The sequence below is a fragment of the Vibrio sp. 1CM8B genome (assembly GCF_023161685.1).
Taxonomy (GTDB): Bacteria; Pseudomonadota; Gammaproteobacteria; order Enterobacterales; family Vibrionaceae; genus Vibrio; species Vibrio coralliirubri.
This window is the reverse complement of the sequence record NZ_JALNTU010000009.1, coordinates 1-57,671: the sequence shown is the minus strand read 5'-3', so window position 1 is coordinate 57,671 and position 57,671 is coordinate 1. Positions and strand designations below refer to the sequence as shown.

At 44.4% G+C, this 57,671-nt stretch carries 48 protein-coding genes, 1 tRNA gene and 1 other annotated feature (1 of these 50 running past the window's edge); of the genes, 22 read left to right on the top strand and 27 right to left on the bottom strand.

Features of this window, described 5'->3' with window-relative positions; all coding sequences use genetic code 11:
• A protein-coding gene (locus MSG36_RS17015; RefSeq protein WP_248368933.1) for a hypothetical protein crosses the window boundary here: on the top strand, positions 1–3,395 show its 3' portion. It extends 49 nt beyond the left edge of the window; the window shows 3,395 of its 3,444 coding nt (coding positions 50–3,444); its start codon lies beyond the left edge, outside the window; it ends in the stop codon at positions 3,393–3,395.
• Positions 3,396–3,485: 90 nt separating this feature from the next.
• Here the strand turns inward: MSG36_RS17015 and MSG36_RS17010 are convergent, their stop codons facing one another.
• Positions 3,486–4,481 carry a LacI family DNA-binding transcriptional regulator gene (locus tag MSG36_RS17010; RefSeq protein ID WP_019821076.1) on the bottom strand — a complete coding sequence of 332 codons (996 nt, stop codon included), beginning with the start codon at positions 4,479–4,481 and terminating at the stop codon, positions 3,486–3,488.
• Positions 4,482–5,028: 547 nt separating this feature from the next.
• Here MSG36_RS17010 and MSG36_RS17005 point away from each other — a divergent pair.
• Positions 5,029–6,627, top strand: coding sequence for a glycoside hydrolase family 16 protein (locus MSG36_RS17005; protein WP_050651493.1), 1,599 nt, complete (start codon positions 5,029–5,031; stop codon positions 6,625–6,627).
• A 456-nt stretch (positions 6,628–7,083) separates the two neighbouring features.
• The gene (locus tag MSG36_RS17000; RefSeq protein ID WP_048659629.1) at positions 7,084–8,415 is read left to right on the top strand and encodes a carbohydrate porin; all 1,332 of its coding nucleotides are present in this window, start codon (positions 7,084–7,086) and stop codon (positions 8,413–8,415) included.
• A 278-nt stretch (positions 8,416–8,693) separates the two neighbouring features.
• Here MSG36_RS17000 and MSG36_RS16995 read toward each other — a convergent pair whose 3' ends face one another.
• Positions 8,694–9,572, bottom strand: coding sequence for a helix-turn-helix domain-containing protein (locus MSG36_RS16995; RefSeq protein ID WP_050634918.1), 879 nt, complete (start codon positions 9,570–9,572; stop codon positions 8,694–8,696).
• Positions 9,573–9,714: 142 nt separating this feature from the next.
• Here MSG36_RS16995 and MSG36_RS16990 point away from each other — a divergent pair, with 142 nt between their 5' ends.
• Positions 9,715–12,528, top strand: a complete 2,814-nt coding sequence (locus tag MSG36_RS16990; protein WP_248368931.1) for a glycoside hydrolase family 3 protein — start codon at positions 9,715–9,717, stop codon at positions 12,526–12,528.
• Between the two features lie 88 nt (positions 12,529–12,616).
• Here MSG36_RS16990 and MSG36_RS16985 read toward each other — a convergent pair whose 3' ends face one another.
• The 5 genes from MSG36_RS16985 to MSG36_RS16965 all read right to left on the bottom strand — a co-directional run bounded on the left by MSG36_RS16985 (position 12,617) and on the right by MSG36_RS16965 (position 17,647).
• Complete coding sequence (locus MSG36_RS16985) at positions 12,617–13,522, bottom strand: MalM family protein (protein WP_061038885.1); 906 nt, start codon at positions 13,520–13,522, stop codon at positions 12,617–12,619.
• Between the two features lie 176 nt (positions 13,523–13,698).
• Positions 13,699–14,436 (bottom strand): dienelactone hydrolase family protein, encoded by a 738-nt coding sequence (locus MSG36_RS16980; RefSeq protein ID WP_050651490.1) that lies wholly within the window; start codon positions 14,434–14,436, stop codon positions 13,699–13,701.
• A 216-nt stretch (positions 14,437–14,652) separates the two neighbouring features.
• Complete coding sequence (locus MSG36_RS16975; protein WP_086969520.1) at positions 14,653–15,582, bottom strand: pyridoxal-phosphate dependent enzyme; 930 nt, start codon at positions 15,580–15,582, stop codon at positions 14,653–14,655.
• Positions 15,583–15,674: 92 nt separating this feature from the next.
• Positions 15,675–16,973, bottom strand: a complete 1,299-nt coding sequence (locus MSG36_RS16970; RefSeq protein ID WP_248368929.1) for a HAMP domain-containing sensor histidine kinase — start codon at positions 16,971–16,973, stop codon at positions 15,675–15,677.
• A complete protein-coding gene (locus MSG36_RS16965; protein ID WP_048612779.1) occupies positions 16,970–17,647 on the bottom strand; it encodes a response regulator transcription factor in 678 nt (225 codons plus the stop codon). The genes MSG36_RS16970 and MSG36_RS16965 overlap by 4 nt, the downstream gene beginning before the upstream one ends.
• Before the next feature lie 125 nt (positions 17,648–17,772).
• Here MSG36_RS16965 and MSG36_RS16960 point away from each other — a divergent pair, with 125 nt between their 5' ends.
• The 3 genes from MSG36_RS16960 to MSG36_RS16950 are packed head-to-tail and all read left to right on the top strand — an operon-like array spanning position 17,773 to position 20,727.
• Positions 17,773–18,792 carry a glycosyltransferase family 2 protein gene (locus tag MSG36_RS16960; RefSeq protein ID WP_086969524.1) on the top strand — a complete coding sequence of 340 codons (1,020 nt, stop codon included), beginning with the start codon at positions 17,773–17,775 and terminating at the stop codon, positions 18,790–18,792.
• Positions 18,789–20,276, top strand: coding sequence for a glycosyltransferase family 39 protein (locus tag MSG36_RS16955; protein WP_248368927.1), 1,488 nt, complete (start codon positions 18,789–18,791; stop codon positions 20,274–20,276). The genes MSG36_RS16960 and MSG36_RS16955 overlap by 4 nt, the downstream gene beginning before the upstream one ends.
• Entirely contained in the window at positions 20,263–20,727 is a 465-nt protein-coding gene (locus tag MSG36_RS16950; RefSeq protein WP_050651484.1) for a GtrA family protein, read from the top strand. Before MSG36_RS16955 ends, MSG36_RS16950 begins: the two co-directional genes overlap by 14 nt.
• A 102-nt stretch (positions 20,728–20,829) precedes the next feature.
• Here the strand turns inward: MSG36_RS16950 and MSG36_RS16945 are convergent, their stop codons facing one another.
• The gene (locus MSG36_RS16945; protein ID WP_082153921.1) at positions 20,830–23,232 is read right to left on the bottom strand and encodes a YgiQ family radical SAM protein; all 2,403 of its coding nucleotides are present in this window, start codon (positions 23,230–23,232) and stop codon (positions 20,830–20,832) included.
• 237 nt (positions 23,233–23,469) lie between these two features.
• On the opposite strand from MSG36_RS16945, the gene MSG36_RS16940 reads away from it, so the two are divergent.
• Complete coding sequence (locus MSG36_RS16940; RefSeq protein WP_017069996.1) at positions 23,470–24,150, top strand: hypothetical protein; 681 nt, start codon at positions 23,470–23,472, stop codon at positions 24,148–24,150.
• Positions 24,151–24,282: 132 nt separating this feature from the next.
• Entirely contained in the window at positions 24,283–24,483 is a 201-nt protein-coding gene (locus MSG36_RS16935; RefSeq protein ID WP_004736508.1) for a DUF4250 domain-containing protein, read from the top strand.
• A gap of 139 nt (positions 24,484–24,622) precedes the next feature.
• On the opposite strand, the gene MSG36_RS16930 is transcribed toward MSG36_RS16935, so the two are convergent.
• Positions 24,623–25,534 carry a LysR substrate-binding domain-containing protein gene (locus MSG36_RS16930; RefSeq protein ID WP_048607258.1) on the bottom strand — a complete coding sequence of 304 codons (912 nt, stop codon included), beginning with the start codon at positions 25,532–25,534 and terminating at the stop codon, positions 24,623–24,625.
• Positions 25,535–26,079: 545 nt separating this feature from the next.
• Between MSG36_RS16930 and metE the strand changes: the two genes are divergently transcribed.
• A complete protein-coding gene (gene metE / locus MSG36_RS16925; RefSeq protein WP_248368924.1) occupies positions 26,080–28,425 on the top strand; it encodes a 5-methyltetrahydropteroyltriglutamate--homocysteine S-methyltransferase in 2,346 nt (781 codons plus the stop codon).
• Between the two features lie 92 nt (positions 28,426–28,517).
• Here metE and MSG36_RS16920 read toward each other — a convergent pair whose 3' ends face one another.
• The 6 genes from MSG36_RS16920 to MSG36_RS16895 all read right to left on the bottom strand — a co-directional run bounded on the left by MSG36_RS16920 (position 28,518) and on the right by MSG36_RS16895 (position 32,383).
• The gene (locus MSG36_RS16920) at positions 28,518–28,913 is read right to left on the bottom strand and encodes a GspS/AspS pilotin family protein (protein WP_017062026.1); all 396 of its coding nucleotides are present in this window, start codon (positions 28,911–28,913) and stop codon (positions 28,518–28,520) included.
• A 1-nt stretch (position 28,914) separates the two neighbouring features.
• A complete protein-coding gene (locus tag MSG36_RS16915; protein WP_004741234.1) occupies positions 28,915–29,211 on the bottom strand; it encodes a YciI family protein in 297 nt (98 codons plus the stop codon).
• Between the two features lie 461 nt (positions 29,212–29,672).
• Positions 29,673–30,071, bottom strand: a complete 399-nt coding sequence (gene yciA / locus MSG36_RS16910; RefSeq protein WP_017061510.1) for an acyl-CoA thioester hydrolase YciA — start codon at positions 30,069–30,071, stop codon at positions 29,673–29,675.
• A gap of 188 nt (positions 30,072–30,259) precedes the next feature.
• Complete coding sequence (locus MSG36_RS16905; protein ID WP_059020656.1) at positions 30,260–30,826, bottom strand: septation protein A; 567 nt, start codon at positions 30,824–30,826, stop codon at positions 30,260–30,262.
• Positions 30,827–30,959: 133 nt separating this feature from the next.
• On the bottom strand, positions 30,960–31,208 hold the full coding sequence (locus MSG36_RS16900; RefSeq protein WP_017069991.1) for a hypothetical protein: 249 nt from the start codon (positions 31,206–31,208) through the stop codon (positions 30,960–30,962).
• Between the two features lie 287 nt (positions 31,209–31,495).
• Positions 31,496–32,383, bottom strand: a complete 888-nt coding sequence (locus MSG36_RS16895) for a LysR substrate-binding domain-containing protein (RefSeq protein ID WP_059020654.1) — start codon at positions 32,381–32,383, stop codon at positions 31,496–31,498.
• A 181-nt stretch (positions 32,384–32,564) separates the two neighbouring features.
• Here MSG36_RS16895 and hisC point away from each other — a divergent pair, with 181 nt between their 5' ends.
• Positions 32,565–33,707 (top strand): histidinol-phosphate transaminase, encoded by a 1,143-nt coding sequence (gene hisC, locus MSG36_RS16890; protein ID WP_248368922.1) that lies wholly within the window; start codon positions 32,565–32,567, stop codon positions 33,705–33,707.
• A 10-nt stretch (positions 33,708–33,717) separates the two neighbouring features.
• Complete coding sequence (locus tag MSG36_RS16885; RefSeq protein ID WP_029235360.1) at positions 33,718–34,491, top strand: ABC transporter substrate-binding protein; 774 nt, start codon at positions 33,718–33,720, stop codon at positions 34,489–34,491.
• Positions 34,492–34,612: 121 nt separating this feature from the next.
• On the opposite strand, the gene MSG36_RS16880 is transcribed toward MSG36_RS16885, so the two are convergent.
• The gene (locus MSG36_RS16880) at positions 34,613–35,932 is read right to left on the bottom strand and encodes a dicarboxylate/amino acid:cation symporter (RefSeq protein WP_348983458.1); all 1,320 of its coding nucleotides are present in this window, start codon (positions 35,930–35,932) and stop codon (positions 34,613–34,615) included.
• Positions 35,933–36,342: 410 nt separating this feature from the next.
• Between MSG36_RS16880 and MSG36_RS16875 the strand changes: the two genes are divergently transcribed.
• Together MSG36_RS16875 and MSG36_RS16870 are read left to right on the top strand one after the other, a co-directional pair.
• Positions 36,343–37,749 (top strand): nodulation protein NfeD, encoded by a 1,407-nt coding sequence (locus tag MSG36_RS16875; protein WP_248368916.1) that lies wholly within the window; start codon positions 36,343–36,345, stop codon positions 37,747–37,749.
• A gap of 69 nt (positions 37,750–37,818) precedes the next feature.
• Positions 37,819–38,607, top strand: coding sequence for a slipin family protein (locus MSG36_RS16870; protein WP_248368913.1), 789 nt, complete (start codon positions 37,819–37,821; stop codon positions 38,605–38,607).
• Positions 38,608–38,704: 97 nt separating this feature from the next.
• On the opposite strand, the gene trpA is transcribed toward MSG36_RS16870, so the two are convergent.
• The 7 genes from trpA to MSG36_RS16835 all read right to left on the bottom strand — a co-directional run bounded on the left by trpA (position 38,705) and on the right by MSG36_RS16835 (position 45,815).
• Positions 38,705–39,511 (bottom strand): tryptophan synthase subunit alpha, encoded by an 807-nt coding sequence (trpA, locus tag MSG36_RS16865; protein WP_248368911.1) that lies wholly within the window; start codon positions 39,509–39,511, stop codon positions 38,705–38,707.
• Complete coding sequence (gene trpB, locus MSG36_RS16860) at positions 39,511–40,701, bottom strand: tryptophan synthase subunit beta (RefSeq protein ID WP_048613233.1); 1,191 nt, start codon at positions 40,699–40,701, stop codon at positions 39,511–39,513. Before trpB ends, trpA begins: the two co-directional genes overlap by 1 nt.
• A 131-nt stretch (positions 40,702–40,832) precedes the next feature.
• Positions 40,833–42,272, bottom strand: a complete 1,440-nt coding sequence (trpCF, locus tag MSG36_RS16855; RefSeq protein ID WP_248368909.1) for a bifunctional indole-3-glycerol-phosphate synthase TrpC/phosphoribosylanthranilate isomerase TrpF — start codon at positions 42,270–42,272, stop codon at positions 40,833–40,835.
• A gap of 25 nt (positions 42,273–42,297) precedes the next feature.
• Positions 42,298–43,293: an anthranilate phosphoribosyltransferase gene (gene trpD, locus MSG36_RS16850; RefSeq protein WP_050651477.1), complete on the bottom strand. Its 996-nt coding sequence runs from the start codon at positions 43,291–43,293 to the stop codon at positions 42,298–42,300.
• A gap of 9 nt (positions 43,294–43,302) precedes the next feature.
• Positions 43,303–43,911, bottom strand: a complete 609-nt coding sequence (locus tag MSG36_RS16845; protein WP_248368907.1) for an aminodeoxychorismate/anthranilate synthase component II — start codon at positions 43,909–43,911, stop codon at positions 43,303–43,305.
• 2 nt (positions 43,912–43,913) lie between these two features.
• A complete protein-coding gene (locus MSG36_RS16840; protein ID WP_248368905.1) occupies positions 43,914–45,503 on the bottom strand; it encodes an anthranilate synthase component 1 in 1,590 nt (529 codons plus the stop codon).
• A 125-nt stretch (positions 45,504–45,628) separates the two neighbouring features.
• Positions 45,629–45,743: a sequence feature (Trp leader region), on the bottom strand.
• Positions 45,690–45,815 (bottom strand): trp operon leader peptide, encoded by a 126-nt coding sequence (locus tag MSG36_RS16835; protein WP_009848753.1) that lies wholly within the window; start codon positions 45,813–45,815, stop codon positions 45,690–45,692. (Overlaps the previous feature by 54 nt.)
• A gap of 120 nt (positions 45,816–45,935) precedes the next feature.
• Between MSG36_RS16835 and MSG36_RS16830 the strand changes: the two genes are divergently transcribed.
• The 3 genes from MSG36_RS16830 (at position 45,936) to rluB (ending at position 48,667) form a co-directional block, all read left to right on the top strand.
• On the top strand, positions 45,936–46,790 hold the full coding sequence (locus MSG36_RS16830; protein ID WP_248368903.1) for a PHP domain-containing protein: 855 nt from the start codon (positions 45,936–45,938) through the stop codon (positions 46,788–46,790).
• A 62-nt stretch (positions 46,791–46,852) separates the two neighbouring features.
• Positions 46,853–47,473, top strand: a complete 621-nt coding sequence (locus MSG36_RS16825) for an L-threonylcarbamoyladenylate synthase (RefSeq protein WP_009848751.1) — start codon at positions 46,853–46,855, stop codon at positions 47,471–47,473.
• A 159-nt stretch (positions 47,474–47,632) separates the two neighbouring features.
• Positions 47,633–48,667, top strand: coding sequence for a 23S rRNA pseudouridine(2605) synthase RluB (gene rluB / locus MSG36_RS16820; protein WP_017055112.1), 1,035 nt, complete (start codon positions 47,633–47,635; stop codon positions 48,665–48,667).
• 239 nt (positions 48,668–48,906) lie between these two features.
• Here the strand turns inward: rluB and MSG36_RS16815 are convergent, their stop codons facing one another.
• The 3 genes from MSG36_RS16815 to yeiP form a co-directional block, all read right to left on the bottom strand.
• Entirely contained in the window at positions 48,907–49,389 is a 483-nt protein-coding gene (locus MSG36_RS16815; protein ID WP_017061495.1) for an RNA methyltransferase, read from the bottom strand.
• A 147-nt stretch (positions 49,390–49,536) separates the two neighbouring features.
• On the bottom strand, positions 49,537–49,866 hold the full coding sequence (locus MSG36_RS16810) for an HI1450 family dsDNA-mimic protein (protein WP_004741258.1): 330 nt from the start codon (positions 49,864–49,866) through the stop codon (positions 49,537–49,539).
• 10 nt (positions 49,867–49,876) lie between these two features.
• A complete protein-coding gene (yeiP, locus tag MSG36_RS16805) occupies positions 49,877–50,446 on the bottom strand; it encodes an elongation factor P-like protein YeiP (RefSeq protein ID WP_017055115.1) in 570 nt (189 codons plus the stop codon).
• Between the two features lie 137 nt (positions 50,447–50,583).
• Between yeiP and MSG36_RS16800 the strand changes: the two genes are divergently transcribed.
• Positions 50,584–51,351 (top strand): nucleotidyltransferase domain-containing protein, encoded by a 768-nt coding sequence (locus MSG36_RS16800; protein ID WP_248368901.1) that lies wholly within the window; start codon positions 50,584–50,586, stop codon positions 51,349–51,351.
• Positions 51,352–51,443: 92 nt separating this feature from the next.
• On the opposite strand, the gene MSG36_RS16795 is transcribed toward MSG36_RS16800, so the two are convergent.
• Entirely contained in the window at positions 51,444–53,807 is a 2,364-nt protein-coding gene (locus tag MSG36_RS16795; RefSeq protein WP_248368899.1) for a DNA polymerase II, read from the bottom strand.
• Positions 53,808–54,233: 426 nt separating this feature from the next.
• Between MSG36_RS16795 and uvrY the strand changes: the two genes are divergently transcribed.
• The 4 genes from uvrY (at position 54,234) to MSG36_RS16775 (ending at position 57,670) form a co-directional block, all read left to right on the top strand.
• Positions 54,234–54,878 (top strand): UvrY/SirA/GacA family response regulator transcription factor, encoded by a 645-nt coding sequence (uvrY, locus tag MSG36_RS16790; protein WP_004729778.1) that lies wholly within the window; start codon positions 54,234–54,236, stop codon positions 54,876–54,878.
• Positions 54,879–54,893: 15 nt separating this feature from the next.
• On the top strand, positions 54,894–56,726 hold the full coding sequence (gene uvrC, locus MSG36_RS16785) for an excinuclease ABC subunit UvrC (RefSeq protein ID WP_157367454.1): 1,833 nt from the start codon (positions 54,894–54,896) through the stop codon (positions 56,724–56,726).
• Positions 56,727–56,772: 46 nt separating this feature from the next.
• The gene (gene pgsA / locus MSG36_RS16780) at positions 56,773–57,330 is read left to right on the top strand and encodes a CDP-diacylglycerol--glycerol-3-phosphate 3-phosphatidyltransferase (protein WP_017061490.1); all 558 of its coding nucleotides are present in this window, start codon (positions 56,773–56,775) and stop codon (positions 57,328–57,330) included.
• Positions 57,331–57,596: 266 nt separating this feature from the next.
• Positions 57,597–57,670, top strand: a tRNA-Cys gene (locus MSG36_RS16775).
• Position 57,671 lies beyond the last annotated feature (1 nt).

Here is a 57,671-nt window from a genome sequence, read left to right as displayed (position 1 = left end):
ATTTAGATGGTGAGCGTTACTACCAAATCTCTAATGTTGACCAAATGACGCCATTCTTTATTAGCGTTGTATCGTCGAGCGATCACTGGTTATTTATTTCATCAACAGGCAGCCTTTCAGCTGGACGCATTCGTCCGGAAAATGCGCTTTTTCCTTACAAGTCTGTTGACCATATTCATGAAAATGCGGAAAACACCGGCTCAAAATCCATCTTCCGTATTGAACATGGCGACAAGGTTGTACTTTGGGAACCGTTTAATACATTCCATGATGGTATTTTTGATGTTGAACGCAATCTTTATAAAAATACGATTGGAGATAAAATCGTATTTGAAGAGATAAACCATACTTTGCAACTACAGTTCCAATACAGCTGGAATACGAGTGAAAAATACGGATTTATTCGTCGTTCAAAACTGACCAATCTAGCGAGCTTCGAGCGTAAAGTCGAAGCACTAGATGGCTTACAAAATATACTTCCTTCAGGTGCTCCGTTATCAGCTCTTCAAACAAGAAGTGCATTAGTTGATGCGTACAAGTGGAATGAACAAGTTGATGGTAGTTCATTGGCTCTGTTCAGCATGTATGCGAAATTGAGTGATAGAGCCGACCCTGCTGAATCTTTGCTAGCGACGACAGTCTTCAGCTTAGAAACGGAAAGTAGCCAAATTTTATTGACGAGTGCTCAAGTTAATGCGTTCAGAAAAGGTCGAGCGGTTAAAAGTGAACCTTTAACGAAAGGGGTTAGAGGGAGCTATTTAGTTCATAAGTCTCTGACGCTGCGAGCACATCAAACCAAAGTTTGGTCGATTGTCGCTGATATAGACAAGACTCATTCCGATATCTGTCAGCTTCAATCTGAGCTCTCTGTTCCTGCTAACCTAGCACTAGCTTTAGAAAAGAGCGTTGCAGATAATCAAGATGAATTGATCACATTAATGTCTGGCGCGGATGCGTGGCAAATAACAGCTGAAGAAAATACCAGCGTTCACCATTATGCCAATGTGTTGTTCAATAACATGCGTGGTGGCGTGTTTGAAAACGGCTATATGTTAGAAAAGGTTGACGTAGTTAAAACTATGGAAAAGGCCAACTCTCAGGTAGCTGGCCGCCATCAAGACTTTTTTGATCAGTTAGGGGATGTTTTCAGCCATTCTGAATTAGTTTCGCGCGCTAAAGCGACAGGGGATTCTCAATTAGTTCGATTGAGCTACGAGTATCTACCGCTTACTTTTGGACGTCGTCATGGTGACCCTAGTCGCCCTTGGAACCACTATGAGATTAAGCTTAAAGATGAAAATGGCGAACGCTTACTTTCTTATCAAGGCAACTGGCGTGATATTTTCCAAAACTGGGAAGCGATGGCTCTTAGTTATCCAGGGTTCATCAAATCATTCATCTCTAAGTTTGTTAATGCTTCAACGGTGGATGGTTACAATCCGTATCGAATTACTAAAGATGGTGTAGATTGGGAGCTGTTAGAGGCGGATGATCCTTGGAGTAACATTGGTTACTGGGGCGATCATCAAATCATTTATCTATTAAAATTCCTTGAGTTAGCAGACAAATTTGAGCAAAGCGATCTTATCGAATTACTAGAGAGTGACATTTTTAGTTATGCCAACGTGCCTTACGAGCTTTGTGGAGTTCAAGGCCTCTTTGATAACCCTAAAGATACCGTAGAGTTCAACCAAGACTTGCAGGAATTGACAGAGCAACGTGTAAAGAGCTTAGGCAGTGACGGTCGCTTGTTGATGACGGGTGACCAAGAAGTTTATATGGTCAACTTAATGGAGAAGATACTCGTCCCTTTATTGGCGAAATTGAGTAACTTAGTGCTTGATGGTGGTATTTGGCTCAATACACAACGTCCAGAATGGAATGATGCAAACAACGCTATCGTTGGCAACGGCCTCTCAATGGTAACCTTGTACTACATGCGTCGCTATGTTGCCTTTATGCAGCGGCTGTTAGAGAAGTCACCATCGTCATACAGTATTTCCAAAGAAGTGTTTGAGTGGATGTCTTCTGTTACACAGATCGTTTCAGAGGCAAATACAGAGATTCGTCAAGATACGGTCACTCGTCAAACGCGTAAAGCAATGCTGACTAAGCTGGCTAAATCCGCTGCTAATTATCGTGAGCGCGTGTACCGAGTAAATGGATTCTCAGGGAAAACGAAAGTTGAGAAAGAAGCGATTGTTCAATTGATGGGCGCGAGCTTAAAAGTCCTAGATTCTACGATTGCAAACAACTTGCGTGAAGACGGTTTGTACAATGCGTATAACATCTTGAGTTGTTCTGGTGAGAGCTTAATGGTTGAAGAGCTTTACCCTATGCTAGAAGGGCAAGTTGCAGTATTGAGCTCGGGTCTATTATCATCTAAACAAGCGGTTGAGTTGTTGGATAAATTGTTTGCCAGTGACATGTATCGTGCTGATCAAAATAGCTTCATGCTTTACCCTGACCGTGAGCTGGCTTCTTTTATGGACAAAAACTGTTTAGACGCTAAAGACATTGACCAGAGCAAATTGTTAAGCATGATGGTTGTTGCCAAAGATAACCGATTAGTAAACCAAGACAGCAAAGGTTCTTACCACTTCAATTCAAGCTTTGAAAACAAAGGTTTCCTTCAGGCTGCGATTGATGAAATTAAAGCCGATTACCCGTCAATTAGTGATGATGAATTTTGTCATGTATCTAGTTTGTATGAGCGTGTATTCAACCATAAAGCCTTTACTGGGCGTTCGGGAACCATGTTTGGTTATGAAGGTTTAGGTTGTATCTATTGGCATATGGTTTCTAAGTTGCTGCTAGCTGTGCAAGAAAACTATCAGCATGCTTGGGGTATGGACTCTAATAGCCAGGAAACTCTTAAATTAGCGGATTACTATTACAAAGTGAGAGCTGGTATTGGTTTCAACAAAACGCCGGAAAACTACGGTGCGTTTCCGACGGATCCGTATTCTCATACGCCAAAGCACTCTGGAGCACAGCAGCCAGGGATGACAGGGCAAGTTAAGGAAGAAGTGATTACTCGTTTTGGAGAGCTAGGTCTAGAGGTCGTTGATGGCACAATTGTAATTAACCCTTCACTTCTTAGTCCTAAAGAGTTCTTACAAAAAGCGGCGACTTTTGACTGCCAAAATATTGAAGGACAAATGCAGAGCTTTATTGTTCAGGCTGGGCAACTGGCTTTTACTTACTGTCAGGTACCGTTTATTTACCAACTCAATGATGAGCCAACACAGGGTATTGAAGTTCAGTTTAAAGACGGAACAAGTGAGGCATTTGCATCGTTAACGCTAAACCATGAAATGGCTTCACAGCTCTTTTCTCGTAGTGGTCTTATTGAGAAAGTCGTTGTCGTGTTGTCAAAGCACCAGTTACTCTAATTCTAATTTAAAGTGAAATAAAAAGGCTCTAAGTGAATACTTAGAGCCTTTCTTTTAAGTGTAAAAAATGGGGTGCTTGATATACAAAAATCAAAGCTTAGCCACGGACTCTCTTACAATCAATGTCGGGGTTAGTTTGTGCTTCAATGGGTAGTCGCGTTTATTAATTAACGATAAAACACCTTTTGCAGCTTCTTCTCCCATCTCATGAACTGGAAAGTCGACCGTCGATAAGCGAGGACGAATATGCTGGCTATGAGTATCGTTATCGAAGCCTACGACTGAAAGGTCTCGCCCAATAATGAGGTTTCGCTCTGCTGCTACGTCATATACAGCAAGCGCGATATTGTCATTTTGACAGAAAATCGCGGTGATCTCAGGGTCTCGGTCTAACAAGCGTCGCGCAGCTTCGTGGTTGCCTTGATGATCAAAGCGTCCCTCTACAAACAGCCCTGCGTCGTATTCGATACCGAACTCTAACAAGGCATTTCGATACCCTTGAAAGCGATCTCTACTATCAACTTTACTCAACTGGCCTGTGATACAAGCGACTTTTTTATGGCCGTTCTCAAGTAAGTGCTTCGTTGCAAGGTAGCCACCAAGCTCATTATCAATGTAAATACAGCGATCAGAAATCTCAGGAATAAAACGGTTGAGAACAATCATTGTTTCACTGTCTTTCGCTATTTTGATCAGTTCGTCATCACTGAGCTTGTCTGAGTGAACAATGAGGCCATCCACAAGTTTAGATTGCAAAAACTGGATAGAATCGAGCTCTTTGGTTCGTGATTCCTGGCCACTTGTAACGATTAAGTGAATATTATTTTGGCGAACGGTATCTTCGGCTGTATGCATTAATGGTCCATAGAAAGGCCCATCAAGCGAACCAACTAGCATGCCAATGCTATTTGAACGACTGGAGGCTAGAGCTTGTGCAAACGCATTAGGCTTGTAGCCCAGTTGCTCAATAGCTTTGAATACTTTTTCGCGATTGGCTTCCTTTACCGTAGGGTGACCATTTAATGCTCGTGAGACAGTTGATTGAGAAACTTGAGCAAGTTCAGATACTTCTTTAATGGTGATCAATGGTAGTGGCCTTATCTCTACAAGGAGTGAACTAAGCTATATTACCTTCGTGATCAATAAGAGCCTAGCAATCCAATGATTAATATTTAAAAACTCTGAACTGCTTAACGCTAAATTTGAAGGTTAAGCATACAAAGTAAGGTCACGAATATTTCCATATACTCGTTCAAATATCAAGCAAGCGCTTTCTTTGTGTTGTGATAAAAGTGAATCTGTTTTTCTGAGCTTCGTTGTAAGCTAGAAAAAATAGAAGCCTAAGAATAAAAGGGATTCTAGGGTGTTATGCAGATAATCAGGTCAAAAAATTCTTGAGAATCTACACAAACCACAACGAATTTTAGCAAAATGTGAAACTCAACAAGCAAGCGCTTTCTTAAGGTGAGCGTTGTCTCTTTTTTGAACTATGCACTTTTATATACTCATTTTGAAACAGTCGTGCATGGCATATTGGGTCCATGCTCGCGGACTTATTCATTTATCGACTTTCTGTTATGGGCTCCGATATTACGTGTCGCCTGCTTAGAAAGTCGTGATACAAGGAGTTGTAATGCAAGATCTAACCAATCAGGTAAAGATATTAACGTCTTTTATTTCTGCCGCTTTGATGTCTGGCTGCACGGCGATAGAGCTGCCGGTATCCGAAAGTGCTGACTTAGCTCAAACTGAAAAAGCGATTGTGCTATCCCATGCTCCAGTTACTTTAAGTTCAGACTGGCAATTGGTGTGGGAAGACCAGTTTGAAGGCGAGCAAATAAATAAACGTAATTGGTCATTAGAAGTGAACTGTTGGGGAGGAGGGAACAATGAACAACAGTGCTACACGGATGATCCTAATAACGCATTTGTTAAAGATGGCTTTTTACACATTGTCGCGCTGAAGCAAAGTCATACTGGGCCTGACAATGCCGAAGGTACGATTGGCGGAGCAACTAAAACACTCCCTTATACTTCTGCGAGGCTAAGTACAAGAGACAAGCGTGACACCAAATATGGCCGTTATGAAATCAGAGCAAAGTTACCCGGTGGACAAGGTTCATGGCCCGCGATTTGGATGCTGCCAACCGACAATAAATATGGTACATGGGCTGCTTCTGGCGAAATCGATATTATGGAAGCGGTTAACCTAAACACACTTTCAGATGCGGCGGGAGCGAAAAATGATGCTCTAGAGAGCCGGGTCTACGGGACGTTACATTACGGACGAAATTGGCCAGACAATGTTTATAAAGGGCAAGCCGCGACATTGCCAAATGGTGTGAACCCTACTGAGGGCTTCCATACATACGCGATTGAGTGGGAAGAAGGTGAAATTCGTTGGTATGTAGACAATATTCATTACGCGACTCAAACTCAAGAGGGCTGGTACAGCCAATATGAAGCGGAAGAAGGGAAACTCATTAATGCGAGTGGAGCAGCTCCGTTTGATGAAAAGTTTCATTTGTTATTGAATTTGGCCGTCGGTGGGGCGTGGTCAGCAAACGCAAATGATAAAGGCATCGACGAAGGTTTGTTTCCGAAAACAATGCTAGTTGATTCAGTAAAGGTTTACCGTTGTAAGGTTGATCGTTGGAAAGGAAAAGGGTGTGCAAGTCGTTCTGAACATGCAATACAAGTGATAGGGCACAAAGCTCCAGAGATCTTAGCAACCGATGATAGTTATGCTGATGGACCAACGTTGGAGATTTTTACCGAAACTCTTAACGCAAGCTTGGCTTATGCAAGTTATGACCCATTGGATATTGTTGACTATCAAGAAGTGACCGAACCAGATCGTGGAACAGTGCTACAAGTGAATAAGAATCAAGGATCAGGAAATATCTATTTTCGTTCTCCTGTAACAGATGTGACACATTGGCAAGAAACGGGTGAACTGGTCTTTGATTTGAAAGTTGAGAGCATGGCCGACGGGGTTGAACTATTGGTTAAGATGGACAGTGGCTGGCCGAAAACAAGTGACTATACCGTGCCGCTATCAGCAATCAATGAATGGAAGACGGTACGTATTCCAATCGCTGACATTTTAAAGAGAGACAACCGTTTTGCTGGTGGGAATCAAGCTGATCCAACAACGATCACTAACCTTTTAGTGTTTGAGCCTCAAGGAGAAATGAGTTTTAAATTAGACAATATTCGATTTGAAAAGTAAGCTTTTTAACAAAAGGGTTTGAATAAAATTCTGAATATAAAGGGAACATACGATGTATGTTCCCTTTTTTATTTCGACGATTATTTGAGGAAGATAATCGACGATGTATTCCGAAACAGGTTCTGAGTGATTGAACGGAGTAATTCGTCCTTAATATGTGAACAGTGATATTTTACTTGGTTCCATGATTGTTCAAACAAAATACTTAACATCTCTATTTTTGTGACTCATGCATAAGAAAGCGCTTTCTTTGGTGGGGTTGATCACGGTTTATATTCACAAGATCCATTTATACTCTTTCCATACCAACTGAGCGGTTAAAGCCAATAAGGTTAAGAGTGCATAGTGAATGTGGGCTTAGATTTGATCTTCTTTAAATCTGTTCGATTGGTTTTTTTAAGAAAAATAAAGAAAGCGCTTTCTTTTTGAAAGTATAATTTGGAACATGGAGTTATTATGAAACTTTCTAAGCTTACCCTTGCTTGTTTAGTCGCTACTGCTGGCTTGTCTACTGTACCTACTGCATATGCCGAAAAATCGGATGGATTTGAATTTCACGGCTATTTCCGTGCTGGTGTTCTATTCAGTGAAAATGACGATTTTAAACGTGCAAAGTTCCCAGCATCTAAAGAGCGTTTAGGTCGATTGGGTGTTGAGTCGGATAGCCACTTTGAAGTAGCACTGCAGAAAAATTTTGAGAATGACGGTGGTCAGAAAATTCGAATCAAAACACGAGCTGCAGCCAATAATGCGGAATATGCAACTAACCAACTTGGTGCCAATGCCGATGCAACCAACAGCGAAATTGGTATGGCAGAAACTTTTGTCGAGTTTGAAGGTGTATCTGAAACCGGTGTTGTATGGGGTGGTAAGCGCTTTTATGGTAAAGATAATTACATCTTTATGACCGACTTTTTCTACACGGATATGTCAGGTACTGGTGTTGGTATTGAAGGTGTTGAGCTAGGTGGCAATAAGTGGGACTTTGCTTATATTGCGAGCGATGACTCTGGCGATACAAGTTTCTGGGGTGACAGCAACAACATCATGCATGCACTTCATGCTGGCGTGAACTTTGGCAGTGTTGAGCTTCACGCTATGGCTAAGTATATGCCAGACAATATGGTCGATTTAGGTTTTGGTAATGGCCCAGAAGCATTCGCTGAGAATGGCTATGAAATGACGGCAATTGTTCACACTGAGTCTGTCTTTGGGTTGTCAGATAAAGGTTTTACAAAATACATCGCGCAGGCTGGTAAAGGCTTAGGTTCGGGTAACCTTTTAGGCGGTACTCTTACGACTTACAACACGTACAAGCCTGGTAGTGACTATCAAAGTTGGTTAACGACAGGCACGGGTTGTGGTACGTCTTGTTTGAAGGCTGTTGATGAAAATGATGTATCACTACGTGCTTTAGCATGGGGTGGGTACTTTTTTGAAAATGGTGTGAATATTTTCCACTCTCTTCAAACCCAGTACAACGATTTTGACAATGGTGACACAGACGGCTGGGTATCAGCAATGGTGCGACCAACGTTCCCAATTTCAGAAAACTTCTTTATCGCTACCGAAGCTGGTTATATGTACAACTACGAAGACCGTAATGGTGAGTCAAAGAATTCTTATGATTACAAGCTAACAGTAGCACCGACTCTAGTTGTGCACTCTGGCTTCGGTCCATCTCCAGAAATTCGCTTCATGGCATCTTACCTTGATGGTGAAATGCAAGACGGCACGGGTAAAGAGGGTGACTTTGTTGTAGGTATTCAAGCTGACATGTGGTGGTAGAATTTTTACCTTCGGGTCTTAAGTGATATAGAGCATACCGGGGGAGTGGTATGACGGCCTTGCCTTTAGGGCGGGCAAGGCTCTCGATATCCCTATTTATTGCAATAGTTGAGCTCTTTCCTAGCAGCACAAAGAGTTTCATTTTTATTGCTATGAGTCTTCCATATTTGAATGTCGTTTCAAGTGTGTTCTTGCCAAAGGTACTCATCGACCGCTTCGAAAGAAGCGGTTTTTTATGTGTGACATATCTAACCTTTTAAGGCTTAAAGGGGAAAGGGTTATGAATTATGGGAAGCATGTTGCTTTCTAAATTCGCGAGGACTGCATCCATTTTGGGCCTTAAAACACTTGGAGAAATAGTTGCTGTCAGAAAAGCCGCAAGACTCAGCAATGTGTTGGATGCTTTTGTTGTCGTTTAATAATAAGGTTGCCGAGTGTCGAATTTGAAGGTCTTTGACGTATTGGTTTGGGGATGTATTTAAAAACTGCCTGAATAACCTTTCTAGTTGCCGCTTGCTGATATACGCCGCTTGCGCAATGGTTTCTGTATCTAATCCTACTTCTTTGTAATGACGGTCAATATGTGCGAGAGCACGGCTCAATGCCAAGGTTGTTTTTGGTAAGCTATGGGTCTGTTCTTGATATCGCCGAGAAAGTTCTATCGCAAGTTGCTGCATTGTGCTCGTCAATATGATTTCAAACCCCTGTTCTGCGTTGTCGTATTCCGATTTGATTTGTTGTAGAAGTCCATTAATTCGTTTCAACTGAGAAAGTGATAACGTAAGCTTTGCTTGATATTCAGATGCTTGTCGAGCAATGGGTTCTACCTTGAAAAGCGCTTGATAGCCTGGCATTTGACGCATTGAAGGGACCTCAAAAAAAGGCAATGCCGTATCAAACATCAAGTTTACAATCTTCAGTTTATTTACTTCGCAAAATCCATGTTCAATATCCCCATTAATAACAAATACATCTCCTGTACTTAAAGGGTAGGTGTGGCTAGCTACCGTATGCTTTCCACTACCGCTCACAACTAAGAAAAGTTCAGAAAAGTCATGGCTATGTACGTCAAAGTCGAAATCGTGATGACCATCGACATAGGCAAATTTTATCTGAGGATATCTCTGATGACTTTGGAGTCTAAACTTGGTTTTCATGTCGCTATTTTACCTACTTCTGTCGCTTATTTGGTAGTTACACGCCGTAGTTAAGATTACTATTTTTTGAACCAAGACAATATTAACTTTTAGAGCGAGAGGTAAAACTTTTGCTCTAAGTAAAAAAATAGTAGGACTCAAAATGAATACTGTGGAAATTCTCGAAGCACAGAAGCAGCTTGCAACCATAAGTCGACAAGCGGCTGCTGAGGGCATTGTGCTACTAAAAAATAGTGATTCAATATTGCCATTGCAGGCTAATGATACGGTGTCTCTTTTTGGTCGTTGTCAGATTGATACCTACCGAAGTGGCACTGGATCTGGTGGAGCGGTGAATGTCCCTTATTCCGTAAATGCATTACAGGGCTTGTATGAAAATCCAAACATCAATCTTAATCTCAGTTTGGTGGAGGTATACCAACGTTGGATCAAGGACAACCCGTTCAATGACGGCGGTGGTGGTTGGGCAGCTGAACCTTGGTTTCAAGATGAAATGCCTCTTTCAACTTCTGTTGCGATGGATGCCGCCGCCAAATCTAACAAAGCCATTATCTTTATCGGTCGAACGGCGGGTGAGGATCAAGATAATGCACAGCAGCAAGGCAGTTACAATTTAACCGTGCTCGAAATGCAAATGTTGGAGAAAGTGACCGAACATTTTGATGATGTCATTGTGATACTGAACGTGACCAACATTATTGATATGTCATGGGTAAGCTCACTAAAAGATACAAGTTCGCTCAAGGCGATTTTATATAACTGGGCTGCAGGTATGGAAGGTGGGCATGCTCTTGCGGATGTCTTATCTGGTGATGTTAGCCCAAGTGGACGTTTGACCGATACGATTGCGCACTCTTTATCTGATTACCCTTCGAGCTCGAATTTTGGAAGCAAAGACCGGAATTTATATCAAGAAGATATCTATGTCGGGTATCGGTATTTTGAAACTTTCAATCCTAAAGCTGTTCAATTTGAATTTGGTTTTGGGCTGTCCTACACCCGCTTTTCCAATAAATTAAATGCATTCACGATTCTTGGTTCCGGCTCTGAACAAGAGTTGGTCTTCGATATTGAAGTTAAAAACATAGGCGAGAAATACAGTGGTAAGGATGTTGTTCAACTGTATGTTGAATCACCTCAAGGTCAACTGGGTAAGCCATCTAGAGCACTTACAGGCTTTGCAAAAACACCCACTTTGGATCCAAACGAAACAGCACGTGTGAAGGTTTCATTTCTTCTATCTTCGTTAGCTTCATTTGATGATAGTGGTAAGACAGGTTACCCAAATAGCTATGTGCTTGAAGCTGGGGAATATCAGTTTTATTTAGGAGGCAGCGTTCGACAAGCAAGGCTAGTTGACGAAAGCATAAAAGTGGATGAGCTAATAGTTGTTGAGCGACTAACGGAAGCTCTGGCACCCGTCACCGCTTTTAAAAGGCTCGTTCCAAAAGAGATAGGGCAAAATGGGGTTTACAGTTGTGACTATGAATCTGTACCACTACGAACTATAGATTTGAGTAAACGTATTCTGAGTGAGCTTCCAAGCTCTATTCCTCTTGGTGAAGATACGGGCATTCGTTTACTGGATGTTAAGCAGGGGCGAGCGAACATTGACGAATTTGTCTCGCAAATGAACGTAAAGCAGTTAGCGACAATTGTTCGTGGGGAAGGTATGTGCAGCCCTAAGGTGACGCCAGGTACTGCTGCTGCTTTTGGTGGTGTTTCGCCGAGCTTATTTGATTTAGGCATCCCTGTCGTTGCAGCTGCTGATGGTCCGTCTGGTATCCGAATGGACAGCGGACATAAAGCATCTCAAGTCCCAATTGGTACATTATTAGGCTGTACATGGAACCCAGAACTGAATGAGAAACTATTTCATTTAGTGGGGAAAGAGATGCAAGCCAATCATATTGATACGTTGCTTGGTCCTGGGATTAACATCCACCGCCACCCTTTGAATGGTCGAAATTTTGAGTATTTCTCAGAAGATCCATTTCTCTCAGGGGTAATAGCTGCATCTCAAACTCTTGGTCTTAAAGCTGTAGGAGTATCTGGCACAATCAAGCATTTGGTGGCGAATGATCAAGAAACGTCACGGTTTGATGTTGATAGTGTTATATCTCAAAGAGCACTTCGTGAGATTCATCTGAAGCCTTTTGAAATAGCGGTAAAACAAGGAGGAGCTTCGAGTGTTATGACCTCCTACAATCCTATTAATGGTCACTGGGCTGCATCCAATTACGACCTCAATACTACGATTCTTCGTGGGGAGTGGGGTTATAAAGGGATAGTGATGACGGATTGGTGGGCAAAAATGAATGACCCAATCAAAGGTGGCTCTGAAAGTCGAAGTTACACATCCTTTATGCTTCGCTCTCAAAATGATCTTTATATGGTTGTTGAGCATGATGGTGCGGAAAATAACGTGTCGAATGACGATACGTTACAGGCGCTTGAAAACGGAACGTTGAGCTTAGGGGAGTTGCAACGAAGCGCGATGAATATTTGTCGTTTTATTATGGACTCTCCAGCAATGGGTCGCCCATTAGTCGCTTTTGATCCAGTTAAGAGCTTTGAGGCGACCCAAAATCTTAATAAACAACAGAGTAAAACTGATGGAGACTTTTGCTCTCTGACGGCAGAGCAACATGCAATAGTATTACCACTTAATATCAGAGAAAACCGTAGCATTGTTTTGGAAGTTAAACAGGCTGGTGTGTATCGATGTGCAGGTATTGTTAACTACGATAGTGGCACTTTGGCTCAATCTGCGTGTAGTTTAAGTCTCAATAACGTGTACGCGATGTCTCTATCAGTGAATGGTACTAATGGCGAGACAGTTTCAGTTGAGGGGCTCTCCGTTAAGCTTGATAAAGGCTTTTATTCTTTGGATATTGAATTCATCAAATTAGGCTTAGAATTGGAGCAATTAGTATTTTCGTTTATGCCTGAATAGGGCTAAGGGATAACAGTCGTTTATTTAACTCTCGTTGCTCAAAAAAGAGGTAAAGTGAGAGAAAATAAACGACTACTTTGAGGTTGAGTTATTGTGCTTTTTGATATTGCTTCATCGCGTCAACAAAGGAGTTTCGCATCCCTTCGATTCCTAATCGCTCAGATTCTTCAACGTAAGTCAGTGCTGCACTAAAATCTCCAGATGAAACCGAGTTTTCTATAAGAGTTTGATAAACCTCTTTCTTATTCAGTGTATTTTCCGTTAATAAATCTGATTGGGCTACGGTTGATTCTGGAATAATTTGTTGAACTCGCTTTTGACGGTTTTGTTCTTCAACAACGGTGGTTACCGCTGTGAATTTAAAATCAAAGGAGACTTTCCCGATTGCAGAATGAGGGATGGCGTAGTCCGTGTTATGAGCGATGTTTGCCTGGATATCACCAGAACGTATCGCCATATCACTTGGTTTTTCGACAGGAGTTGTTTCCGCGAGTGCTTCGCTGGTTGTGAATACGACCAAGTAAGCAGGAGCCTCGCCGTTTAAGTAACGTTCTTGCAGTTCGATTTGCGCACCATATTGTGCACCATCAAGCAGGCTAAGTGGTTGGTACTTAATACTTTCATTGCCAATGACATCTAGCGGCTGGTAATTTTTGTCTAAGACTAAAAGTGACGGAACGAATGCTGAATAACTAGCATTTGAAGTCACTGAAAAACGAATAGCATCTAGTGTTGCAGGAAGCTTTAGCCCTCCAGCAAAGGATCGGCCCGATTTGAACTCGATCTTAGGGCTTGCTGTGGTGATCGAAACAGATGTTTCTTCTGGGTTCGTAACGCTTTGATATTGAATTGTACTCAGGTTTTCACAGCAGTTTTCGTTGTTCTGTAGTGACTCTAGCCCCGGAGAAGTTTTGTGGTAGCTAACCGGTGACTCTGTCACTGTTGAACAGGCGCTTAGTGCGAATACCGCTGGTAGAATTGCTAAATATTTCATAATTTCTCACAGTTAAAAAAGCATATCTGATTCAGAGTGCCTGATTGATAATAGAGATACACTACAAGAAAGCGCTTTCTTTTTGAGTGACGAACACCAAATTTAAAGAAATACTCGCTAATAATTAGTACGAATTAGGTAACAGGCTGCCGTTGGGCTGTTACCTAGATTGAAAGTTAACGAGATACCGAACTTAACAACTGAGTAAAGCGTTGCCATGATTTTTGGTCAGCTTCATGTTGATAGTTATTCGATCCGAATACTGTGAAGGCGTGTGGCGCACCACTATAAGTGATCATCTCATGCGGAACTTTGGTTGATTCAAGTTGAGCGGCGAGGCTTCCAAAGTCGTGCATTGAAATCATGGCATCAGCCGTACCGTGGAACACGACTACGGGAGCTTTAGTCTGCGAGTAGTCTTGGCCTTTTGGTGTTGATAAACCGCCATGGAAGGTTACGTAAGCCTTCGAAGGAATTCCCGCACGAGCAGCTTCTAAAACGGCAGCGCCGCCAAAGCAGTATCCCATCATTACGTTGTTATCTAAGTTACCGCCAAGTCTTTTCGCTTCCATGGCTCCTGCGTTGAGTAGCGCACGCATTTTCTCTCTGTCTTTGTACAGTTCGCCTGTGTGTTGTTTTTTGTCTTTCACTTCGGTTGGGCGAATGCCTTTACCAAACAGGTCGATAGCGAACACGTTGTAACCGAGTTCGTTGAGCATCTCAGAACGCTTCTTTTCGTAATCGGTTAAGCCATCCCAATCGTGAATTAGCAGTACCAAAGGCGCTTGGTCACTGGCTTCACTCCAATAACCTTCGTAGTCCATCCCGTCGACTTGGTAAGTGACGTTTTCTCCAGAAATAGCTGAAAAGGGCAGTAAGATTGAAAACAGGCCGAGTGTAGTGAGTTTTCGCATGCGTTATTCCTTCAGAAGACAATGACGTTCCAATCGACAGTATAGATAACGCGATGATTCTCGCCAGATTTTTGTCTTTAATTTGAAGTGTAAGAGTAGAGGTAAAATATGAAAGTGAAACGCTAAAACAGCCATCACGATCAAGTGTGATGGCTGTATGACGGTGTTCTCAGATTACGGAAATTCGAATATCCAGAGCTCGGTGTGACGGGGCAATTACCAGGAAGCGTTAGTCGTGCTACGGCACATATCTGGATATTTTCGCTGATAGCGTGGCAGCATCGATTCGTTACCTAAGATACCGCCTTGGTGAATGTAGATAATGGTTTTAGTTGGGTTATCTTCTTGCCATTGTTCTAAGCATTGCCACATCAATGGGTCGTAAAGCAGGTCAAACTCGATGTCGGTTTGCTCTTGTAGATCCAACCAAGTTTGATAATCCTGTTGATACAATTTTCCAAAGTGGTGTTTGGTTTCGAGCGATAAGATCTGTGGATGTTCGGTTTCACCTAGCTCATTAAATTGCTGCGTTAAATAGTCGCTGCCACCAACACAAGCACACGTTAATACCGGGATGTTGTGCAGCTTTAAATGCTTATGAAGATAGAGAGCTGTGCTACCTGTCCCTGCGGGGAGTGCGACCACAAAATCGTGTTGGTTTTCGAAGCGAGTCCAGCTCAGTATTTCCATTGCCAATTGCTTAACACCATACTCAGCAAGCTGAGAGCGGCCACCCTCGGGTAACACAATGCAGTGTGAGTCAGGTTGTCTTACTTGCTCAATATACTCTTTAGGATGAAGCTCAGAGCCTGTCTCTTTGACTGAAATCACCTTAGCGCCAAGGTCTACTGCACCACGATAATTACCTATTGGGCGTTCTAGTAGCCACTCGGGAAGATGATCGACGTAGAACTCAAGCGTCCAACCTTTGATCTTTGCCAGTGCCGCGAGTGAGAACAGAGAGTTAGCCTGCGCAGAACCATAGCTGATCAAGGTTGTGGTCTCTGGGTGCTCGTCTTCCAGCAGCTTCATGAACTTGCGGGCTTTGTTACCGCAAAAGTGTGAGTGAAGTTGATCGTCACGCTTTAAGAAAAAGGTGTGGTCGTTAAATTGATGCTGAGTTACAGGGCTATTATTTAGTTTCATCGCACTTAAACAAAATGCTGACTAAAGAGCCAGCATTTTTAAATCAAATAGGACGGACGAGTATCTAGTAGCCAGAGGCGGCTGTAAACCAACTAAATCAAGTTTTCGTTCGATATTGACGCGGATGAATCGGCTTGAAAGGTGATCTTGGCTGTGCATCCACCACAGCTGCGATTAAACAATTCAAAGTCCCAATGAAAACGCTGACACAAGTCATCGACAATCAACAAACCTAGCCCGTGTCCATTCGGGTTGTATTGCTCCTGCAGGCCTTCGCCTTGGTCTTCAATAATAAGACTGTCTTGAGAAAGGGTAATAGTTACTGTACCGCTATTAGTTGCTGCAATCGCGTTTCTTAACAAGTTACCGACCAACATATTCATGATCGCGCTGGTGGATTGAATGGTTGGTTCTGATTGAACTTGTAAGGTTATCGCGACTTCCTTCTCGTCAGCCTGCAACGAATTTTTAGAAACGATAGTCTCTAGCTCTTGCTGGCTGAATAAACGTAGCGGTGCATCGTCACTGTTTCTTTCATAGCGAACGAGACCAAGCAGTGCATCGACCATTTCAGACATTTGAACAATGGCTTCATCAATACGTTCAACCTGACGAGATTGAAATTCGGTTGTTTCGCTTCTCAGTAACAGTTTGTTGGCACCACGAGCGACCGTTAACGGTGTTCTTAACTCGTGACTTGAGTAACGAGCAAACGCTTGTTCACGTTTGAGCAAAGAATTGATTTCTCTTCGGTATTGATTGAGTTGATCTGTGAGCTGACGAAACTCAACCGCGGCGTCGTCATTGACACTAAACTCTTCATTGAGGTTAAGCTTATTTGATTCCAGTTGCTCGGAAATAGAGTTAAAGGGTTCAATTAACCGTTTAGATAACCGATAGAGCAGAGCACCAAAGCTAAAAATTAGAATAGAGAGTAACGTTAGTACAAAGGTGGTCGCATAAACCAGTTCGTAAATATCAAACTCGACGCGGTCGATCTCGGAAAGCAGAACGATTGGGTGGGTTTGACCCTTATCAGAATACTCACCTACATACACCATGCGAGAGTTAGGCTCTTCACCTACTTCGCCAACAAAGCTTCCTTTGCCTTTAATGTACTTGAGGTATTCTGCAGGTATCAATGAAAGATCGTTGTAAGCAATCGTCAGGTCATCAATTCTTAACTCACCGCTTTCGCCTGCTTGGAATAAACCAACCGCATAGTTACGGTCAATCAGGATGCGTCTTTCACCGACGCGATCTTCTGACATGTAGAGTGCAGCAATAAATACTAAATAGACAAAGGCCGATACAATCACGGCCATTAACCCAAAGAAAACCGCTAAGCGGCCGGTTAGGGTTTTGGTGCTCGTGAGAACATTTAAAATCAATTCGATGACTCCAGACGGAATCCAACTTTAGGGACGGTAATCAACATCTGAGTGTCAAAAGGCTTGTCGAGTTGGTTACGTAATTGATAGATGTGGCTACGTAACACATCATTGTTGGGTTCGTCTTCTTCCCAGAGTTTGTAGGAGATATCTTCGCGAGTTACCACTTCAGGTGCTTTTTGGCACAACATCTCAAGGATGGTGTAAGTGGTTGGGTTGAGTGCGAGCAGCTTATCTTGACGGTAGGCTTTACGCGTTTTTTGGTCAATGGTGAGTTCATCAAACTGCAATTTAGAAGACGCCACTTTTCCGCGGTAACGACGAACCAGTGCGTTCATTCTCGCTTCTAAAATATCCAAGTCGAAAGGCTTGGTTAGGTAATCATCGGCACCGTGTTCAAACCCTTTCAACATGTCTTCACGGCTATCAAGCGCGGTAAGCATCAGGATCGGAGTTGTATTGCCTTGGTCTCTTAGCTTGTTACAAACCGTTAGGCCGTCCATTCTCGGCAGCATCAGATCTAATATGATGATATCAAAAGAGTTATCCATCGCGAGTTGCAAGCCAAGCTCACCGTTGTCCGCGTAATCGAGCTCCATCCCAATGCACTCAAAATAATCAAATAATACGCCTGCAATTTCGCGGTTATCTTCGACTAATAGAACTCGTTTCATTTTGATTCTCATACAGAAATAGACGGTAACATTATCCTGAGTGAGCGTGAAAAATATGTCAATAACATAACTTTCACTTATGAGGGGGTAGATTGGATTCAGATTAAAAAATAGAAGAACGTATTATGTCTGAACTTCATATTAGCCGACCTAAAGTCTCCACATCACGGATCAATCCCGCCGTTTCACTATCGATCATTGTGCCGTTTTACGATGAACAAGAGGTGTTAGAAGAGTTTCATTCTCGCTTAACCAAGGTGCTGGATAGCTTACCCATCACCAGTGAAATCGTTTATGTCGATGATGGCAGCAAAGACAACAGCTTGGATTTGGTGAGTTCATTTACTTCAATCAATAGCTCAATTTCTGTGATCGGTTTAAGCCGCAACTTTGGTAAAGAGTCCGCGATGAGTGCAGGCCTCGAACACTGCCGAGGACAAGCCGTAATCTTACTTGACGCCGATCTACAAGATCCACCCGAGCTGATTCCGCAAATGATTGCCAAATGGCGCGAAGGTTATGACGTCGTCAATATGCAGCGTAGCCAACGTGATGGTGAAACGTGGTTTAAGAAGTTTTCAGCAGCAAGCTTTTACAAAGTCATGAACGTGGCGGCGAAGATTGATGTTCCAGAAAATGTGGGTGATTTTCGACTGTTAAGCCGAGAGGTTGTCGACCATATCAACCAACTGCCTGAACGTAACCGTTACATGAAAGGCATCTTTTCATGGCCAGGTTTCCGACAAGCGACGCTCCAATTTAAGCGCGATGCTCGCTTCTGTGGCGAGACCAAGTGGAACTACCTCAAGTTAATTGGATTGGCGATGGATGGCATCACATCGTTCTCTATCCGCCCACTGCGTATTGCGACGGCCGTCGGAGGCTTAGTGGCACTTACCGCTTTCGTGTATGGCGTCTTCATCGTGTTCAAAACAATGATGTTTGGTGAGCCTATTACTGGCTACCCATCCATGATGGTGGTCCAACTTGCCCTTGGCGGTATTCAACTTCTGAGTATTGGTTTAATGGGGGAATACATAGGTCGTATTTTCATCGAAACCAAGAACCGCCCTTTGTATCTGATCCAATCGGTGGTCGATACCCCAGCATTAAAAACACATTTTAAATTAGAGGAGTCAGCATGAGCCTGAACCGAACGCACCTATGGTATTTGTTGGCTTTTGCATTGGTTCTAAGGCTCTTATCTCTGGCGACATACCCTTTAATGGATACCACGGAAGCGCGCTACGGTGAAATGGCTCGCTTGATGGTAGAAACAGGTAATTGGTTAACCCCTCAATTTGATTACGGCATCCCTTTCTGGGGTAAACCACCGTTGTTCACATGGATGAGTGCAGCGGGGATTGAGCTGTTTGGTTTGAGTGAGTTTGCTGTGCGTGCGCCACACTGGCTAGCAGGTTCTGCGACGATTCTGTTGGTTGCATACATGGCCAAGCGTACCGGACAAAGTGCCTTGGTGGCGGCTGTGGTATTGGCGACATGTGGGATTTTCTCTATTGCGGCGGGTGCTGTGATGACCGACATGGCGTTAACGTTAGCGATGACCATTGCCATGTTAGGTTTTTATCTATGTTGGTTAGGAGGAGAGGGTTCAAAGGGAGAAGGTAGTGCGAAGACTCATCGGTCTTGGGGCTATGTCGGTTTCATTGGTTTAGCACTAGGCTTACTTGCAAAAGGACCGGTAGCGATTGTGATCATGGGTATCGCTGTTTTCCCTTGGTTAGTATTGCAACATGGCTTGTTTGGCGCTTTCAAAGTGCTATGGCAACGCTTTCCATTGTTGTCTGGCTTAGGTGTGATGCTGGCGATTGCTTTGCCTTGGTACATCATGGCTGAAATGGCAACACCGGGCTTTATCGATTACTTTATTGTTGGCGAGCACTTTAAGCGTTTTGTTGTGAGTGGTTGGGAAGGGGATCTTTATGGTTCGGCCCATGATGAAACAAGAGGAATGATCTGGGTTTTCTGGATTCAAGCAGCTGCGCCGTGGTCGATTGTGTTGCCTATTTTGACTTTCGCCCGTCGTAAGAAAATCGCAGAAGTTAACGCTGAACATAGTGGGTTGTTTTCATTCCTTGTGTGTTGGTTGGTCTCTCCTTTAATTCTTTTTACCATGGCAGGTAATATTCTTCCTGCGTATGTGTTGCCGGGTATTCCGGCCCTTGGCTTGTTGGTTGCTATACTCATAATTGAAAAAGATAAGAAGTGGTTTTCGAGTGTGGCTTTGGTGCTCCCTGTGCTGTTAATGATTGCGATGGTCTACTTGAATTTAGGTAAAGCGAACGAGAAAAGTGACCGTATTATCTTTGAACAGATTACGGATGAAGCGCCGAGCTTTTATGTAGGTAAACGACCATTCTCTGGGCAATTTTACAGTCATGGTCAAGCGAAAAAACTTCTCGATATCGAGCAGCTAGATGGCAGTGATAAGTTCTATCTGATTGGTAAAAGAGCGGAAGTGGAAACCAAGATTAAAGACAACGCGTTAACCTGTATTTTAGAGCCGACGGTGAAAATAAAGCGTGCTTTATTCAGTTGTCATAGCCAAAACATCAAACCAAATTTGTCGTTGAGCCACATTCGAAGTGAAAGTGATGTTCAGCATTAACTTAGGGCTGCAAATGTTCAATAATAAGCTTCAGGCACACAGTCAGAGGTTACAGTCCCACCACAAGGTGGTTCGATTTGCTGTGGTTGGGGTTGGTGGGTTTGTTGTTGATTGCTTAGTTTTTGCGTTACTGCATTATGCCGTTGGGCTGCCTTTGATGAGTGCACGGATAGGATCTTTCATTGCAGCCGCAACAACAACGTGGTTTGGTAATCGCGTGCTGACTTTTGGATTCAAAGGTCAGGGGAGTTGGTCCGAAAAGTTGATCCAGTGGCAGAAATTCATGTTTTCCGCATCGATATCGGCGATTCCTAATTTGTTGTGCTTTAAGTTGATGACGGAACTGTTGCCTGCATTTACTGGGGCCGTGTTTATCGCAATGGCGGTTGGTATCTTAGTGGGTATGGTCACCAACTATTTGTTTAGTCAGTATTGGGTATTTACTCGTTAGACAACTCAGTGAGATTTTTGATGAGTTGGCAAAAACAAAAAAGCGCAGCTAAATAGCTGCGCTTTGTGTTTTTACGATAGCAGAATAAATTGGCTTGCGATATTAGCGTTGTGCTGCGCGCTGGCGGTTCTTGCCGTTACTTGCAGGTTTGCCACCTTGACCATTACCGGCTTTGTTGCGGTTTCCGCCACCATTGCCTTGTGATTGACCACCAGGGCCTTTTTTAATGAAGCCAGTTGCTGGTTTACGAGCGTTGCCATTACCGCCACCGTTTTGCTTTCCGCTACCTTGGTTAGCATTGCCTTGGCTACCGTTGCCGTTACCATTCGGTTTTTTACCACCAGGCTTATTGCTACCGGATTTGGAATGGTTACGTGGTTTCTCGCCGCCTAAACCCGGTTGAGATTTGCTGTGCTTCGTTGCAAAACGTTGTGAACCGTGACGACCAGACTTACGACGTTGTGCCGGCGTTTGCGCATCAAAATCTTCTGCTGGTACTAGGCAGTTTGCTTTGTCACCAATTAGGTGCTGTTTACCCATGCTGATTAGTGCTTCACGGATGATTTTCCAGTTTTCAGGATCGTGGTAACGAAGCAGGGCTTTATGCAGACGACGTTGACGATCACCTTTCGGTACAGGAACATCTTCACGCTTCTTATATTTCACGCGTTTCAGAGGGTTTGTCTCTGAGTAGTACATCGACGTTGCGTTACACATTGGTGATGGGTAGAAGTTCTGTACTTGGTCACACTCGTAGTTGTGCTTTTTCAGCCACATTGCAAGGTTAAGCATGTCTTCATCTTCTGTGCCCGGGTGAGCAGAGATGAAGTAAGGAATTAGATACTGTTTCTTACCGGCTTCAGCGCTGTACTTTTCGAACATCTCTTTGAAACGATCGTAAGTGCCCATGCCCGGCTTCATCATCAGATCCAGTGGGCCTTTTTCCGTATGCTCTGGAGCAATCTTCAAGTAACCACCAACGTGGTGAGTTACAAGCTCACGAACGTATTCTGGAGATTCAATCGCTAAGTCGTAACGGACACCAGAAGCGATCATGATCTTCTTAACGCCCGGTACTTTTCTCGCAGAGCGGTACAGGTCGATGGTGTGTTGATGGTCTGTGTTTAGCTTTTCACAGATTTTCGGGAACACACATGATGGACGACGACAGTTAATTTCAGCTTTTGGATCGGAACAACCTAAACGGTACATGTTCGCCGTTGGGCCGCCCAAATCTGAAATAGTACCTGTGAAGCCCGGTACTTTATCTTTAATGTCTTCGATTTCATCCAAGATAGATTCTTTCGAACGGTTCTGAATGATACGACCTTCGTGCTCTGTGATTGAACAGAAAGAACAACCACCAAAACAACCACGCATGATGTTAACTGAGGTTTTGATCATGTCGTATGCAGGGATTTTCGCTTTGCCGTACATAGGGTGCGGAACACGCTTATAAGCAAGGCCAAACACGTAGTCCATCTCTTCTGTGGTCAATGGAATTGGCGCTTGGTTAACCCAAAGCTCGCGATCACCGTGACGTTGAATCAGAGCACGACCTGAGTACGGGTTTGTCTCAAGGTGCAGAATACGGCTAGCGTGAGCGTAAAGAATACGGTCATTGTTTAGCTTTTCGTAACCTGGGATACGAACCGCTGTCGTTTTTGCATCGTGACGAGAAGGGCGAATAGTAATAGGTTGCGCTTTTACTTCTTCTTTTTCGTCTTTCTTGGTATCACACTGGGTTTCAACTTCGTACGGGTTCACCGGAACGTACGCTTTGTTCGGCTTTTCGATACGAGAAGAGTCAATGATCTTGAAGCCTTCAGGGGCTGCAGGAAGATTGATAGCAGTACCGCGGATATTGGTCAGCGTAGACATGTCTTCGCCGTCGGCGATGCGGTGTGCCACTTCAACCAGTGCGCGCTCAGCGTTACCAAAAAGAAGAATGTCTGCTTTTGCGTCAAACAGTACTGAGCGACGAACTTTATCTGACCAGTAGTCGTAATGAGCCACACGACGCAAGCTTGCTTCAATACCACCAAGTACGATTGGCGTGCCTTTGTAAGCTTCACGACAACGTTGAGAATAAACCAGAGTTGCACGGTCAGGACGCTTGCCACCTTCATTGTTTGGTGTGTAAGCATCATCGTGACGTAATTTGCGATCAGAGGTGTAGCGGTTGATCATGGAGTCCATGTTACCCGCTGTGATGCCGAAGAATAGGTTAGGTTTACCTAGCTTCATGAAGGCATCTTTATTGTCCCACTTTGGTTGAGCAATAATGCCCACGCGGAAACCTTGAGCTTCAAGCAGACGGCCGATGATAGCCATACCAAAGCTCGGGTGATCGACATACGCGTCACCAGTTACAATAATAATGTCACAGCTATCCCATCCAAGAGCATCCATCTCCTTTCTACTGGTAGGCAAAAAGGGTGCAGTTCCGTAGCACTCGGCCCAGTATTTTTTGTGTTCGTGAATAGGAGTGATATCGCTGTACATATTTCAACCTCTGATTTTTGAGGCGGGAATTATAGCGGCATGAGCCTAGACTAGCCAGTAGAACATGCCCCTGTTAGTTCTGATGTCTTTCGTCTTTTCACGGTAAATGGCGACAACAGAGCCATACAACAGCATAGTTGAAGCCTTGAATAACGTCGCTAATTTGTGATTTTGATTAGTGTTCGCAGCAGTTTTTGATATTATTCGCGAAAATAAGTCTGAAGAAGTAGATCCACAATGGTCGAAACGTTATTAGTACAATTTGCTCCGATGCTTTTAGGAGCCCAACTGATCTTAACCCTTATCTTGGTGAAAGGGGATATTTGTCCAGGGCAACGTGGTCGTATCCACAAGATGTTACCTGCGATTGGCGTGCTGTGGCTTGCCGTTGCCTCAGTAAAAATTGAAGCCTTTCTGGTCGTGTTTGCGATATTTTATTTCTATTCTCAAGTTCAAACCAAGAAGACACGTGATTCCGGCCCTATTTGGGTGATGTACTTAGCTTGTGGTTTGGCATTGTCTTACGTTGCTATTCAAGCGACGGAACAAGCAACCACTGTCGGTATCATTACTACTGTATTGCTAGTGGCACTGTTAGGCTCAGCGTTTGGCCATTTATTGCTGACGATTGCAAGAACACGCTTACAGGCATTTCACCGAGTTCTGCCCGTTGTTGGTGTGCTGACGGGGATGTTAGTGGTTTTGGCGACAGTCGTGAGTGTTTATTCTCTTTCTGAAGCTCAATTAGAGCCTGTGATTTCAACGCTACTGTTCAGCTTTGCTTTGTTAATCTCCGCTATCGTGGTGTGGTGTTGGCATTTACTGTTCGTTAAAACCCCGGAAAAACTTCAATTGACGATTTCGTTGCTGATGTTATTGGCAGCGGCTGTGGGTTTAACGCCAGTGTGGGCACTTTAATCGCGCACTTTCATTAAATACGTTCGCTCATTAATCACGCATTCTCTTTAAGAAGTGTGATCAGTTTTTTAGCATGGCGTTGGTAAGCGTTCTAAACTTAATTCTAGTCGGTGTGTTCGTAAGGAGTACGAGATGGATTTAAGCAACGTCAAAGGTTTCGATAGCATTATCTTGCTGGGAATCGTGAATGAAAAACTTCGCCTAGAGTGCGATAGCTTTGAAGAGCTGATCAGTATGTATGAAATGGATATAGAAAGTGTCGTGGGTAAGCTCGATATGCTTGGCTATCAATACGACCCATTGACTAACCAGTTTAAGTCTTATCCAAGATAGTCTATTTTCGCGAATCAACAGATATCGAAAATCATCGGTACTGAAACTAAAAAGTCACAGATTATCTGTGACTTTTTTTGTTTCTGGCGTTTGCCTTTCCGATGTAACACAGGCTTAAGCTAACCCAATAATGAACCTCTTAAACGACCTCAATACCATCTAAGTGACTCTTACTTTGCTGTCTTGCTGTGCTAAAGAAAGCCTGTAGGTAACGTTTGTCTTTTTCTGAGTTTCTTACTGCGGCAAACAGTCTTCTTGAAAGCCCTTTACCTAACGGTTTGCTGGCTATCAAACCTTGTCTTGAGAACTCACTGATCGCCCAGTTTGGCAATGCCGCCACACCTAAACCCGCCGATACCATTTGCACCAACATCAAGGTGTTGTCTGCTTGTTTCCACTTCTTAGGTTCTACGCCTGCAGGTTGCAAAAAGTGTTTCACGACGTCTAAACGCTGTTTTTGAACAGGATAGGAGAGCATAGTGAGATCGCTAAGATCTTGCGGTTCAATGCTCGCTTTATCGGCCAAAGGCGAGTTGATCGCGGTGATAAGGCGCATCTCAAAATCGAAAAGCGGCTCGTAATGAACTTCAGAACGAGGCTGTATATCTGATGTGATCACCAAGTCGAGTTCACCAGCCATTAATGCCGGCAGCGGCTCAAAACCAAAACCTGACGAGAAATCTAGGGTCACGCTTGGCCATGCAACTTGATATTCCTTCAAAGCGGGCATTAGCCATTGGAAGCATGAGTGACACTCAATCGCCATGTGCAATCGACCATTCACATCCTCTTTCAGGCTCGCTAACTCATTCTCTGCTTTAGCGATTCTTGGCTGTATCTCATCTGCGAGCTTAAGCAAGATCTCACCCTCAGAGGTGAACTTCACTGGCCTAGTTTTACGCAGGAAAAGCTGACCACCAATACGTGCCTCTAGGTCTTTCAACTGGTGAGACAGTGCCGACTGAGTCAGGTGAAGAGAGGTTGCAGTCGCTGTCAGTGAGCCGCTGTCTCTTAAGGTAGTCAATGTTCGAAGGTGTTTAAGCTCTATCATGAGTATTCCTCATATTCCCTAAGCCAATTCAATATTTCTTAATAATCACCCTACGGGGTTTTTTATCATTTGTAAACGTCTAGATGTCCAGATGGATTTGGTTTTTTCATCTTAGGTCCGTTCAAGATGAATATTTTTAATAAACAAGATGAATATTTGGACGTTGTTCATCGTTCAGATTAGGTGGATAGTTTAGCCATCCAGACGCCTTTTTGTGGAAGTAAAAACCATGACAGGCAGTCTGAACAGAAACGAGGGCGTGTTGATCTTTCGAGCTGATTTTTGCAGCGAGTTGCTGGGTGTTCCTACAAGGCAGAGGCTTTGATGTGTAGTTAGCCTACATGAGAAGCCGATAACGCAGTAGAAATAACCAGCAAACGCTGCCCGAAGGGTTCGGCTAAAAGCGTTTTACTCTTTGTTGAGGGAGATTTGCTTAGAATGACTAGGCTACTTCCCCTCGCCGCGATTAAAACGCTTTTATCTCGAACAAAATTTAACCGCGAAAGGTCAACACGCCCTATAACTATTGAATAAGGAACTGGTTCATGACGACAACAACGCATATTCTTGGCTACCCACGTATCGGCGAAAAACGCGAACTTAAATTCACACTAGAGAAGTACTGGCGCGGTGAGATTGGTCAATCTGAGCTCAAGCAGCTCGGCAGCGAATTAAGAAATCGTAACTGGAATGTACAAGCTGAGGCGAATCTAAGCTTTGCAACTGCGGGTGACTTCGCATGGTACGACCATGTTCTAACAACGACGTTACTTCTAGGTCATGTACCTAAGCGACACGCTGGTGGTAGTGAAGACGAAAAAGCCTTCCCAGACTTAGATACCTTGTTCCGCGTTGGTCGCGGTCAATCTCAAACACAATCCACTTGTTGTGGCGGTAAACACGGCTCTGAAAGCGCTAAAGATGGTGCAGCAGCATCAGATATGACTAAGTGGTTCAACACTAACTATCACTACATTGTTCCTGAGTTCAGCAAAGACGATTCGTTTGAGGTGAGCTGGCCACAACTGTTCGATGAAGTGAGTGAAGCGATTAAAGCGGGGCATAAAGTGAAGCCAGTTCTTCTCGGCCCACTGTCTTACTTATATCTCGGCAAAGAAGTGGAAGAGGGCTTTGACCGCCTAAGCTTGCTTCCACGTTTGCTTACAGCGTACCAAGCGATTCTGGCAAAACTGGCCAAGTTGGGTGTTGAGTGGGTTCAAATCGATGAACCTATCCTTTCTCTGGAGCTTGAAACTAAGTGGGCTGATTCATTCAAATTGGCTTATCAAGTGATTCAAGGCGATGTGAAGCTACTCCTTACTACGTACTTTGATTCTGTGACTGATACGTTAGACAAAATTGTAGAACTGCCCGTCAACGGCTTGCACATCGACTTGGTTGCCGCACCGAAGCAACTCGATGAAGTGGTGAATAAGCTACCTGAAGATTGGGTGCTTTCTGCGGGTGCAATCAATGGACGCAATGTTTGGCGAGCTGACTTAGCCGCGCAGCTTGAGTTGCTGCAACCTGTGAAAGACAAGCTAGGCGATAAACTTTGGGTCGCAAGTTCATGTTCACTGCTACATAGCCCGGTTGACCTTGAGTTAGAAGAGACGCTTAGTGAAGAAGTGAAGAGTTGGTTTGCCTTTGCAAAACAGAAAGTGACAGAGGTGAGCTTATTGGGTGCGGCGTTAGACGGCGACCAAAATGCCATTTTAGCGTGTGAGACTTACAGCCAACCGATTGTTGCTCGCAAGAGCGCGACTCATGTGAACAAGCCGCAAGTTCAAGCTCGTCTTAGCACGATTACCAAAGCGCTAGCAGAGCGCACTGCTCCATACGCAGAACGTGCCGCGCATCAGTCGGAGGTGTTGGGTTTACCGTTACTGCCAACTACAACCATTGGTTCGTTCCCACAGACAGGCGAGATCCGTGTTCAACGTAGCGCTTACCGCACTGGTAAAATGAGTGAAGCGGAATACACAACCGCATTGAAGGGCCATATTGCGGATGCTGTTAGGCGCCAAGAAGCTTTAGATTTGGATGTACTCGTTCATGGTGAAGCCGAGCGTAACGATATGGTGGAGTACTTTGCAGAAAACCTAGCAGGCTTTCAAACCACTAAGTTTGGTTGGGTACAAAGCTATGGCTCACGCTGCGTGAAACCGGCGATTGTGGTCGCGGATATTGAACGAGAAAAACCAATGACGGTGGAATGGTCGACCTATGCCCAATCTCTGACCTCGAAACAGATGAAAGGAATGCTGACAGGCCCTGTCACTATCTTATGTTGGACATTCCCACGTGAAGACATCTCACGTAAAGAGATCACTAATCAGCTGGCGTTTGCTCTACGTGATGAAGTGTCTGATTTGCAAGACGCTGGCATCAACATTATTCAAATCGATGAACCTGCCATTCGTGAAGGTTTGCCACTGAAAAAGCGTGACCACGCAGAATACCTAGAGTGGGCGGTCGATGCCTTTAAGATTTCAGCGGCGAGTGCGAAACCTGAAACTCAGATCCATACCCATATGTGTTACAGCGAGTTCAATGAGATCATTGATTCAGTAGCCGCGCTAGATGCCGATGTGATTACCATTGAGACTTCTCGCTCGAACATGGAACTGCTGAAAGCATTTGAAGAGTTTAACTACCCGAATGCGATTGGACCTGGTGTTTACGATATTCACTCACCAAATATTCCTTCAGAAGAGTGGATTGTTGATTTACTTAAGAAAGCGGCAGAGAAAATTCCAGCAGAACGTTTGTGGGCAAACCCTGATTGTGGGCTGAAGACGCGTAATTGGGCAGAGACGGAAGCGGCGCTGACTAACTTAGTTTCGGCAACTAAGGCACTGCGTAAAGAGTGGGGATCAGCCGAGGCATAATTCAGTCTAGGATTTTGATTGCTTCATAAAACAAAGGCCTCGCAAATGCGAGGCCTTCTGGTTTTATACTTGTTCGAATCTCGAGCTAGAAACTAGCTGCTGCTCTGACACGTCTCTTTGCTGATCAACTTCTCAACCATCAGTTGTCCGCGAGTGTTGCGAATCTTGATGTTGTAAGCCAAGCCCATATCGAGGTTTGCTCTCACTTCAGAGTTGGTGCAGTAGCTATTCACACTCATGTCTACAACTTGGTTTAAAGGCTTAGCACCTTTTGCATCTTGGTTGTAGATCATCATGATTTCGATAACCGTGTTTTTTGCTAGCACGCGCATGACCGACAGTGGACCATATTCAATCGGCAGGCCTGCAGATAAAACGCCAGCTCGGTGCTGCGCCATCATCTCTAGCTGTCTTTGTTCGTCTTGCTCACTTGAAGCACAGCCTGCAAGCAGAGCTAAAGCCAGTGAGCCAATAATCCATTTTTTCACGTTAAAATACTTTCTTGAATGGTTTTACAATCACATTTTGGTAAACGCCAGCATCAATGTACGGGTCAGCGTCTGCCCATGCTTGAGCGTCTTCCAAAGAGTTAAATTCGGCAATTACAGTTGAACCTGTGAATCCCGCTTCGCCAGGGTTGTCTGAATCAATAGCTGGCATTGGGCCTGCTGTTAACAGTCGGCCTTCATCGTGAAGTGTTTGTAGGCGTTCTAGATGTTGTGGGCGAACACTTAGGCGTTTTTCTAATGAATTTTCGACGTCTTGAGAAAAAATCACGTACCACATATTGAGATATCCTTATTTTACTTCACTAAATTTGGGGCGTTTAAATTCGCTATCTTGCTAATTTACGCGAACTAATTGGTTTTGGAAGGGCTAATGATAAGAAATTGTGAATTGGTGCGAGAGAGTTGTATGGTCGTTAGGGCGTGTTGACCTTTCGTGGTTAAATTTTGTTCGAGATAAAAGCGTTTTAATCGCGGCGAGGGGGAAGTCGCCTAGTCATTCTAAGCAAATCTCCCTCAACAAAGAGTAAAACGCTTTTAGCCGAACCCTTCGGGCAGCGTTTGCTGGTCATTTCTACTACGTTATCGGCTTCTCATGTAGGCTAGCTACACATCGACGCCTCTGCCTTGTATAAATACCCAGCAACTCGCTGCAAAAATCAGCTCGAAAGATCAACACGCCCTAGTAATTTCATTTATAAAAACTAAAGACCATCGATGTCACACGCTTAATAAAAGGTGTTATTTATTGATTGGACGAGGTTTACCACTTTCATCAACCGCAACGTAGTTGAATGTCGCGCCACATACCTTATAGCGGTCACCAATACCGTGGTCAAGTACAGGCTTAACCCATACTTCTAGGTCGATATTCATCGAGCTGCGACCAATCTTAGTGCAGTCACCATAAACGCACACAACATCACCCACAGAAACCGGTTGTTTGAACTCGATACTCGATACTGAAACCGTGACTATCTTGCCGTTAGAGATCTCTTTTGCCAGTATGCCGCCAGCAAGGTCAAGCTGAGACATTATCCAACCACCGAAAATCTGGCCCGCTGCATTTGTATCAGAAGGCATCGCTAATGTGCGAAGAAGTAAAGAACCAATCGGGTTCAAAGTTGATTGAATAGTCATTGTCGTACTCTTAATGGTATTGATTGTTTTATATAAAAATAGATGTGTTTACGAGACTCGCGGTGGTCGAATTTTTAACGTCTTCACCGAACACAAATAATCAGTGGCCAATGATCACGAGTATCATTGGCCAATCGCATATTGATAATAATTGTATCAAATAGGGTATGAGGACTCATCCCTAAGGGCTATTTCTCGTCGGTATTATTATCCGTTAACTCTTTTTGCTGGTCTTTTGGTAGATGCTTATAGATGTATACACCCGTAAGTAAAGTGAAGAGCAAGGTAGCGATGAGCAAACCAAACACTTTGAAGTTAACCCAAACATCCAACGGTAGGCTGAAAGCAACGTAAACGTTGAGAACGGCACATAGAGTAAAGAATAGAGTCCATGCCCAGTTGATCTTGCCCCATACCGAATCAGGCAGTGTGATCTCTTTGCCTAACATACCCTTAATCGCTGATTTGCCCATGATGTGACTGACCGTCAGACCAATCGCAAACAGTGCGTAAACGATGGTGACTTTCCATTTAATGAAGTTGTCGTCGTGCAAGAAGATGGTCATGCCACCAAATACGGCAACCATTAGAAAGGTGATGATCTGCATTTTTTCGACTTTCTTGTAGATGAAGTACGTCAAAATAATTTGAACTGCAGAGGCAACGATCAAAGCACCGGTCGCGGTATAGATGTCGTACATCTTATAAAGCGCAAAGAAAATAATGAGAGGAATGAAATCAAGAATTTGTTTCATGAGACACTGACTATCCAGTTAGTTGAGTTGCTGACAGTCTAACGAAAACTGTCTCGATGCTAAATAGCCCGAGACAATTGGGTGCCAATTAATTCAATCTAACCACTCATCGTGTTTAAAGAGTTTAAGCAGGTTATCGCATTGACGAGGTTTGATAGCGAGGTATTAGCTTCTTGATGTCTTCAAGGTAACCTTCGCTTTTCAAGCTGTCTAATGTGTTTTCGAGTTCTTGTTCGCTCATGGCAAAACACGTCGATTTACCGGTCGTTAAGTCGAGATACTCGTGATATTCACGTTCTGTGAAGTGGCCAATTCTGTCCATTAATAGGGTTTTAATTCCATGGTGAATCAAGCCGTAATACGTATGTCTTTGTAAGGTCATAGCCTATCCTCCGTGACAAGCTGCAGTTCAAATGATGCAACCTGCTGTATATTGGTTGGGTTATCTATGACAAAGCAATTCGAATGCCATTTTTTCCAATTGAACAGAACAAATTCCCGACCAAATAGAATTGAATTTCTTTTCAATTAGTTAAAGGAACGTACGTTCTATTCTCTAAACACCAATACGGAGCTGACGAAAAATAGTTTTATTTTGAGAATGGTAAAATTCTCATTATGACGATCTACTGAAGCTTTAAGGCTCCTGAATTGGCAATTTGATAACCGTTAATCGACTAGCCAATCGACTAAGGTTGATAGCGAGGCATTCTGACGGTTCTTGGGTTGTAATAGGAAGTATCCATTTCCCGAAAACACACTGCCTTCACTCACTTTCACCAATCTGCCCAAATCAATATCTTGCTTAGCAAGCGTGATGTCACCGATTGCAATACCAAACCCTTGAATGGCGGCGTTCATCGCTTGATCGAGTGTTGCGAATTGTTGGTTGTTCTTGCTTGAAAGGTCGTGGCTGCCTATGTGTTCTAACCAAAGTCGCCAATCACTCTGCTCATTGTTGGCGTGTAGCCAAGTGTATTGGGCAAGCTTGTGTGGCTTGATGATGGTCGACGCGTCACTTACAAGATGGCTTTGCGTAATACTTTGCGCTTGGCAAACGGGCGCTAGCTGCTCGTTAAACAATAATTGGCTGATAATCGATTGTTGGTTTGGCTTCTTACCATAGGTAATTACGGCGTCAAACGGATCAAAGCTTGGTTCGAAGACGTGCTTGATGGTTGACGTGAGTTCGACATCAATTTCAGGATAGGCTTGCTGAAAAGACATCAGCTTAGGTAGTAGCCAAGAGGTAATACAGCTTGGTGCGTTGAGTTTGATCTTGGAGGGAGAACTCGCTACTTGATTGAGAGCCGATTGCAGCTGATGAATAGTTCCTTGTATCAGGGGAACCAGTTCTTCTCCTTTCGGAGTTAAAGACAGCCCGCGAGCATGGCGGTAGAAGAGATCACAGCCAAGGCTTTCTTCAAACGACAATACCTGACGACTCACTGCACCTTGCGTAACATTGAGCTCATGTGCCGCGCGCGTAAAGTTGAGATGCCTTGCCGTAGACAAAAACGCGAGCAAGGTTTTGGTTGAAGGAAGTGTACGATTCATATCTTTACCTATGACTTTTTATCATGGCTATTATGTGATTATTTCGATTCATTTATCAATAGTGTTCTGTTTGAATGTAAATACTTAATCATCATTTGTGATTCAATATGTGTATAAAGCACATTTTTTGAATATGAAGGCAATGATGAAGACATTGTGATTTTGTGAAAGGGATAGCTTCTTGACATCTTTTATTGATAGCTTAGTGCCTCAGGCTGTAAAAAAATTAATACCTTATCAATCGGCAAGAAGAATTGGTGGTGATGGACGTGTCTGGCTAAACGCCAATGAATTGGAAAGCTCGCTGTTTCAAGGAGAAGCAAGTCACAACCGATACCCAGACTTCTTACCACAAGATATTGCTAAGGCTTACCAAGATTACTGTGGTACCGATGCTGCGACTGTTGCCGTTCGTGGTGCAGATGAAGCGATTGATTTGCTGATCAGAACATTCTGTAAACCAGCGAGCGATAACATACTTATCTGTTCCCCAACGTATGCGATGTATGAGTTTTGCGCCGATGCATTGGCGATTAATACCTTGGACTCTCCATTGCAGGAAGACTTCAGCCTGAACGTCGCTGATATTGTGAATAAGGCAGAGCTGACGAATATCGTGTTTCTTTGCTCACCAAACAACCCAACGGGTAATGTGATTCCTAAATCGGATTTGATTCAGGTACTGGAAGGCACGATTGGGAAGTCGCTAGTGGTAGTCGATGAAGCGTATATCGAGTTTGAACCACAAACGTCAGCCGTTAGCCTTATTGAGCGTTATCCGCACTTGGTTGTGATTCGCACTTTGTCTAAGGCATTTGGATTGGCTGCGGTTCGCTGTGGCTTTATCTTAGCGAGTCAAAATGTGATGCAGTATGTCGCGAAGCTGATTCCACCGTATCCGATGCCAGATTGCTCATCTCAAATCGTGTTAGACGCTTTGTCTAATGAACGAGTCTCAGTGATGCAAGACGCGACGCAGAAGCTGGTTGAGCTACGTAATTGGTTTGCTTGTGAGTTAACGCAGTTTGATTTCATCGAGTCTGTTTACCCTTCATCGACAAACTTCATTTTGCTGCGTCAAAAAGCTGGGCACCAAGTATTCAGTGTTTTGGCGAAGGATGGCATTGTGACAAGGAATCAAAACCATGAACCGGCTTTGCGTAACTGTGTTCGAATCAGTATTGGTAGCCAAGAGAGCATGCTAGAAGTGATAACGTCACTAACACGTTACCAAACCGAATTAGAACAGAGTCAACAAGGCAAACAAATTCAACAAGCTCAACATAAAGAAATTCAATCTCAACTCGATAAAGATCATATCTAGGATGGCAATGATGAAAAAGATAATACTAGGACTCGCTTGTGCGGCCGCTTTACTTGGTACAACGGTACAGGCGAAAGAAATCCGTTTGGCGTCGGACTTTACGTATCCGCCATTCAACTATAAAAACAGTGACGGTGTGCCTGTCGGGTTTGATATTGAGATAGCTGATGCTTTGTGTGAGCAAGCTAAACTCGATTGTACTTGGGTTTCACAAAGCTGGGACTCGCTAATTCCAAGTTTGTTGGCAAGAAAGTCAGATGTGATCATGGCGTCGATGCGTATCACCGAAGAGCGTAAGCGTAAGATCTTGTTTACTGATAAGTACTACCAAACACCAGCCGTATTTGTTGCTGCTAAAAGCGCAGAATTCAGCGTTGATGAGGCAGGCTTAGCGGGCAAAACCATCGGTGTCCAGCAAGGTACGATTCACGACCGCTACGTAACCGACAAGTTTGGCAGTGTTGCCAACATTAAGCGTTACACAGGGCAAGATGAAGTTTATCTGGATCTGCAAAACGGCCGTCTAGATCTAACCTTCGGCAACTCAGATCAACTGTCATTGGCTTTCTTAGATAAGAAAGAAGGCGAGGGCTTTGAGTTCAAAGGTAAAGCAGTTACCGACAAAGCCTACATCGGTGAGGGTACGGCGTTAGCACTAAGAAAGCAGGATTCAAAATTGGCGAAACAATTCAATGCTGCGATTGAAGAGATCAGAGCCAACGGTACTTACGACAAGATCGCTGCTAAGTACTTTACGTTTGATATCTATGGCGCTGATTTGTAATTCGTCTAACGCCTAAAAATTAGAACACCAAAAACAAAAATCCGAGGGCTGTAAGGCGCTCGGATTTTCTAGTTTATGCTGGTGGTGTCAATTCAAGTCACCACCAACTTAGCGCTTAATATTACGCTTGCTGTTTTTGTAGCTCAGCTTCTTTCGCTTCGTCTTCGATTAGAGAATCAACGATAACTGCACATGCTGCATCACCAGTGATGTTCAGAGCAGTACGGATCATGTCGAAGATACGGTCTAGAGCGAACAACAGAGGTAGACCTTCGATAGGGATACCAGCTGCTAGAAGAACCGCAACCACTAGGAAAGAAGGACCAGGAACACCTGCTTGACCAACTGCGCCTAGCGTAGACGTTACGATGATAGCAACGTAAGCACCCATAGACAGGTCGATGTTGAACAGCTGTGCGAAGAAGATAGCAACTAGGCCGTAGTAAATTGCGTTACCAGACATGTTGATCGTCGCACCAAGAGGCAGAACGAATGAAGCCGTAGAGTTACGAACGCCAAGTTCTTTCTCTACCGTTTCCATTGTTACTGGCAGTGTCGCCATTGAAGATGCTGTTGATAGTGCAACCGCTTGAGGCTTCTTCATCGCAACTAGGAACTTCTTAGCTGAAGTTTTAGTGAAGATTTGAATCATTAGCGGGTAAGCAACAAAACCGAAGATAAGAATCGCAGCGATGTAAACAATGAACAGCTTGAACACGACCATAAGCGCGCCAAAGCCAAACGTACCTACTGCTTCAGCCATTAGGCCGAATACGCCAAGTGGTGCAATGATCATAACTTTGTTGATCATCCATACCATAGCGTCAACGATAGCATTTACACCGTTGATGATAGGGTCACGTTTCTCTTTTGCTTGTTTAGAAATCGCAATACCAAAGAATAAGCAGAAAACGAGAATTTGCAGAATGTTTGCTTCATTCAGTGATTGGAAAACGTTGGTAGGGATCATGCCAGTGATGGTTGCCCAGAACGTTGGAAGTTCGCCTTTCGCAGCGTATTCTGAAGAGAACATACCTTCAACGCCAGAAACATCGATACCACGACCGGGTTCGAACACTTCACCCATGACAAGCGCTAGTGCTACAGCAAGTGCAGACGTTAGTGCAAAGTAACCCAGTGTTGTTACACCGACTTTACCAGCCGATGAGCTATTACCTAGACCTGCAGCACCTGAAATTAGGGCAACCGCGACTAGAGGAATAACCAGCATCTTGATCAAATTGATGAAGATAGCACCCAGTGGAGCGAACATAGTTGCGCTGTCACCCATCATCGCACCGACTAGGGTACCGATGATCATTGCAATAACGACTTGAACGCCGATGTTGCTTAGTAAACTCTTTTCTTTTAACACTTCCATAACCTCTGTGCTACTAAATATAAAAATCCCAGAACTACTCACCAATGTACGATGTACCATTGGATTAATATTTCGCGAGGAGTTTTACACGTATCCTTTACATTTATCAATATGAGCAGAGGTGAAAGTCTCTGAAAAACAGGTGGTCTAATGTCATTTGTTGATTTTGCACAAAAATGCAATCGTTTGCTTTGGTTTTTTATAGCGATGTTATTTGTTGAATTTATAAAAGCTTTTTCACTGGAGAATTTGTGAATGATTTGCAAGCGTTGGTGTTGAAAACGTTCCATTAACATTTTGATTTCATTTGCGGGTGTTTTTTGAACGTTTATGTTGGGGTGAATCCACAGGTACGTGTTGTGTGAAATTTAGCCTGAACTATGCTTAAGGTATCTATTTATTACCAAGATGTTACCTCTGCGCTTTAAATAAAACGTCTATCTAGCATCTCAGTTGTAAGGAGAGGGGCTATGACTTTTATATTAAAGTACTTGTTTGCGTTTCTTCTGTTGTTCAGCTCTGTGTTCGCTCAGGCCGATGATGTCTGGGTGATTGAGGTGAACGGAGGGATAGGTCCGGCGACCAGTGATTACCTCACGAGAGAAATAGAACAAGCTCACGATGAGCAAGCAAAGCTCATTATTTTGAAAATGAACACGCCTGGCGGGTTAGATTCGTCGATGCGTGACATTATTCGATCCATCACCACGTCACCGATTCCAGTCGCTACTTGGGTTGGGCCTGCGGGTTCACGAGCAGCGAGCGCCGGTACCTATATTTTACTTGCCAGCCACGTTGCTTCCATGGCGCCCGGAACTAATCTAGGTGCTGCAACCCCAGTGTCTCTTGGCGGTGGCAAAGCGCCGACTAATCCGTTATCTCCTCAAGACGATACCAATAAAGACGAGAACACTTCTGCGAGTGAGCAAGACGCAACCAAACAAGAGAACTCACACCAAGTAAAAGCCACCACTGCGATGGAAAAGAAAGTCATCAATGATGCAGCGGCTTACATCGTCAGTTTGGCTAAGCTGCACAAACGTAACGAAGAGTGGGCAGAAAAAGCGGTGCGAGAGGCCGCAAGTTTGGATTCTGAGAATGCACTGACTCTTAACGTGATTGATTTTATTGCCAGCGACCTTCAACAATTGGTTGAACTGAGCAACGGCCGCATCATCACCATCAACGGTGTCAGTCAGGAAGTCCAACTTAGTGATGTTGCTTTTGTCGAGCGAGAACAAGACTGGCGCTTTAGTTTGCTTTCGGTGATCACGAACCCGAACGTTGCATATATTTTGATGCTGATTGGTATCTACGGTTTGTTACTAGAATTCTATAACCCTGGAGTCGGGCTACCGGGTGTTTTGGGCGGTATCTGTCTGTTATTGGCGATGTACTCCTTACAAATGCTGCCGGTGAGTTACGCGGGCCTTGCTTTAATCCTATTGGGAATTGCCTTAATGGTCGCAGAGGCCTTTAGCCCGAGCTTTGGTATCTTCGGTTTGGGTGGCGTTGCCGCATTTACATTGGGCTCGATCATGCTGATGGATACCGAAGTGCCGGGTTATCAAATCGCATTGCCGTTAATTATCGGTATTAGTTTGTTCTCTGTTGCCTTTATCGTCGTAACACTATCAATGCTAGTCCGAGTGAGAAACAAACCAGTGACTACGGGGATGGAAGCGGTAGTAGGCGACACTGGCAAAGTTGTAAGCGGTTTCCCCGGTGCGGGGCGTGTGCTAGTCGAAGGTGAGATCTGGCAGGCCAAATGTGCGAGTGAATTGCAAGTGGGGCAGATCATCAGAGTGACCAAGCTGACGGGGCTATCTTTGGATGTTGAAGCGCTGCCCGATGATACATCATCGAAATCTAGCTAGCGCGACATGCTAGAACAAACTTGATTGAATTATTTATTGCTTAACCATCGTTACCATTAGGGGGCGGTTATGTTTATACACACTATAGGTATTGTCATCGTGCTCGTTATCTTGTTGATAGCCAGCATGTTCAGAGTTCTGCGCGAGTACGAGCGGGCAGTGGTGTTCTTCCTTGGGCGCTTCTATGGCGTTAAAGGGCCGGGCTTGATTATCATCATTCCTTTCATCCAACAAATTGTGCGAGTGGATCTACGTACTATTGTTTTGGATGTACCAACACAAGATTTGATCACCAGAGATAATGTGTCTGTGAAGGTCAATGCTGTGGTCTATTTTCGAGTGCTCGATCCGAAGATGGCGATCAACAACGTTGAGAACTATCTTGAGGCCACCAGTCAACTTTCACAAACAACGTTACGTTCTGTGCTAGGGCAGCATGAGTTGGATGAGCTGTTGTCTGAGCGAGAAGAGCTTAATAGAGATTTGCAATCGATACTGGATCAACACACCGATAACTGGGGGATTAAGATTGCCAATGTTGAGATTAAGCATGTCGACCTTGATGACAGTATGGTGCGAGCGCTTGCTAAACAAGCCGAGGCGGAACGTTCTCGTCGAGCCAAGGTGATACATGCGACCGGTGAGTTAGAAGCATCAACCAAATTACGCGAAGCGGCCGAAGTGCTGAACCAAGCGCCTAACGCCATTCAATTGCGATATATGCAAACGCTAACCGAGGTGGCTAACGAAAGAACCTCCACCATCATCTTCCCGATGCCCATCGATTTAGTGGAGAAGATAACCGATCCGATCAAAGCGACGCTCAACGAGGCAGCGATTAAGAAAGCCGATGAGTGATTGGCTCAAATGAAAAGCAATAAAAAAGGCTCCACAGTTGTGGAGCCTTCTAATATGTGAATCATAGGTTCGAATTAACGAGCAATGATTCTAACTGTTACTTCTGCGTTGCCGCTTTCATTGGCGTAACAAACTCAGCAAGTGCTTTAAGCATTGCTTCTGGTTGTTCAACGTTGTTTTCAATGATTTTCACAACTGCTGAGCCAGAGATAGCACCTGCAGCGCCAGCTACAATTGTTTCTTTCACCTGCTCAGGAGCAGAGATACCGAAACCAAGCAGTGCTGGTGGCGCATCAAACTTGTTCAAACGATCAAGTAGGGCAGTCACAGGCATGTTTGCTTTGGTTTCTGCACCCGTTACGCCAGCACGAGAAAGTAGGTAGGTGTAACCACCACCTAGCTCAGAAACCGATTGAAGCGTCTCATCACTTGCTGTTGGTGGAGCAATAAAGATTGGGTGAATACCAAACTTTTTAGCTGCAGCAACAAACTCGCCACTCTCGTTGGTTGGGACGTCAGCAATCAATACAGAGTCGATACCTGCATTCGCACAACGCTCGTAGAAGTTCTCGATACCACGTGCGTACACCAAGTTTGCGTACATCAGCAGGCCGATTGGCAACTCTGGGTATTTAGCACGAATTTGACCAATAAGATCAAAACACACATCTGGCGTGACTTTAGAATCTAAAGCGCGAATGTTCGCACCTTGGATTGTTGGACCATCAGCAAGAGGATCAGAGAATGGGATACCAAGCTCAAGTGCATCTGCACCCGCTTCAACCAAAGTTTCCATGATCTTAAGCGATTGCTCAGGGTTAGGATCGCCAACCGTTACGAATGGTACGAATGCGCCCTGATTCTTTTCAGCTAAGCGAGTGAAGAGTGATTGATAGCGATCCATTATAATGCTCCTTTCTCTTTAAGAATGTCGTGTACAGAGAAAATGTCTTTGTCACCACGGCCAGATAAGTTAACGACTAGTAGCTGTTCTTTCTCTGGATCGTCATGAGCCATTTTGATTGCATGAGCCAAAGCATGAGATGACTCTAGTGCAGCGATGATACCTTCGTTACGTGCGATAGCTTGGAAAGCTTCTAGAGCTTCGTCATCGGTCACGTTGTCGTATTCAGCACGGCCAATAGCATTTAGGTGTGCGTGTTGAGGACCAACTGATGGGAAATCTAGACCCGCAGATACAGAGTAAGACTCTTCTACTTGGCCGTTCTCATCTTGCATCAGTGGTGCTTTCATACCGAAGAAGATACCGGTTTTACCGTGTTTAAGCGGCGCGCCGTGTTGGTCGGTATCAATACCTTTACCCGCTGGCTCTACACCGATTAGGCGTACAGATTCTTCTTCAATGAAATCCGCGAACATACCGATAGCGTTTGAACCACCGCCGACACAAGCGATAACCGCATCAGGAAGGCGACCTTCACGAGCTAGAATTTGGTTCTTCGTTTCTTCACCAATCATGCGTTGGAAATCACGAACAATCGTTGGGAATGGGTGAGGGCCCGCTGCAGTACCCAATAGGTAGTGCGCGTCTTCATAAGTTGCAGACCAGTCACGTAGCGCTTCGTTACATGCATCTTTTAGCGTTGAAGAGCCAGAATGAACAGGGATAACCTCTGCGCCCATTAGCTTCATACGGAACACGTTCGGGCTTTGACGTTCAACGTCTTTTGCACCCATGTAAACACGACACTTAAGACCTAATAGAGCACATGCTAGAGCCGTTGCCACACCGTGTTGGCCTGCGCCAGTTTCAGCGATGATTTCTTGCTTACCCATACGTTTTGCTAGCAATGCTTGACCAAGAACTTGGTTTGTCTTGTGAGCACCGCCGTGAAGTAGATCTTCACGCTTTAGGTACAGTTTGGTTTTTGTACCTTTTGTTAGGTTGCGTGCTAACGTTAGCGCCGTTGGACGACCAGCGTACTCTTGAAGAAGCGTCATGAATTCGCTACGGAACTCAGGATCGGCTTGTGCATCGATAAATGCTTGTTCAAGTTGGTCTAGTGCTGGCACTAGGATCTGCGGTACGTATTGACCACCGTATTCACCAAAGTAGGCATCGAGTTTAGCCATTGTGTTATTCCTTCAATTCTACTGATGTGTATTCACACCAAGTCATTTAATCTTGTTTGAGCTTCGCAAAAGGCAAAGCTCACAAATATGTTTTTAGTTTCTGCTTTCTAATTTCTAGCGCCGAGTTTGGACTAGTAATTGCGAATCGCTGCAAAAGCGCGTTGCAGCTTGTCTGCGTCTTTTTTTCCTGGAGCGGATTCAACGCCAGAGTTTAGGTCTAATCCTAAGCAGCCCAACTTAGCCGCTTGGTTAGCATTTTCTGGGTTTAGACCGCCCGCCAACATGATTGCGCTTTGGTTGTTGATTAGGCTCCAATCGAACACTTGGCCTGTACCACCTGTTTGAGAACCCACTTTAGTATCTAGCAGGTGACGAGTCACGTTGCTTTCCAGTAATTCTGGTAGCGAGCTTTCTGTATCGGAAGCAACACCATAAGCTTTCCAAATCTCAACGCTTTCAGGTAGTGACTGTTTTAGCTCATCGACATATGCTTGAGACTCATCACCGTGCAGTTGCACAGCGAACAGGCCTAGCTCAGAAACCGTTTTCGCAACGTCAGTAACGCTATGGTTTTGGAACACACCCACGTAGTTCAAAGGTGCGCCGCTCATAGTCAAACGAGCCGCTTCGATATCCACATGACGCTTCGATGCTTCAACGAAAATCAGACCGCCGAATACCGCACCAGCTTGATACGCTTTTGCTGCATCATCAGAGTGAGTTAAACCACACACCTTGTTTTCACCCAGCGTGACTTTACGCACCGCAAGCTCAAGGTTTTTCTCAGCCATTAGAGAGCTACCGATTAGGAAGCCATCTGCAAACGTTGAAAGGTCACGTACTTGTTGATGTGTGTAGATGCCAGACTCTGAAATCACGACTGCGTTTGGAGCCAGTTCGCGAATCAGCGGCGCCAACTCTTTAGTACGGTTCAAATCAGTCGAAAGGTCACGTAGATTACGGTTGTTAATGCCGATCACCTTAGCGTTTAGAGTGACTGCGCGGTGAAGTTCTTCTTCGTTGCTGACTTCGGTTAGCACACCCATGTTGAGTGAGTGAGCGACTTCCGCCAGTGCTTTGTACTCTTCGTCATCCAATACCGATAGCATCAACAAGATAGCATCAGCTGAGTAATGACGGGCTAAGTACACTTGGTAGGTATCAACCATGAAGTCTTTACACAGGATAGGCTGCTTAGCAATGCTGCGAACCTTAGGTAAAAACTCAAAGTCACCTTGGAAGTACTTCTCGTCTGTCAGCACAGAAATCGCGTTTGCGTGGTTGTTGTAAACCGACGCAATGTAGTCGAGGTCAAACTCGTCACGGATTAGACCTTTTGACGGAGAGGCCTTTTTACATTCAGTGATGAAAACCGTTTGCTCGCCGCTTAGGGCATCATAAAAGCTGCGGTCTGTTGCAGTTAGTGACGCTTTAAACTCGTCTAATGGTTGAGTCTGCTTACGTGCTTCAACCCATTGGTATTTATCACGAACGATTTTTGCTAATACTTCCGCCATTTCAGCTTCTTTGACTGAAACGTGGGTCGACAGTTTATCGGTAGTCTGTGTCATGTTCTTTGTCTCAATTCGTCGTTCGTTAAGCGTGTGCAGCAAGCTTTTGTACAAGCTCGTACGCTTTGCCAGAGTTCATTGCGTCAATCGCTTGCTGTGTGTTGGCTTTTAGGTCTTCGTGACCAAATAGACGCATCAGCAGAGCTACGTTGACTGCCACTGCGCCAACTTGAGCATCAGTGCCTTTACCCGTCAGGATATCAGTTGTGATGGCTTTGTTCTCTTCTGGCTCGCCACCCTTAATCGCTTCAAGAGGGTGAGTGTTCAAACCAAAGTCAGCCGGTGTCACTGTGTATTCGTGAATCTCGCCATCTTTAATTTCAGCAACCATGGTCTCGCCATGAATAGCCACTTCATCTAGGCCGCTACCGTGAACAACAGCTGCACGCTTCATGCCCATTTGCAGCATGGTTTCTGCGATAGGGCGAACCAACTCTTTGCTGTAAACACCCATTAGCTCGATGTTAGGACGAGCAGGGTTAATCAGTGGACCAAGGATGTTGAAGATAGTGCGTGTTTTCATTGTTTGACGAACCGGCATCGCGTGACGTACACCAACGTGATACTGCGGAGCAAATAGGAATGCTACGCCAAGCTCATCAACAGCCGTACGTGTATCTTCAGCTGTCATTGCTAGATTGATACCGAACGAATCCAATAGGTCAGAAGAACCTGATTTGCTCGATACGCTGCGGTTACCGTGCTTCGCGACTTTTAAGCCACACGCTGCGGCAACAAATGCAGAAGTCGTCGAGATATTGATGGTGTTGTGACCGTCGCCACCTGTACCTACGATGTCAGCGAAATCGTAATCAGGGCGCGGGAACGGGTTTGCATTCGCAAGTAGAGCTTTTGCCGCACCTGCGATCTCATCGGGCGTTTCGCCTTTGATTTTTAGCGCTGTCAGCGCAGAAGCCATCAAGATTGGGTCTAGTTCACCCTTGATGATCACATCAAACAGTTGTTGGCTTTCTTCTTGAGTAAGAGACTGCTGTTCGTAAAGTTTATTAATCTGTTCCATGATCGTTTCCTATTTTTCAGTCTTCTCAAGGCGAAGAGGTTTCTCAAGAGCCCATTCGATAGCGTTTGCTAGAAGCGTTGCACCGTAGGTCGTCATAATTGATTCAGGGTGGAATTGGAATCCACAAACCTTGTCTTGTTCTTGAACCACAGACATCACCAAATCATCGACTTCAGCGGTCACCGTTAGGCTATCAGATACATGCGTTGCCACTAAAGAGTGGTAGCGAGCGATAGCCAATGGCGAAGGTAAGCCTTGGTAAGTCGCATGGTTTTGGTGTTCCATCATTGACACCTTACCATGAATGATTTCGCCAGCGCCTGCAACGGTGCCGCCGTAGGCTTCAACAATCGCTTGGTGGCCTAAGCAAATACCAATCATTGGTACTTTACCTTTTAGAAGCTGAATCAGTTCAGGCATGCAGCCCGCATCAGCCGGAGCGCCTGGGCCTGGCGAAAGCAGTGCAACAGGGTTGTCTAGTTCGTTGATCGCCGCTTCAACAACCTTTGCCGGAATGTTGTTACGGTAAATTTTCACGCTGTGGCCTAATGAACGGAACTGGTCTACAAGGTTGTAAGTGAACGAGTCGAAGTTATCGATGAATACAATATCAGCCATGATTACGACTCCTTCTTATTTGTTAGGTTCTTAGTATGAGCTGCTTGAATCGCTGAGATGACCGCTTGTGCTTTGCCGCGAGTTTCATCGGCTTCTGCTTGTGGGTCTGAATCGAATACCACACCAGCGCCTGCTTGTACTTGTGCCACGCCATCTTCAACGTAAGCAGAACGAATTACGATACAAGTATCCAGAGTACCTTCACCGGTTAGGTAACCGACTGCACCACCGTAGCTACCACGACGCGTTTTTTCTACGTCACGAATAAGCTGCATTGCGCGGATTTTTGGTGCGCCCGTTAGCGTACCCATGTTCATACAAGCTTGGTAAGCGTGTAGAGCATCTAAGTCTTCACGGAGCTGACCAACAACACGAGAAACTAAGTGCATTACATGGCTGTAGCGGTCAACTTTTAGCAAGTCTGCTACGTGGCGAGTGCCAGCTTCGGCAATACGCGCAACATCGTTACGTGCTAGGTCGACTAGCATCATGTGCTCGGCGTTTTCTTTCTTGTCGCTACGCAGTTCTAGCTCGATACGGCTGTCTAGGTCGAAATCGATTTGACCGTCAGGGCGCTTACCACGACGACGAGTACCAGCAATTGGGTAGATCTCGATTTGGTTGGTTTCTGTCTCGTATTTCAGCGCGCTTTCTGGAGAAGCACCGAACAGAGTAAACAGCTCGTCTTGCATGTAGAACATGTAAGGGCTTGGGTTACTTTGTTTGAGTTCTTTATAAGCCGCCAATGGAGCAGGGCAAGGTAGAGTGAAGCGGCGTGAAGGTACTACTTGGAATACATCGCCTTTAACTACGTACTCTTTTAAATCACGAACCGTTTGGCAGAAGTCTTCATCTGAAACGCTAGGTACTGCTTCAACGTTGTCTAACGGCGTTACTTCTGTGATGGCTTTCAGTGACTGACATTGAGTTTGAATGTCGGCTAGACGGTCAGTCAATTGCGCTTTGAGGCTGTCATCTTGAGCGAACAAGCTCGCGTGAAGTAGGCCTTCGTTCTCTTGGTGATCGAAACGTAATAGTGTTTCAGCTACGTAGAATACAAAGTCAGGACAATTGTTGGTTGCTTCAGCATCACCGAGTGGCTCAAAGTTTGCCACGATGTCGTAAGCGAATAGACCCGCCATGAATAGCGCGTGTTTGTTATCAGCGTCTTGCTCAAAGCTGTGCTGAACTAAACGTAGAGCATCGAATGAAGACGCTTCTCTTAAGCGTGAGTCTTCGTCTAATTCGTTGCTTGGCTCGATAAAAGTCAGCGTCAAAACGTTATCAGTAAGGTCAGATTTAATTTCTGCTTTCACGTTTTGAGTGAGATGTTCGATAAGCGCTTGACCGTTTTCAGTCAATGCTTGAAAGGTTACTTCATGTCCGCGACATACGATGCGAACAGCAGAGTCGATAAGGAGTAGGCTTGTCAGGTTCTGTTTAGATTCAATCTCGGCAGATTCCAACAAAAGACTATCAGTTTTGTTTTCACACAAAGTATGAAAAACGCTGGTTGGATCTTGCGAGTAAGGAACTGAAGAATTGATGACCTCAATGGTTCCCAGCTTTTTGATTTCAATGGCCTTGTTCACAAGACCTCCTTTATGATTCTTTAAATTTCCTGCCGTACATAGTCGCATAAAGATACCTTTCACCCAATCTAGAATATGGTCAATTCGATGATTTGTTAGTCAGTTGAATGTGAGATGTTCGACAAATTAAAAAGCCCGCTATTAAAGCGGGCTTAGTGATAACTTTTTTATAAACAAACTGTTTAACTAGAAGTACACGTTAGCCCACCAAGAACTTGTCCAAGTGCGCCACCAATTAAGCTCTGAACTTGCTTCTACTGAAGAAAGTTCTAAAACTTTATCTTTATGGTTTTGGTTAAATTCTTGTAACATGGTGAACCTATCAAATGTGATACTTCGTATTTGTGTACTAGTTAACTAGTTTTCTGCTTGCGGGTCAAGTGTGTTGACACAAATATAACGATAAAAATTGAAAACAATGAAAAAGAATATATGAGAATTGATCTACATAGTCATACAACAGCCTCAGATGGCCGACTTACTCCACCTGAGCTAATTGACCGAGCGCTTGGCTTTAACATCGAAGCGCTAGCGATTACAGATCATGACACGACTGATGGGCTTGCTGAAGCACGCAACTATATTGCTGATAACAACCTCCCTATTCAGCTGATCAACGGCATTGAGATTTCGACTGTTTGGCAAAACAAAGATATCCATATTGTTGGGTTAAACGTTGATCCTGAGTCACCAGAGCTTAAAGCGCTCATTGAGCAACAGAAGCAACACCGTATTGGACGTGCAGAGATGATTGCTCAACGTCTTGAGAAAGCGACTCGTGAAGGGTTGCTAGAAGAAGTTAAATTGATTGCGGGTGACGCACCTATTACTCGTGCTCACTTTGCTAAGTGGTTAGTCGATAACGGCTACGCAAAAACCATGCAGCAGGTGTTTAAAAAGTTTCTTACTCGCAATAATCCAGGTTATGTGCCGCCTACGTGGTGTTCAATGAGTGATGCTGTCACGGCTATCCATGCTGCTGGTGGACAAGCCGTACTCGCTCACCCTGGGCGATATGGTCTTACAGCCAAGTGGGTTAAGCGCCTGCTAGCGGCATTTGTTGAAGCGAAAGGGGATGCGATGGAAGTTGCTCAACCTCAGCAAGCGCAACAAGAAAGACGCACACTCGCGGATTATGCTATACAATACAAACTATTAGCCTCCCAAGGCAGTGATTTCCATTACCCATCTCCGTGGATGGAACTTGGACGCAATCTCTGGCTACCTTCTGGGGTCGAAGAAGTATGGAAAGATTGGGAGTTTCAAACGGTTTCACCATCTGAATAGTCTTTAGGTGAGCCAGCTCCTTCTGATGATAGAGTCGAGAGATTCGATAACGAGGATCAACAATGAGCCAGTTTTTTTATGTACACCCAGATAACCCACAAGCACGCTTAATTACTCAAGCGGTTGCGATTATTCGCAATGGCGGCGTTGTGGTTTATCCAACAGATTCCGGTTATGCGCTGGGCTGTCAGCTTGAAAACAAACAAGCACTTGAACGTATCTGTAAAATTCGTCGCATCGATGACAAGCATAACTTCACCTTGTTATGTCGTGATCTTTCTGAATTATCACTGTATGCACGCGTCGATAACGTGGCTTTCCGTCTACTGAAAGCACATACACCAGGTGCTTACACGTTTATCTTTAAAGCAACCAAAGAAGTACCAAAGCGTTTGATGAACGCCAAGCGTAAAACGATTGGTATTCGTGTCCCAGACAACAAGATTGCACTCGACCTGTTGGAAGCGATGGGCGAACCACTGATGTCGACGTCTCTGATTCTTCCGGGTAACGAGACTACTGAGTCGGATCCAGAAGAAATTCGTGACAGCCTAGAGCATGCGGTTGATGTCATTTTGAATGGCGGTTACTTAGGTGAGCAACCGACGACGGTTATTGACTTCAGTGACGATGATGCCGTGGTTCTACGTCGTGGTGCGGGCGATCCTGCGCCGTTTGAATAATCGCTTTACTGATTAACAGTCTGTAACGATACAGCAAACCTGCCACAGTAAATAACAAGTGCTTTTTGGCAGGTTATTTGCGATAATACGCGACCGCGATTTGGTCGCGAAAAATTCATTCGACGTCTGTGAAGACGACAATTAGGTAGAAAAGAGTAAATGAGCGAAAAATTACAGAAGGTTTTAGCGCGAGCTGGTCACGGTTCTCGTCGTGAACTAGAAGGTTTAATCAAATCTGGTCGTGTAAGTGTTAACGGTCAAGTTGCGAAACTGGGCGAGCGTCTTGAAGACGAGAACTCAGTGATCCGTATCGATGGCCATACTGTTTCAGGCAAGGCTTCTGAAGAAGTGGTTTGTCGTGTACTTGCTTACTACAAACCTGAAGGTGAGCTTTGTACTCGTCACGATCCTGAAGGCCGCCGTACTGTTTTTGATCGTCTACCTAAGATCCGTGGTTCTCGTTGGATTTCAGTTGGTCGTCTTGATGCAAACACATCAGGCCTTTTGCTTTTCACTACTGATGGTGAGCTTGCAAACCGTCTAATGCACCCAAGCCGTCAGGTTGAGCGTGAGTACCTAGTACGTGTATTCGGTGAAGTGACTGAGCAGAAAGTTAAAAACGTTACTCGTGGCGTACAACTAGAAGACGGCATGGCTCGTTTTGAAGATGTGGTTTACGCTGGTGGTGAAGGTATGAACCATACTTTCTACGTAGCGATTAACGAAGGTCGTAACCGTGAGGTTCGTCGTCTTTGGGAATCACAAGAAACAACAGTAAGCCGCCTGAAACGTGTACGTTACGGTGATATCTACCTTGATAAGAAACTGCCTCGTGGCGGTTGGAAAGAGCTAGATCTTCAAGAAGTTAACTACTTGCGTGAGCTTGTTGAACTTAAGCCAGAGAAAGAGACACTGTTGGATCTTGATCCTTCAAACACTTCTCGTAAGCGTGAGCGTTCTCGTAGCCAAAAAATTCGTCGTGCTGTTAAGCGTCACGAAGAGCGTGCAAACGCACCAAAAGGCCGTAGCAACCAAACTAAGCGTAAGAAGCCTGCAACTCGCGGTACTACAACACCTGATTCAGGTCGTAGCGCTCCAGCTGCAAACAAAGGCAAACCTCAGGCTAACAAAAGTAAGCCTAAACTGAACAACGGTCGTCCGGCTAAACCAGCTAAGCCAAGAACACGTCAGTAATTACTTAAGTAGTTGCTATAGTTCTTACGCGTAAAGCTTCATTAGCTAAAAGCACTGAATACTAAAAAACCTGCTCATTGAGCAGGTTTTTTTACGTCTAGAAGAAATAAAAGATGCGAGATACGAGTAACCGAGTATCGAAAACATACTGCCACAATCGGCAGTAAGCATGCTCTTCGTATCTCTTATCTCGTTTACGCGCATCTATAAATCTTTTTGCATCTCGTATTTCGTTCTATTTACTTATGATTCGAGAAGTTATCGCCTTTCGCCAATCGGTCGTAAAGCACAACATTCACTGATGCCGCTAGGTTCATGCAGCCGTTGGTCGGAACGTAAATCGTCTCACGACAGAAATCTGTGATCTCTTTCTTTAGCGTGCCATCTTCTGGGCCAAAAATGTAAAACGCGCGTGGTGGGTGCTTGTAATCAGGTAGAGGCTTAGCACCTTCAATCAGATCAACAGCAACCGGCACGCAGCCTACTGGAATAATATCTTTCAGCTCTTCAACACCAATCAAAGGCAAGGCTAAGTGCTTTTCTTTGGTGTCGGTATGGAATTTTCGCGCATGGTCGTAGCGTGTGCCAGTGTAAAACACAGAGTTGGCGCCGTAGCAGCCAGCAGCTCGCATTACAGAGCCTACGTTTTCAGGCGTCTTTGGGTTAACTAGGCCAATGCAGGCATAGCCTTTTGATTGTGTGTCTGTTTTTGCTTTGGTCATAATCAGTGAATCTAAAGTTGATGATGAAAGTGAGTAATCATGATGAGAAATGGCGTGATAAAAATAGCCGAGCAATCGGCTCGGCTAACTTTTAACTCGCTTACATGAATACTTGTTTACTCATGCTGATGAGCGTCAACAGCGGTATTAGTCACGTTTCCACAGCATGTGACAGAACTTATGTTCTGGGTCACGGCTGATTAGCATGCGAGCAAATACGTCGTCTAGAACGTCATCAGCTTCATTCACAAGACCAATGCGCACTTCAGCGTAGATTTCTTTGTCGACTTCAAAGCCAACATGTTCAACCCAATCATCGCCAGTTTCAACAAGCTCTGCTGCGCCACGATCTTCAAACTGAGCCGTGAAAAGAATCACGTCTGCAGGTTCTAGGTTGTCAGGTGCCATCTCTAGGAAGATGTCGTATGCAGTATCAATTGCGTCGTCATAAGACATTAGGTCGTTAGCTTCGGTCATAATAAGTATCTTAGCTTGCGCGGTTCATGTATTTACGTTCAGCAGTGTTTACTACTACTTTGTCGCCAGTCGCGATGTATTCAGGTACTTGAATAGTAAGACCTGTAGAAAGACGAGCAGGCTTAGTACGAGCAGACGCTGATGCACCTTTGATTGAAGGATCAGTCTCTTCGATAACTAGCTCAACAGATGTTGGTAGCTCAAGCGTTGCAGCGTTGCCATCGATAAGGATCGCGTACATACCTTGAGTTTCTTCGTTGATGAACAGTAGTTCGTCTTCGATGGTTTCACCGTTGAAGATGAATTGAGTGTAATCTTCGTTGTCCATGAAGATGTACTCGTTGCCATCAACGTAAGAGAACATTACTGCACGCTTAGTTACGTCGATAGTTTCAACGATTTCGTCAGCCTTGTGGCGAACTTCAGTTTTAACGCCAGTTGCTACATCGTTACCACGGAAGCGGTAAATTTTTTGGCCGCCACGGCCGCCTGGTGTTGTTACTTCGATATCTTTAACGATCACTGTTTTGCTTTCTACTGTGATAGCAAAACCTTTTTTAATTTCACTTGCTCTAGGCATTTTGTGTTTGTCCTTATTGGGTCTATTCGCTGATTATATCTCGGAGATGCTATAAATAGGAATAGCTTGAATCATAAAGTCACCTAAGCGATCATAGAGTCACAGTTAAATCATGATTTTATTTGCCGAAACGACCTATGCAGCTACCTGTTATTGACCCAACACAGCCTTTTCAACCTGAATTCCAACCTGTAGTTAACGATCTGATTACCTTCTTAAAAGGTGGGTTAGGTTCTAATTTACACAGTGTCTATATTTATGGCAGTGTCGCTCGCAAGCAAGCCGTCGTCGGTCGCTCCAATCTAGATGTGGTTGTGGTGACACACCGCCCGTTTCCTAAACAACGAACCACGCTGTTAAACACCATTAAATGGCGCTTCCAAAAAAGCTTCCCGCAGGTCACTCAAGTGGCAATTAAAACCACCTTAGTGAGCGAGATAGTCGACTTCGACAACATCTTCACATGGGGCTTTATGCTCAAGCATTTGGCCGTGTGTGTGCATGGTGAAGATTTATCGGATTGCTATGGTGATTTTGAAACGAGTTGGGAAATTGCTAAGCACTGGAATATGGATGCTGAAAACTGGTTAGCGGTGTATCGCAACAAGATCGCACGAGCAACGACGCCAGAACAACAAGTGGCCGCGCAAGTAATCATTGCCAAGAAGCTGCTAAGAGCGAGCTACTCTTTGGTGATGTACCGCGATAAGTATTGGTTTGATGATCCTGTCGAATGTGGTCAACAGTTCTTGAAGTATCACCCTGATAGGGAAGTTGAAATTCAACGACTGGGCATCTTACTTTCTGGAAGAGCGATTCCGAAACGTTCGGTTATCGGTATTCTTGATGGCTTTGGTGAGTGGTTGATTAAGCAGTATCAGAAAACCGAATTCAGAATTGGATAGAGGTTTATAACTGGTTAATTGATACTAAAAAGCAGATCGTGCTGAAGAGCATGTCTCTGCTTTTTTCGTTTAAAGGGCATATTAAAATAGTGCTAGAACAACCCCAACTGCTGCCCACTGACTCTTTCAAAATCTAAACCGATGAAGGGCAGGATTGCCTCTGCGACCGGTTTAATCTGCTTGTCGATATAGTGCTGATAATCGATACCACTCTTTAAATACTCTTTGGGCTCAGGGCCACTCAGAGTAATCAAATACTCGATACGTCCTTTGTTTTGGTATTGAAGAGGGCGTCCTAACTGAGCATTGATCTCGTCGGCCATTCGAGCTGCGCGAACCTGCGGTGGAATGTTCTTTTGGTATTCGTGTAATTTGCGGCGTAAGCGCTTTTGATACACCAATAAATCATCATGCTTGCCAGCAGAGGTTTCATCAACAAACTGTCTGACATAGTCGGTCGGATCTTGGTCGTGAAACACCATCTCATACAAGGTTTGTTGAAATTGCTGGGCGAGTGGTGTCCAATCGGTGCGTGCACTCTCAAGCCCTTTAAAGATAATCTTTTCTTTGTCGCCTTGAGTGATTAATCCGGCATAACGTTTCTTCGAGCCGGTTTCTGAACCTCTAATCGTTGGCATTAGAAACTTGCGATAGTGAGTCTCGTATTCCAGTTCGAGTATTGAGGTTAGGTTGTGGGTCTCTTTTAAGTGATTCGTCCACCAATCGTTGATGTAAGCGACCAGTTCATTCCCTATCTCGTCTGCTTTTTGCTGATCATAACTGCCGTTCAGAGACACGAAGGTTGAATCGGTATCGCCGTAAATCACTTGATAGCCTTTGTCCTCGATAAGCACTTTGGTTTGCTTCATGATTTCATGCCCACGCATGGTGATCGATGAGGCTAGGCGAGTATCAAAGAAGCGACAACCAGATGAACCTAACACACCATAAAACGAGTTCATGATGATCTTAATCGCCTGAGAGAACGCTTTCTCGTTGTTCTTCTTCGCCACATCACGTGCAGCCCAAAGGTTTTCGATCATCTCGGGCAAGAAGTGTTTAGAACGGTGGAATTGACCACCTCGAAAGCCATCAACGGCTTGGTCTTCTGCTGGGCCTAGTTCAAGCTTCAACCCTTCAATAAGTCCCATAGGGTCAATCAGAAACGAGCGAATGATCGATGGATACAGGCTCTTAAAATCGAGTACCAAAACCGAGTCGTACAGATTGGGAATTGAATCCATCACATAACCACCGGGGCTCGCAATCCAATTCTCTGGCTCTAAGTTCGGTGCGACATAACCCGCTCTGTGGATTTGAGGCAGATATAAGTTAGTAAAGGCAGCAACAGAGCCACCAACGCGGTCCAACTCAACACCGGTTAATCTAGAGCGCTCAATCGCGAAGTCGAGTAGGTGAGTGTGCTCGAAGATGCGGTTTACCAGTACGCAGTCTTGAAGGTTGTACTTGGCGAGTGAAGGTTTATCGAACTTAAACATTCGGTTTATCTCATCCATACGGTCGTGAACGTTATGGATGTCTTTGCCTTCACTAAGCAGTTCTTGTGATATCGACTCAAGCGACCAAGAACGGAAGTGGTAGGTCGCTGTCTTGAGCATATCGATACCATCCAAGACAACGCGCCCCGGAATCGTGATAAAACCTTGTTGATTTTGAGCAGAACTGCGGAAAAAGCTTGGTTGATTGTCTCTGCCGATGTTGAGCTTCACTTCGTTCCATTCTGAACGTTTGTGCAGCAGCCTAAAATCGAAGTCGATAACGTTCCAACCAATGATGATGTCAGGGTCAAATTCAGAGAACCAAGCTATCATGGCTTCAAGTAGCGCTTTCTCGTTGGCAACCCATTGGATATTGGTTTCAGCTTGTTGTGCTTCGCCGACCATGATTACTCGGCTGTCCATCGGGCTGTCTAGGCCAATTGAATAAAGCACGCCTTTTTCTGAACACTCAATATCAAGCGAGACCACAGATAGATTGGGTAAGTAATCACCTGCTCGGCATTTCGCATTTGAGACTCGACGATGCTGATTTTTTTGCGTTGCAGATCCAGTGAACTCAATACTTCCCTTGATAAAGCGTTCCATCAAGAATCGATCGGCGAGTCGAATGTCGCTTTCAAAGGTTTGGATTTCTTCGTTGTGAAAGGCTTGCGCTAAACCAAAGCTACTTCTCGACAGTGAGGTGTAACACGCGGCGAGAGGTGTTTGCTCGAATGTGGCTAATTCTAGAGGCTTAAATTGGCAATCGATCGACTCTTTCGTTGCGATTGCCTGACATGCTTCAACGTCAGATTGAGCAACAAAAAATACAGGTTTTTCATTTTGAATCGTCAGCAGAGTAGGGCCTTGAGGGGTGCTTAACCACAAGTCGATTTGTGTGCGCCCTGAAAAATCTCTTGCTTGTCTTGTGAGTACAAAGCCTTGCTGAATATCCAATGTAGTAACCTATTGAAATGGGGAATCGAATACTACCATCTAGCGGACCTCAGCGCACAATAGGCAGTAAAAATACTAACTAAATTCTAGTTAGTAGAGGCGAATAACGGGACTCTATAAGCAAATAAGTGAAATTGTCGCGAATGGTTATTCAATGGTATTGAAAATATCTTTATCTTATGTAATTTTATTGGGTGTTGTTTTAACTGGTTGATTTTTAGAAAAAGCTTGTTGTTTTAGTTAGCTTATTTGTTAATAAGTACTTGCTAAAGTTCGTGTTTCAGCACATATTCAACAGAGCTTTTTTTTAGTAATTAAGTTAAGATGTACTCAATGCTGCGATCCACTGTTTCTTTGTTCAATTGTTTCAAACAGATGAAACGACACAGTGGTTGCAGAGCCAATTAATAGTGTGGAGATACAAGTTTGATAAATGTTTTCCTTGTAGATGATCACGAGCTGGTTCGCACAGGGATACGACGTATTATTGAAGACGTCCGTGGAATGAACGTAGCAGGGGAAGCTGAAAGCGGTGAAGATGCTGCAAAATGGTGTCGTACTAACAATACTGACGTTATTTTGATGGATATGAATATGCCTGGTATTGGTGGTTTAGAAGCAACCAAGAAGATCTTGCGTTTCAACCCTGATGTTAAAATCATCGTTTTAACTGTTCATACGGAAAATCCGTTTCCAACTAAAGTGATGCAAGCTGGAGCTGCTGGTTACCTTACTAAAGGGGCAGGTCCGGATGAAATGGTAAATGCAATTCGAGTGGTTAATAGTGGCCAACGATACATTTCACCAGAAATTGCGCAGCAGATGGCTTTGAGCCAATTCTCGCCCGCGTCTGAAAATCCATTCGCAGACTTATCTGAACGTGAACTTCAAATCATGATGATGATTACCAAAGGTCAGAAAGTGACGGATATTTCAGAACAACTCAATCTAAGTCCTAAAACAGTCAACAGTTACCGCTACCGCTTGTTCAGTAAGCTGGATATCAGTGGCGATGTAGAGCTGACGCATTTAGCGATTAGACATGGAATGTTAGACACTGAGACCCTTTAACACTGAGATCGTATAGTGACCAACTTGTTTGACTCAGTCTCATTCCTCAAGACAGTAACAGAGCAGCCCGGCGTTTATCGAATGTATAACGCCGAGGCTGTCGTTATTTACGTCGGTAAAGCTAAGAACCTCAAAAAACGCCTTTCCAGTTATTTCCGTAAAAAAGTCGACAGTGAAAAAACACGCGCTCTAGTCAGTAATATTGACAAGATCGATGTCACTGTAACGCACACGGAAACAGAAGCGCTCATTCTTGAGCACAACTACATCAAGCAGTACTTGCCTAAATACAACGTACTTTTGCGTGATGATAAGTCGTACCCTTATATTTTTATTAGCGGTCACAAGCATCCTCGTTTGTCGATGCACCGTGGTGCTAAGAAGAAAAAGGGCGAATACTTTGGTCCTTACCCTGATTCCGGCGCTGTGCGTGAGACGCTACACCTAATCCAAAAGATTTTCCCTGCCCGCCAGTGTGAAGATACCGTTTATGCCAACAGAACGCGCCCGTGTTTGATGTATCAGATTGGTCGTTGTGCCGCGCCTTGTGTCAGCTCAATTATCTCTGATGAAGAGTACAGTGAACTTATCGATTACGTTCGTCTATTCCTGCAAGGGAAAGACAAATTAGTCCTTGAGACGCTTATCGACAAAATGGACACAGCAAGCCGTGAGCTTCGCTTTGAGCAAGCTGCTGCTTTCCGTGACCAAATCCAAGCGATTCGACGCGTGCAAGAACAACAATACGTATCTGACGATTCAATGGAAGATATGGATGTGTTGGGATTTGCTCAAGAGAATGGCGTAGCGTGTATTCATATCTTGATGATTCGCCAAGGCAAGGTTTTAGGCAGTAGAAGCCACTTCCCTAAAATTCCAAACAATACAGTGCGAGAAGAGGTCTTTTCGAGCTTTTTAAGCCAATATTATCTTGCACATAATGAAGCGAGAACGATTCCAACTCGTTTGATTCTCAATGCCGATTTGATGGAAGATGTCACACCGATTCAAGAAGCCTTGTGTGAAGTGGCGGGTCGTAAGATCCACTTCAATACCAACCCTTCAGGTACCCGAGGTCGTTACCTTAAATTGTCGAATACCAATGCATTGACGGCTATTACTACCAAGATTAATCACAAGATGACAATTAATCAGCGCTTCAAAGAGCTTCAAGAAGTGTTGTCGATGGATGCTATCAAGCGCATGGAATGTTTCGATATCAGTCATACCATGGGTGAAAGCACGATTGCGTCGTGTGTGGTATTCAATCAAGAAGGTCCGGTGAAACCGGAGTACCGTCGTTACAACATCACCGGCATTACAGGTGGTGATGATTATGCAGCGATGGCTCAGGCGCTTGAGAGACGTTATTCGAAGCAACTTGATGTCGACAAGATCCCAGACATCATCTTTATCGATGGTGGTAAAGGTCAGTTAAACCGTGCTCATGAGATCATTTCTAAATATTGGGGAGATTGGCCGTTTAGACCAAGAATGATGGGTATTGCGAAAGGGGTAACGCGTAAACCGGGTTTAGAGACCTTAGTAACCCTTGAAGGTGAAGAATTTAACTTACCTAGCGATGCGCCAGCACTGCACCTTATCCAACACATTCGTGATGAAAGCCATAATCATGCGATTGCAGGGCACAGGGCGAAACGTGGTAAAACGCGCAGAACCAGTGCTTTGGAAGGAATTGAAGGGGTAGGGCCCAAACGTCGTCAAGCTTTGCTGAAATATATGGGTGGCTTACAAGAACTTAAGCGTGCAACTGTCGAAGAAATAGCCAAAGTGCCGGGCATTAGTCATTCTTTGGCAGAAAACATTTATCAAGCATTGAAACAATAGTAAAAATCCCGCACCATTAAAGCGCAATTAATAAGAGCCCAATAATATGCGTTTGAATATACCTAACATTTTGTCCTTACTGAGACTATTTTTGATCCCAGTATTCGTTGTCGTTTTCTATCTACCTTATCAATGGGCTCCTTTCGCTGCTGCGATGGTGTTTTGGGTAGCAGGTTTCACTGATTGGCTAGATGGCATGCTAGCTCGTAAGTTAGGGCAAACGTCTCGCTTTGGTGCCTTCATTGACCCTGTGGCTGACAAAGTGTTGGTCGCTACGGCTCTTATCCTGATTACTGAGCATTACCACTCGATTTGGATAACTATCCCAGCCGTGACTATGATTGCTCGTGAGATCATCATTTCAGCGCTTCGTGAATGGATGGCTGAAATCGGTAAACGTGCAAGTGTTGCGGTATCTTGGGTTGGTAAAGTAAAAACGGTTTCTCAGATGTTCGCCCTTTGGGTACTTATCTGGCGCTATGACGATTGGATGGTATGGGTCGGATACATTGCGCTCTATGTCGCAACCGTACTTACTTACTGGTCAATGGCACAATACTTGATGGCCGCCAAAGACGATTTGTTAGACGAAAAACATCATTGATGAAGAAGCGAGCTGAGGCTCGCTTTTTTGATCTTTAACCTAAGGTTAAGTTATCAATAGTGGATATATAATGTGATATAGATCTCCTTTGAATAACCCGCTCACCGTGTGTTTTGAACATAAAGTCAGCTATTTGGCCTGTTTCGTATGAAATCTATTCAAACGAATTAAAAATACAAAAATAATATTGACTCAATCGTCTGAATCCGTAGAATGCATCCCGTACCCAAGAGGATGGCAATGAGCGATTCGATTGGAGTTACTAAGGCGCCTTGGCAGAGTGGCTATGCAGCGGATTGCAAATCCGTGGACCTCGGTTCGACTCCGGGAGGCGCCTCCAT

Excerpts from the sequence above, each read along its gene's own strand:
- MSG36_RS17005 (WP_050651493.1), top strand. The coding sequence starts at position 5,029 with ATGCAAGATCTAACCAATCAGGTAAAGATATTAACGTCTTTTATTTCT.
- MSG36_RS17000 (WP_048659629.1), top strand. The coding sequence starts at position 7,084 with ATGAAACTTTCTAAGCTTACCCTTGCTTGTTTAGTCGCTACTGCTGGC.
- MSG36_RS16995 (WP_050634918.1), bottom strand. The coding sequence starts at position 9,572 with ATGAAAACCAAGTTTAGACTCCAAAGTCATCAGAGATATCCTCAGATA.
- MSG36_RS16990 (WP_248368931.1), top strand. The coding sequence starts at position 9,715 with ATGAATACTGTGGAAATTCTCGAAGCACAGAAGCAGCTTGCAACCATA.
- MSG36_RS16985 (WP_061038885.1), bottom strand. The coding sequence starts at position 13,522 with ATGAAATATTTAGCAATTCTACCAGCGGTATTCGCACTAAGCGCCTGT.
- MSG36_RS16980 (WP_050651490.1), bottom strand. The coding sequence starts at position 14,436 with ATGCGAAAACTCACTACACTCGGCCTGTTTTCAATCTTACTGCCCTTT.
- MSG36_RS16975 (WP_086969520.1), bottom strand. The coding sequence starts at position 15,582 with ATGAAACTAAATAATAGCCCTGTAACTCAGCATCAATTTAACGACCAC.
- MSG36_RS16965 (WP_048612779.1), bottom strand. The coding sequence starts at position 17,647 with ATGAAACGAGTTCTATTAGTCGAAGATAACCGCGAAATTGCAGGCGTA.
- MSG36_RS16960 (WP_086969524.1), top strand. The coding sequence starts at position 17,773 with ATGTCTGAACTTCATATTAGCCGACCTAAAGTCTCCACATCACGGATC.
- MSG36_RS16955 (WP_248368927.1), top strand. The coding sequence starts at position 18,789 with ATGAGCCTGAACCGAACGCACCTATGGTATTTGTTGGCTTTTGCATTG.
- MSG36_RS16950 (WP_050651484.1), top strand. The coding sequence starts at position 20,263 with ATGTTCAGCATTAACTTAGGGCTGCAAATGTTCAATAATAAGCTTCAG.
- MSG36_RS16945 (WP_082153921.1), bottom strand. The coding sequence starts at position 23,232 with ATGTACAGCGATATCACTCCTATTCACGAACACAAAAAATACTGGGCC.
- MSG36_RS16940 (WP_017069996.1), top strand. The coding sequence starts at position 23,470 with ATGGTCGAAACGTTATTAGTACAATTTGCTCCGATGCTTTTAGGAGCC.
- MSG36_RS16935 (WP_004736508.1), top strand. The coding sequence starts at position 24,283 with ATGGATTTAAGCAACGTCAAAGGTTTCGATAGCATTATCTTGCTGGGA.
- MSG36_RS16930 (WP_048607258.1), bottom strand. The coding sequence starts at position 25,534 with ATGATAGAGCTTAAACACCTTCGAACATTGACTACCTTAAGAGACAGC.
- metE (WP_248368924.1), top strand. The coding sequence starts at position 26,080 with ATGACGACAACAACGCATATTCTTGGCTACCCACGTATCGGCGAAAAA.
- MSG36_RS16915 (WP_004741234.1), bottom strand. The coding sequence starts at position 29,211 with ATGTGGTACGTGATTTTTTCTCAAGACGTCGAAAATTCATTAGAAAAA.
- yciA (WP_017061510.1), bottom strand. The coding sequence starts at position 30,071 with ATGACTATTCAATCAACTTTGAACCCGATTGGTTCTTTACTTCTTCGC.
- MSG36_RS16905 (WP_059020656.1), bottom strand. The coding sequence starts at position 30,826 with ATGAAACAAATTCTTGATTTCATTCCTCTCATTATTTTCTTTGCGCTT.
- MSG36_RS16900 (WP_017069991.1), bottom strand. The coding sequence starts at position 31,208 with ATGACCTTACAAAGACATACGTATTACGGCTTGATTCACCATGGAATT.
- MSG36_RS16895 (WP_059020654.1), bottom strand. The coding sequence starts at position 32,383 with ATGAATCGTACACTTCCTTCAACCAAAACCTTGCTCGCGTTTTTGTCT.
- MSG36_RS16885 (WP_029235360.1), top strand. The coding sequence starts at position 33,718 with ATGAAAAAGATAATACTAGGACTCGCTTGTGCGGCCGCTTTACTTGGT.
- MSG36_RS16880 (WP_348983458.1), bottom strand. The coding sequence starts at position 35,932 with ATGGTACATCGTACATTGGTGAGTAGTTCTGGGATTTTTATATTTAGT.
- MSG36_RS16875 (WP_248368916.1), top strand. The coding sequence starts at position 36,343 with ATGACTTTTATATTAAAGTACTTGTTTGCGTTTCTTCTGTTGTTCAGC.
- MSG36_RS16870 (WP_248368913.1), top strand. The coding sequence starts at position 37,819 with ATGTTTATACACACTATAGGTATTGTCATCGTGCTCGTTATCTTGTTG.
- trpA (WP_248368911.1), bottom strand. The coding sequence starts at position 39,511 with ATGGATCGCTATCAATCACTCTTCACTCGCTTAGCTGAAAAGAATCAG.
- trpB (WP_048613233.1), bottom strand. The coding sequence starts at position 40,701 with ATGGCTAAACTCGATGCCTACTTTGGTGAATACGGTGGTCAATACGTA.
- trpCF (WP_248368909.1), bottom strand. The coding sequence starts at position 42,272 with ATGACACAGACTACCGATAAACTGTCGACCCACGTTTCAGTCAAAGAA.
- trpD (WP_050651477.1), bottom strand. The coding sequence starts at position 43,293 with ATGGAACAGATTAATAAACTTTACGAACAGCAGTCTCTTACTCAAGAA.
- MSG36_RS16845 (WP_248368907.1), bottom strand. The coding sequence starts at position 43,911 with ATGGCTGATATTGTATTCATCGATAACTTCGACTCGTTCACTTACAAC.
- MSG36_RS16835 (WP_009848753.1), bottom strand. The coding sequence starts at position 45,815 with ATGTTACAAGAATTTAACCAAAACCATAAAGATAAAGTTTTAGAACTT.
- MSG36_RS16830 (WP_248368903.1), top strand. The coding sequence starts at position 45,936 with ATGAGAATTGATCTACATAGTCATACAACAGCCTCAGATGGCCGACTT.
- MSG36_RS16825 (WP_009848751.1), top strand. The coding sequence starts at position 46,853 with ATGAGCCAGTTTTTTTATGTACACCCAGATAACCCACAAGCACGCTTA.
- rluB (WP_017055112.1), top strand. The coding sequence starts at position 47,633 with ATGAGCGAAAAATTACAGAAGGTTTTAGCGCGAGCTGGTCACGGTTCT.
- MSG36_RS16815 (WP_017061495.1), bottom strand. The coding sequence starts at position 49,389 with ATGACCAAAGCAAAAACAGACACACAATCAAAAGGCTATGCCTGCATT.
- MSG36_RS16810 (WP_004741258.1), bottom strand. The coding sequence starts at position 49,866 with ATGACCGAAGCTAACGACCTAATGTCTTATGACGACGCAATTGATACT.
- yeiP (WP_017055115.1), bottom strand. The coding sequence starts at position 50,446 with ATGCCTAGAGCAAGTGAAATTAAAAAAGGTTTTGCTATCACAGTAGAA.
- MSG36_RS16800 (WP_248368901.1), top strand. The coding sequence starts at position 50,584 with ATGCAGCTACCTGTTATTGACCCAACACAGCCTTTTCAACCTGAATTC.
- pgsA (WP_017061490.1), top strand. The coding sequence starts at position 56,773 with ATGCGTTTGAATATACCTAACATTTTGTCCTTACTGAGACTATTTTTG.